The organism is Sphingosinicella sp., assembly GCF_041916975.1.
In the GTDB taxonomy this organism is placed as follows: domain Bacteria; phylum Pseudomonadota; class Alphaproteobacteria; order Sphingomonadales; family Sphingomonadaceae; genus Sphingosinicella.
The window spans coordinates 1,676,059-1,730,518 of sequence record NZ_JAYRYK010000001.1; the positions used below are offsets into that span (position 1 = coordinate 1,676,059).

Here is a 54,460-nt window from a genome sequence, read left to right on the forward strand (position 1 = left end):
GCACGAACTCGATCGCGCGGGCATTCGCCAGGGTGTGCTGCTGTCCGCCGGCTACATGTTCGGCTTCTCCGCCGTCCCGCTCGCGCCCGAGGAGATGGCCCGGCGGATGCGTGCCGAGAATCGCTTCAACGTCGACCAGGCGCTGGCCTCGAACGGTCGCCTCGTCGCGTTTGTCGGCATCAATCCGTTTCTGGGCAATGCGCTCGACGAACTCGAATACTGGTCGCGCCAGCCCGGCGCGTCGGGCGTGAAGCTCCACCTCGGCAACAGCGGTCTCGATCTCGGCAATCCCGATCAGGTCAAAACGCTTGCCGCCTTCTTCGCCGCCGCGAGCAAAGCGCGGATGCCGCTCGTCGTCCACCTGCGCGGCGCAGCGCCGTTCTCGAATGCGAACATCACCACCTTCATCGATACGGTGCTGTCAGAGGCGGGTGACCTTCCCGTGCAGATTGCGCACGGGGGCGGCTTCGGCGGCATCGATGCCGCGACGCTGGAAGCCCTTCGCCTCTATGGCGACGCCATAGAGCGCAAGGCTCCCGGCACCGCCAACCTCGTGCTCGACATCTCCGCCGTCGCCCAGCTCGATCTTTCGAAGCTCGCGAGCGTTCCGACAGAAGGCATCGAAACCCACACCGCCGACGAATGGCGTGCCGCCTACGTCGCCCAGATGCGCAAGATCGGCCTCGACCGCTTCGTCCTCGCCAGCGACTGGCCCGCCCTCACGCCCCCGGCCGAATATTTCGCCGCCGAGCGGAAGGCACTTCCGGTGACAGACGCCGAATGGACGACGCTTTGCGAGAATGTGGCGCCGTATCTGCGGGCGGAGTGGATCAAGGGTAATTAAGGCGCCGCGAGCCCCTGACTGCAGCGCTTCATCCAGCGGGCCCCGCCCCTAAAATAGCCGCGTAATCATGTAGAAGATCGCCCCCACCGCCGCCGATGCGGGAATGGTGATCACCCACGCCATCACCACGTTCTGCGCAACGCCCCAGCGCACGGCAGAGGCGCGGCGGGCGGTGCCGGCGCCGACGACGCAGCCGGTGATCGTGTGCGTCGTCGAGACCGGAATGCCGAGCAGCGAGGCGGTGAACACCATCACCGAGCCACCCGCCGACGCGCTGAAGCCCTGATGCTGCGAAAGCTTGGTGATGCGCGATCCCATCGTTTCGATGATCTTCCAGCCGCCCGAAAGCGTGCCGAGCGCGATCGCGATGTAGCAGCTGATCGCCACCCAGTGCGGCACGTGGAATTCGCCCTGCAGATGGCCGGTCGAATAGAGGAGCACAGTGATGATCCCCATCGTCTTCTGCGCGTCGTTGAGGCCGTGGCTGATCGAATAGGCGGCGGATGAGGCGAGATGCAGGTAGCGGAATCCGCGCTCCGCCCCGCGCGCGGTCGCGTCCTTCATCAGCCAGCTCGTCAGCAACATGATAAGCATCGAGAGGAACATGCCGAGCAGCGGCGAGAGCACGATCGCGATCAGCGTCTTGTTGAGCCCGCTCCATTCGATGCCGGACATGCCGGCGTGCGCAACGCCCGCGCCGACGATGCCACCGACGAGCGCGTGGCTCGACGAGGACGGGATGCCCTTCAACCACGTGACGACGTTCCAGAACATCGCGCCGATGAGCGCGCCGAACACCACGGCGGGCGTCACCAGATCCTTGTCGATGATGCCCTTGCCGATCGTTTCGGCGACCTTGTGCAATTCGGGAAAGGCGAGGCTGAGGAAATAGGCGGCGAAGTTGAACGCCGCCGCGAAGGCGACCGCCTGCACCGGCCCGAGCAGACGCGTCGCGACGACGGTCGCGATCGAATTCGCCGCGTCGTGAAGCCCGTTCAGGAAATCGAACGCAAGCGCGATGACGATGAGGCCGATAAGCAGCGGTAACGCGAGTTCGTGCATTGTATCGTGTCGTCAGGCGTGATCGATGACGATGCCGTCGATCTCGTTCGCGACATCTTCGAGCGCGTCGACGATGCGCTCGAGGTGCTTGTAGATTTCGCGCGAGACGATGAAACGCAGCGTGTCGCTCGCGCCGTATTGCTTGAACGCCTTCTTCACACCGATCGCGTGAATCTCGTCGGCGTGGCCTTCCATGCGCACCAGCCGCTCGGTGAGCTCGTGGAGCCGCTGGCCGTTCCGCCCCACATCGCGCAGCAGCGGCATTGCCTCGGCGGCGAGGCGGGCGCCGTCCACGATGATCGCGGTCATGTCGCGCATTTCCTGCTCAAACTCGCCGACCTCGTAGAGCGAGATCGCCGCGACCGTCGCCTGCATCTCGTCGATCGCGTCGTCCATCGCGCCGATGAGGCTGGTGATCGCGCCGCGATCGAACGGCGTCAGGAAGGTGCGGCGCACCGTGTGCAGCACCTCGCGGATGATGTCGTCGGCATCCTGCTCGCGTTCCATCACCTCGCGGATGTGATCCTCGGCGGAGGAGCCGTTTTCGAGGAGGCGCGCCAGCGCATCCGCCGCGGCGACCACGGTCATCGCGTGCGCCTCGAACAGCTCGAAGAAATTGCCCGTCTTGGGAAGCAGGCGCTGGAACCAGGCGAACATGTGGGGGATCCTCGATTTGTGGGCCACTGCGGTCAGCATCCCGGTGCGGCGGGCGGCGGCATTGAATTCGGACGCGCCGAAGGAGCGGATGAGATCGCGCAGGTCGTCCTCATCCACCGCGTCCGCCGCTTCGGCGAGCGTGAACCAGCGGCGCTCGCGCTCGTCCTGCTCCTTCCAGCGCTCCAGCTCGCGCGTCACGGCGAGCGGGAAGACGTCGACATCGACCATCAGCGAGGCGCCGTTGCTGCGCCGCTTGCGGTAACGATAGGAGCCGAGCGGCGTCGGGCACACCGCGCCGCGCACGCCCGCCTCTTCCTCCGCTTCGTCGGCCGCGGCGGCGTGCGGCGCCATTCCCTTGGTGACATTGCCCTTCGGGATCACCCAGCGTCGGCTGCTCCTGGAGGTCACGAGAAGGATGCGCACGGGCGCATCGATCGCGGTTCCCTCCGATCGATAGGGCAAGGCGGCAATCTGGCGAATGAAAACGTCCCCCGTCTGCGACAGCGCGCTTTGCGACAGTTTTGTGACGGTCTGATGACAGAATTTTTAAGCTGCGCAAGCATACGGTCCATACTTAGGAATTGACCTAAGTATTTTCCTTGCCTATGCACGCCAAACGAAAGGAGCCGCGCATGATCCCCGGACTGCACAGCGCCCCGTCAGCGCCGCCGCCACACGCAGTGATCGACGGCATCTTCCGCGCCTTGTCGGACCCGACGCGCCGCAGCGTGCTCGAACGGCTGAGCGCGAAGCCCGCCTCGGTCAGCGACCTCGCGGCGGATCACCGGATGGCGCTGCCCTCGTTCGTCGCGCACCTCAGGGTGCTCGAAGGCGCAGGGCTGGTACGCTCGAAAAAGGAAGGGCGGGTCAGAACCTATGAACTCGCCCCCGAACGGCTTCAGGTCGCCGAAGACTGGCTGGGCAGGCAGCGCACGATGTGGGAGCGCAGGCTGGACCGGCTCGATGCCTATCTGCTGAAAATGAAGAAGGAGAGATCGGAATGACGTCCAACCTGTTTACGTTCACCCCCGACCCCACGCTCGACCTTGTGCTCGAACGCGAGATCGACGTTCCCGTCGAACTCGTGTGGGAGGCGTGGACGACACCAGACAGCATCAAGGAATGGTTCTGCCCGAAGCCGTGGTCGGTGAGTTCGTGCGAGATCGACCTGCGCCCCGGCGGCAAGTTCAACACCGTGATGCGCTCGCCCGAAGGGCAGGAGTTCCCGAACAGCGGCTGTTATCTCGAAGTCGTGCCGAACCAGCGCCTCGTCTTCACCGACACGCTGCTCCCCGGCTTCCGCCCCGCGCCGAAGCCGTTCTTCACCGCCGCGCTGCTGCTGGCGCCAACCGCGACCGGCACGCGCTACACCGCGATCGCCATCCACGGCAACGAAGAGACGCGGAAGCAGCACGAGGAGATGGGTTTCCACGAAGGCTGGGGTACGGTCGTCGACCAGCTCGTCGCGCACATCAAGGCATCGATGCACTGAGGCTTCGGAGGGGAACCAGCAGCGCCCGGAAGCGTTTCGGCGAACAGGGATTCGCCGCCGGTATTTCGGCCTTTCACAACTTGAGGAGAAACGCGATGCGAACGGCACTTGCACTTCTGGGCGCCGCAATGGTCATCACCCCCGCCGCCGCCGCGCCCGTCACGATGCAGATCCACCTGACAGGCGCCGCGGAGGTTCCCGGCCCCGGCGACGCCGACGGCAAGGGCACCGCGAGCGTGACGCTCGACAGCGCCAAGCCCGAGGTCTGCTACACGCTCGACGTGAGCGGTATCGACACGGCGACGATGGCGCATATCCACAAGGGTGCGGCAGGCGTCGCCGGCCCGCCCGTCGTCACGCTCGATCCTCCCGCCAAGGGTGCATCGAAGGGCTGCGCCAAGGCTGACGCGGATGTCGTCGCGGCACTTCTCGCGAAGCCTGCGGACTACTACGTCAACGTCCACAACGCCTCGCACCCGAAGGGCGCGCTGCGCGGCCAGCTCGGCCGCTAGCCGTTACTCCGCCGCCAGCTTGTCGGCGGTCTTCGTGTCGAAGTCGCTCGCATCGTGGCGCTCGTGGAGCTGGTCCTCGAGCGGCCCGGTGCGGCGGTTCACCATGCGTCCGCGCCGCACGCCCGGCCGATCGCCGAGTTGCCTCGCCCAGCGCTGGACGTGTTCGTATTCGTGCACGGAAAGGAAGGTCGCGGACTCGCCGTAAAGCTCGCCGCGCACGAGCCCGCCATACCACGGCCAGATCGCCATATCGGCAACCGTGTAATCCGCGCCCGCGACGTATTCGAATTCTGCAAGCCGCCGGTTCAGCACATCGAGCTGGCGCTTCACCTCCATCGCGTAGCGGTTGATCGCATATTCGATCTTCTCCGGCGCGTAGGCATAGAAATGCCCGAAGCCGCCACCGAGGAAGGGCGCGCTCCCCATCTGCCAGAACAGCCACGAGAGCGCCTCGGCGCGCGCCGCGCCGTCTTTCGGCAGGAACGCGCCGAACTTTTCGGCAAGGTACACGAGGATGGCGCCGCTTTCGAACACGCGCACTGGCTCCGCACCGCTGCGGTCGACAAGCGCCGGGATCTTCGAATTCGGATTCACGTCGACGAACCCCGAACCGAACTGATCACCCGCCATGATGTTTATCAGCCACGCGTCGTATTCGGCGTCCGAATATCCGGCCGCGAGCAGCTCTTCGAGCAGGATCGTCACCTTCTGCCCATTGGGCGTGCCGAGCGAATAGAGCTGCAGCGGATACTTCCCCACCGGCAGCGCCTTGTCGTGCGTCGGCCCCGCGATCGGCCGGTTGATCGAAGCGAACTGTCCGCCGCCTCCCTGATCCCAGGTCCACACCTTCGGCGGCACGTAGTCGGACGGTTCGCTCATGCTGATCTCCTGCTTGAAACCAGCAGATAGGAACGCCCGCAGCGATCCGCCACCCCCCTCGCGCCGTCTCAGTCTTTCGCGCGTTCGAACCGAAGCACGCCCGCCAGCCGCGCGCTGCCGCCGGTGTCCGCGGGATGGTTCTCTCCGTCGAGCACCGGCACCTCGGCAAAGTCGAACGGACTCACGCCTTCAAGGCAGGCAGCGTTTACGCCGTATTCGCCAGGGTTCGAGCGCCGCCGATGAAACGTGTAGATCCCGCACACACTGCAGAAATGATGCTCGGCCGTGCCGGTGTTGAACTGGTATGTGACGAGCACGTCCGCGCCGGAAAGGATACGAAGGCTGCCCGCGTCCGCCGAGATCGCCACGGCGCCGCGCATTCGGCAGTAGGAGCAGGTGCAGCGCCGCGCGGTTCGGAGACCGTCCGTCAACGTCACATGGAATCGCACGCGCCCGCAGTGGCAGGCGCCGTTCAACTCCGCCACGTCCATGTCCATTTCGCTTCCCCTTCGCCCGGTTCATCTCTCGCCTTGTGGATACAGCGGATGCTAACAGCGACTGTCGGACATTGGGAGAAAACACCGTGGCACGTCGGCACAGGGAAAATCACCTCGTCGCGCGCATCGGCTGGCTGCGCGCCGCCGTTCTCGGCGCGAACGACGGAATCGTCTCGACGGCAAGTCTCATCGTCGGCGTCGCCGCAGCGGCGGCAAACACATCGGACGTGATGATCGCCGGCGTTGCAGGTCTCGTCGCCGGCGCGATGTCGATGGCAGCAGGCGAATATGTTTCGGTCAGTTCGCAGGCCGATACCGAAGCCGCCGATCTCGCACGGGAGCAGAAGGAGCTCGCCACTCAGCCCCGCCTGGAGCACGAGGAGCTTGCCCGCATCTACATGGATCGCGGGCTCGAAGCCGGGCTCGCGCATCAGGTCGCCGATCAGTTGATGGCGAAGGATGCGCTCGGCACCCATGCCCGAGACGAACTCGGCATTTCGGAGGTGACCGCCGCACGCCCTGTGCAGGCCGCGTTCACCTCCGCCATCACCTTCTCGGTCGGCGCCGCATTGCCGCTGATCGCCGTTGTCGCAGCACCGCAGGCGCTCATCATTCCCGCCGTCTCGGCCGCATCGCTCCTTTGCCTTGCCATTCTCGGCGCTGTAGGCGCGCGGGCAGGCGGTGCGAACGCCTGGAAGGCGACCGCCCGCGTCACCTTCTGGGGCATCCTCGCGCTTGCCGTCACCGCGGGGATCGGCCGCCTGTTCGGAACCGTGGTCTGAACGGGCTGCACCCGCTCTGTCATCCCCGGCCGGGCAGCATCCTCAAGAGCGTGTTGTCGCGCATCACATAGTGGTGAAACAGCCCCGCGGCGGCGTGCAGGCCGATCAGGTAATAGCCCACCTCTCCGGCCGTCTCGTGGATTTCCTCGACCTGTTCGGCAAGCGCTTCGCTCGGCGCCACGAGCGGCGGCAGTTCGAGCCCGAAGAAGGGGATCGGCTCGCCCTCGGCGCTCAGGATCAGCCAGCCTGCGATCGGCATCCCGATCATGAAAAGATAAAGCGCGGCGTGCACGGCGTGTGCGGCTGCGGTCTGCCACACTGGCGGACGCGGCGCGATCGGCGGCGTGCCGCCCCCGACGCGCGCGGCGATGCGTACAGCGACGAACACGAGCACCGAAAGTCCCAGCATGAAATGCAGCGACTTCACGAACTCGCGCGTCTCGCTGCCGCGTTCGAACAGAACGCGCATTTCGATGGTGGCGAACACCGCCGCCAGCAGCAACAGCATCACCCAGTGCAGCGCGATTGTGGCCTTGCCGTAACGTGCCGTAGTAACCGATCCGTTGGTCATGATCTCACCCGTTCCGTTTGCCCACCGGCCACCGCGCTATCAGAGTCGCGCTGACGCTTCGCTGACGGGACGGGGGATAAAGAGCGGCCGGACGTCTATATGCGAGACGCCGCGATGTGCGCATCGATCAACTGCTCCAGCACTGTCATCGGTATACCGCCCGCTTTCACCACAGCGTCGTTGAACAGCCGCAGGTCATAGCGGGTTCCAAGCGCTGCCATCGCTTTCTCGCGCAGTCGGTTTATCTCGTTCTGTCCGGCTTTGTAGCCGCAGGCCTGGCCGGGCCAGGCGCAATAACGATCAACTTCGCTGCTGACTTCCGCGATTGGTGAACCATTTGTGGTGGCGAACCAGTCTATCGTCTGTTCACGGGTCCAGCGCTTGGCGTGCAATCCGGTATCGACGACAAGGCGGCAGGCACGGAATGAAATGGACTGGAGATAACCCAGCCGCCCAAGCGGATCGCCTTCATAGACATCGAGTTCGTCGGCAAGTTGCTCGGCGTATAGCGCCCAACCTTCCGAATAGGCATTGAACGCAAGCAACGAGCGGATGAGCGGCAGCTTGTAGCTATATTCGCCTTGCCACACGTGTCCCGGAATGCCCTCGTGATAGGTGAGGGTCGGCAAACCGAAACGCGGCGATATCGCCGTATCGCGCAGATTGATGAAAAAGATGCCCGGCACGGAGCCATCCATGGTGCCTGCGGTTGCCGAGCCGCCCGGCGCGCCCGCCTCGATTTCCGGCGGCACCCGCTTGACGACAAGATTGCCCGGAACAAGCGTGGCAAAGGCGCGCGGCATGCGCGCGCGGATGTCGGTGATGCGCCCGTTGATATACTCCAGAATCTGCGCGCGGCCGGCATCGGTGTTCGGGAAAAGGTAGCGCGGGTCCTTGCCGAGCGCAGCCATTCGCTCTCCCACAGTGCCGCGCGTAAGCCCCTCGGCACGCAGCAGCACATCCATCCGCGCGGCCAGCGACTTCACCTGTTCCAGCCCAAGCCCGTGCACCGCGTCGGGAGACAGGCTTGATGTGGTCGCCGCGCGCAGCGCCCAATCATAATAGGCGTCGCCCTGCGGCAGCTTCCAAACACCCGCGTCGGCGGTGGCGACTGCGCGATGACGCTCCAGTTCGGCGATCTGGCGATCGAGCGCGGGGGCAATCTTGTCGGCGGCGATCCGTGCAGCCTGCGCCGCGTGGTCGCCGGCCATGCTTTCGGTGCGCCGCGCAACAGAGGAAACCACGCCCCATCCGCCGATGGGCTTCGCGCGCGCGGCCTTCATCTGCCGAAGCGTCTTGTCCAGCAGGAAGCCGGGCGCAACAACGCCCATGCCGCGATCGTGCGACAGGCGCGCGGTTTCGCCATCCAGCGCCAGCGCATAGGCGTCCATGCGGGCGAGATACGCGTCGGCATCCGCGACCTCTGCGATTGGATGGCTGTTTTCGAGGAAATCCGGAATCTCGACGAAGGCGCCCATGTTCTGTGCGACGACATACGGAGCGTTGCGATACGACCAGAGCTGGTTGAGCATCGCGGTATCGCCGAAGCCGAAGCCGAAGCCCTCCACCGCCAGCGCGTGCGCCGCTGTCGCAACCGCAACATGTGTGCGCGTTTCGGGTCCGAGCTGATCGGGGTTGATCGCGCGGAGCTGCGCAAGCCTTTGCCTTGCCGCTGCGGCAAGCTGCTGGACCCCGCCTGGCGAACGATCCGTCAGACGCGATTTGAGCGCACGACGCGCGCCGGTGTCCAGCCCGAGCGCGCCGGCATTTTCGGGATGCTCGGCGAGCAGGGCTTCCGCGACACCGCCAAGCATTCGCTCTGCCGCTGCGTCGGCGCTCGTCGTTGCTTCCGACGCATACAGGACGCCGGGAACGAATGGCAGTGCGGCAAGAGCGCTCCCTGAGAGGAGAAACTGGCGGCGTGCGAGCGGCGTCATCATGCTATCGGCCCCTCAGCGCGTTGAAGACGTTGCACACGTGACGCGGCACGCACGATTGCTGTGCGGCCACGCCGCTCGATCGCTCCCCAAAAGCGCGCGTCAGCTGTCCGAGTTGTCGACCACGTCGGCGCCAGGGCCGTTCTTCTTCATGGACTCGATGGCGTTCTTCGCGCTTGCCTTGCTCGAATAGCCTTCGGTCGTGAACATCTTTTCGGAATTATATTTGAAGGCGACGCGGTATTCGCCCGCCTTGTCCTTGGTGATTTCGAACGTGTAGGCCATGCCCGTTCTCCCTGACCGTTGAACGACGCCAGCCTAACCGGAAGCGCCCGACGCGCAAGGGCGATTCAGCCGTCGCCCTGCCGAAGCGCTGCCGCTGCCGCGAACGGCGCGAACGCGGTGACGACGAGGCTCGACGCGGCGAGCAGGCGCAGCTCTCCGGCGCTGCCGAAAATGAGCACGGGGAGCGCGAGCGGCAGCACGATGAGCCCGGCAAGCGCGGGCCCGCCGCGTGCGCCCGCGACGAGCGCAGCGGCCACCAGCCCGAGCCCGGCGAGCGCGGGCGTACCGAGCGCAAGGCCCGTCACCAGCGCGGGCACATCGGCGTTCAGCATCGCGCCGCCGATCACCGCCGCGACGAGCAGCGCAGGCGCGAAGCCGAGCCAGTGCGCGGCGAGCCGCGCCGCCATGATCGTCTCGGGCGCGATGCCGCGCACGCGCAGCTGATCCATCGTGCCGTCGGCGACGTCCTCGGCGACGAGCGTCCCCACCGGAAGCAGCGACGCGAGCAGTGCCGCCACCCACAGACTACCCGCGCCGACGCGCGCGAGCAGCGCGGCGTCCGGCCCGATCGCGAACGCAGTCATGCTCGCGACCATCACGAAGAAGACGAGCGGGATGAGACCGCCCGCGCCGATGTCCACCCCGCGGGAGACAAGACGCCAGAAGCTCACAGCGCCAGCTCCCGCGCGCCCGGCACATCGGTCTCGCCGTGCGTCACCACGATCGCGCCTCCTCCGCCCGCGAGGTGCGCGCCGATTGCTGCCGAGAGCGCCTTGGCATTTGCCGCGTCGAGCCCCGCACCCGGTTCGTCGAGCAGCCACAGCGCCGCGCCCGAGGCGATCACCCGCGCCAGCGCCGCGCGCCGTTTCTGCCCTGCGGAAAGCATCCGAACCGGCACATCGCCGAGCGTTTCCAGCCCCAGCGCAAACAGGGCCTGCGAGTCATCCATCCGCGCCCACCAGCCGAGTTCCTGCCCAAGCGTGCGCCCCGGCTTCAATGCGTTTTCATGCCCCAGCCAGGCGATTTTCGCCGGGTGTTCGATGCGGCCTGCAGCGGGCGGCAGCAGCCCGGCGAGGCAACGCAGCAGGCTCGATTTGCCGCTGCCGTTCGGCCCCGTCACGCGCAGCGCCTCTCCTGCCCGGACGGTAAGCGACAGCCCTTCGAACAGCAGCCGCCCGCCGCGCACGCAGGCGAGGTTTTCGGCGCGGATGAGCATGTCCCCCATGCCTTCCGCCCTAGCGGCTCGCGTCTGCGCGCGCTACTTCTTCTTGGGTTTTTCAGGCTTGATGCGAACGGTCGTCGTCTCGCGCAGCGCGGTCTCGACACCCGGCACGGCGAGCGCCTGATAGGCGCATTCGCCCACGGTCCAGCCATAAGGCGTCTGCCGGAGCGCGGTCACCACGCGGGAGCCGGCGGGGGCATCGATGCGGCCCCAATCGTCGGTGTTCAGGATTTCGTGGCGCGTGGGCTTGCCCGGTCCGGGCCAGATGTCGATCGACTCCGCGCCCTTGCCTTTCAGGTACTGGATCACCTCGATGCGCTGGAACAGCGTGCCGTCACCGCGCGGCAGCTCGCGGACGATGCCGTCGATCACCAGCGCCTCGCTCGCCAGCAGGTATTTCGCGGCTTCGTCCGCATCCCGCTGCACCAGGATCGGGAGCACGCAGCGCGCCGCCGCCGATCCGCTGAACCCGGCCGCCGCCAGAAAGACCGCGGCCGCCACACAACGCTTACGCATTACGACCCCTCCATTTTCCCTTTTTCGGGAGTGTATCACAGGGGAGAGGTCGTTGCGATTCCGCATCGATTATTTGCGGCGCCGGCGGCCAAGCGCGAGTCCGGCAAGGCCAAGACCAAACAGCGCGAGCGCCGCCGGTTCCGGCACGTCCGCAGTCGGGGTTTCGATTGTGGGCAGGGCTGTCGCGATCTCGGGAAGCGCCGCCGCCCACACGCGCACGGCGTTCCACGTCTCGGCAACACCCGAGAAGCGGTCCTCGACGCCGGTGTAATAGGCGTTCAGCACCCAGTCCGCGCCACCCGTGCCGAACACGATGACTTCGGTGAGGTATTCGCCGAAGTCGTAGACGAAGCTGTCGATGCCACCGAGTTCGAAGCTTTCCGGGTTCCACGCGTCGCTGCCGCCGCTCCAGAAGGCCGAGAAGTCGGTGAGTTCGTTCGCGGTGAGCACACCATCAAGGTTCAGGTCCTCACCCGAAAAACTGCCGCTGACGCTGGCGCCCGCGCCGTAGTCCTGCTCGAAGTTGAAGCTCACCGGCGCGGCGTTCGCACTGCCAGCGATCAGCATGGCGGCGGCGGAAAGGAAGAAAGCGCGTTTCATGGTCGGTACTCCTGTCTCAGATCTCGAAGCTGAAGACTCAAGAACCGTGCCAGTTGCGGAGTTCCGCCATCCTAATGATTAACGCGTCTTCCCCTTGTAAATCCCGCCGACGCTTTGCCGTTCATGTTCCTGAATAAATTCAAAATACTTATAGTTAACAGTACGCCATCGTAACAATATTCATCGCTTTCCGAGTGTTTCCGAGAAGAACTCAGCCTGATCGCGCCACAGCTGCTGCCATGCCGAGAAACGGATCAGCCCGTGAGACTCGCCGGGCAGCAGCACGGTGCGCACATCGACACCCTGCCGCCGCAGCTTCTGCGCGAGGTCCACGGTCTCGCGCACGTCCACATTCATGTCGTTGTCGCCGCTGAACAGCAGCACGGGCGAGCGCCAGCCCTCCACGACGCCGAGCGGCGAGGCCGCGAGCGCCGTCGCCTTGTCCGCCTCGCCCACGCCGAAGAATTTGCTGGGGTTGAGGTGCCCCGGCACCGGCGAGGGCCAGCTCCAGTCGAACACGCCGTGGATTGCGGAGCCCGCCGCGAACACGTCCGAGTTCCGCGCCAGCGCCTGCCCGGTCAGCAGCCCGCCGTAGGAGCCGCCCCAGATGCCGATGCGCTTGGGGTCCACGTCCGCCCGCGCGGCGAGCCAGCGCCCCGCGCCAAGCACGTCATTATATTCTGAAGCCTTGCGCCACGCCCGCCCCGGCGCCTCGCGGAAGTCCCGCCCATATCCCACGCCCGAGCGGAAGTTGAGCGCGAGCACCACATAGCCCATCTCCGCCAGCCGCCGGTTCATTGCATAGTCGTTCGCGTAGTAACCACTGAAGTGGAAGCCCGCGAACATCTGCCGCGTCGGCCCGCCGTGCACGTAGACGAGCGCCGGATGCGGCCCCTTGCCCTTGGGGAGGAACAGCTGCCCCGGCACGCTCTCCCCGTCCGACGCCGTGAGGCGTACCTGCTGCGGCGCCGGCGCGGCAAAGCTGTGGCGGTATCCGTAGTCGGCGGGCGTCTCCGCGTACGCCACCTTTCCGCTCGCGCTATCCACGATCCGCAGCATGGCGGAAGCGTCTGCACCTCCGCCCGTCACCGCGACATGTCGCCCGTCACCCGCCGCGCTCGCCAGTGCGAGGACGACGTCCTTCGTCTCCACCGCCCGCTCGCGCCCGCTGGAAACCGTGATGAGCGAGGCCTGCCGCGTATCGAGATCGCGGCAGTTGTGGATCACGAACAGCGTGTCCGGCGCGGCAAGCTCGCTCTCCGCGACCTCGCACTTTTCGCGCGTCAGCGCACGCACTTTGCCGCCCGCAATGCTTGCCGCATAAAGCCGCGCCCAGCCGTCTTCCTCGGCGCGGAACACGACGGTCTTGCTGTCGGACCAGCGCAGCAGTCCCTCGTCATCGTCGGAAATGAACGAGCCCCCGCGCGGCCCCGATTGCCACAGCGTCTTCGCTTTCCCGCCGCTCACCGCCACCGTCTCCACGGCGACGGATTGGTTTTCGAGATTGTCGTAGGTCACCGTGTGCTCGCGCCCCGGCCAGCGGAGGTACGCGAGGCTCTTCCCGTCCGGCGAAAGCACGGGGTGGCTGAGCGTGTCCGCCCCCGTCACCAGCCATTCCACCCGGTCGCTGCCGATCGTATGGCGGCCGAGGAACGACCAGCCGCCGCGATCCTGCACGAAGAAGAAGCTCTTCCCGTCTGCCGCCCACGCGCGCTGCGCGAAGGCCGCGCCGCCGCGCACCAGCATTTCCGGCTTGGCATCGGCGGCGCCAACCGCCATCGCCCAAAGGTCCGCCCCGCTCCGGTAAACGAGCCGCGATCCGTCCGGCGTGAACTCCGGCGAGGCCCCCTCGCCGATCTTCACCGGAGCCACGCCGCCCGCGCTCGAAACGAGCCACAGCGTCGCCTTCGGCGGCGTCAGCAGACTGGCCGGATTATACCCGCCCGACGCGAACCCGGTCGTGAAGGCAACCCACGCCCCATCCGGCGAAATCTGGATGCCGGTGATCGGCGCCCCGTCCACATCGCGCTGCGAAAACAGCGCCGTGCGCTTGAAGCCGGGGCCGCGCGCGGCAAGCAGCTGCGTCGTGTCGCCCTGCTGCACGGTCCAGGCGAAAGCCCCCGCGCGCGCCGCGCTGATCTCGGTCGCCATCGGAAAGGCGAGGAACGCCGTATCGTCAGCGGCAGAAGCGGCAGTCGCTGTCGCCAGCGCAGCGCCGGCAAGCATGAAGCGGGAAACGAAGGACGAAACGCGCATGACCGGGAACCCTCCTGCTGTGCGAAGGGCGCGCCGTATGGCGCAATTCTCCCTTCGGGCGCTTTATGTCCCGAACTTATCCGAACACGCCTATATGGCAAATGCCTTCGGAGAGGATTGTGCGGCCAGTTCGCGCTCCGCATCGCGGGCGAGTTTGGCGGTTCGCACCTTTTCGCCTTCGAGCAGGTTTTTGCTGTGCTGCTGCGCGAGCTCGATCCAGCGGTCGCGCGCGAGCACCGCCTGTTGCCGCACGTTGGCAAGCACGGCGTCGGTGATGGCACGCTGGGCACTCGCAATGCGCTCCTGATAGAATTCCGTCCGGTCTTTCATGCAGGAGCCCTTTCGCGTTGGGGAGGAGATGGCGGGAGAGGAAATGGAAGATCCGCGTTCAGCCGATCAGGTCGTAAACAATCTGCCGAAGCTGCTGGCGCGTCAGCCCGGCAGGCTCGCGCCGCGCGCCCGTGGCGGGCGCTGTTTTCGGCAAAGGAGAAGTGGTGCGGCGCGCCGGGTTCCGGCGTCCGTTTGTCATTTGGTTTTGCATATCTGTCATTTGTCTTGGCCGCGTGGATCGCGGCATTTTTATCGTGAAGCCCGCGGGCTTCGCACCTTTGGGATTGGCCCGGCGAACCGCGCCGGACCTCCCGAACCTGTTTTGAAAAGCGCCCGTCAGGCTGCTTTCAGGGCCACCGCACTCGTGCGGCCGCGCTTGTCCTGTTCCAGCTCGTAGCTGACGCGCTGGTCCTTATCGAGCGTCTCCATCCCCGCCATCTGAACGGCGGTGATGTGAACAAAAGCGTCTTCGCCGGCGCCTTCCGGCGCGATGAAGCCATAGCCCTTCTGGGCATTGAAGAATTTTACGGTGCCGATCGGCATAGTCTGTCTCAATATTCAAATCGTAATCATACCCGCGCACCACTATGGCGGCGGGTGCCGAGAGGCCGGTGTTCTGAAAAGGGGAGCCGCAGCGCCGCAATCCGTCGCGCGCAACGTCAGCGAGACCTATATAGCGCATGTGGGGTTAATTTACAATGTCGGGGGTGGATGGGCGCCTGAGCCACCACGCTCAAGTCAACATTTTGACAACCCCATCTGCGACTTTCGTCCCCTTCCCAACCCCGCTCCCCTTCGTTAAAGCAGCCCCGACTCCGCCGGTTGCTGCGCTGCAATAGCGCGTACCGGCCGGGCCTGAATGGCAAGACAAGGGGATCGTGAAGATGACCGCCACCGGACGCGACAGCCTGAACACACGCCGCACGCTGAATGTCAGCGGCCGCGAGTTTGCATATTATTCGATCCCCGCCGCTGCAGAGCGCTTCGGCGACTTCTCGGCGCTGCCCTTCTCCATGAAGGTGCTGCTGGAGAACATGCTCCGCTTCGAAGACGGCGACACCGTCACCGAGGGCGATGTCGAGGCCTTCCGCGCGTTCCTCTCCGCCAATCTCGGCGAGCGCGAGATCCAGTATCGCCCCGCGCGCGTGCTGATGCAGGATTTCACCGGCGTTCCCGCCGTCGTCGACCTTGCCGCGATGCGCGACGCGATGGCGAAGCTCGGCGCGGACGCCGAAAAGATCAATCCGCTCGTCCCCGTCGATCTCGTCATCGATCACTCGGTGATGGTGGACGAGTTCGGCAACCCCAAAGCCTTCGAGCAGAACGTCGCGCTGGAATACGAGCGCAACATGGAACGCTACAAGTTCCTGAAGTGGGGCGCGCAGGCGTTCCGCAACTTCCGCGTCGTGCCGCCGGGAACGGGCATCTGCCACCAGGTGAACCTTGAATATCTGGCGCAGGCGGTGTGGACCTCCGAAGACGCTTCGGGCGCCACGGTGGCCTACCCCGACACGCTCGTCGGCACCGACTCGCACACCACGATGGTGAACGGCCTCGGCGTGCTCGGCTGGGGCGTCGGCGGGATCGAGGCGGAGGCCGCGATGCTCGGCCAGCCCGTTTCCATGCTGATCCCGGAAGTCGTCGGCTTCAAGCTCACCGGCAAGCTGCCCGAAGGCATCACCGCCACCGATCTCGTGCTCACCGTCACGCAGATGCTGCGCAAGAAGGGCGTCGTCGGCCGCTTCGTGGAATTCTACGGCCCCGGCCTCGATGCCCTGAGCCTCGCCGACCGCGCCACCATCGCCAACATGGCGCCCGAATATGGCGCAACCTGCGGCTTCTTCCCGATCGACGCGGAAACCATCCGCTACATGCGCTTCACCGGCCGTGAAGACTGGCGCTGCGAAATGGTGGAGGCCTATGCGAAGGCGCAGGGCATGTGGCGCGACGCCTCCACGCCCGATCCCGTGTTCACCGACACGCTCGGCCTCGATCTTTCCGAAGTCCGCCCCAGCCTCGCCGGCCCGCGCCGTCCGCAGGACCGCGTGCTCCTCGAAGACCTCGCCTCGGGTTTCGAAGCCGAGCTCGCGAACAGCTTCAAGGTTGGCAACGCCGCGAAGCGTGTGCCGGTTGAAGGCGCGAACTACGATATCGGCCACGGCGACGTGGTGATCGCCGCGATCACCAGCTGCACCAACACCTCGAACCCGGACGTGCTCGTCGCCGCCGGTCTCGTGGCGAAGAAGGCGCGCGCCAAGGGCCTCGACCGCAAGCCGTGGGTGAAGACCTCGCTCGCGCCCGGCTCGCAGGTCGTCACCGATTATCTCGAAAAGGCCGGGCTGCAGGCCGATCTCGATGCCATCGGCTTCGATCTTGTCGGCTACGGCTGCACCACCTGCATCGGCAACTCGGGTCCGCTCCCGGCGCCGATCTCGAAGGCCGTGAACGATGGCGACATCGTTGCCGCGTCGGTGCTTTCGGGCAACCGCAACTTCGAAGGCCGCGTCTCGCAGGATGTGCGCGCCAACTATCTGGCTTCGCCGCCGCTCGTCGTCGCCTATGCGCTCGCGGGCACGGTGCGCAAGAACCTCGCGGTGGAGCCGATCGGCACGGGCTCGGACGGTCAGCCGGTGTTCCTGAAGGACATCTGGCCGACGAACCACGAGGTGCGCTCCACGGTCGAAGCCTCGCTCGATGCGGACATGTTCAAGGCCCGCTACGCCCACGTCTTCACGGGCGACAAGCAGTGGCAGACGATCGACGTGACGGGCGGCCGTACCTACAGCTTCTCGTCGGTCTCCACCTACGTGCAGAACCCGCCGTACTTCGAAGGCCTGTCGATGACGCCGAAGCCGCTTGTGGACATCGTGAACGCCCGCGCGCTCGCCGTGTTCGGCGATTCGATCACCACCGATCACATCTCGCCCGCCGGTTCGATCAAGGCCGATTCCCCGGCCGGCAGCTATCTCACCGAGCATCAGGTGAGCCGCGCCGACTTCAACTCCTACGGCTCGCGCCGCGGCAACCATGAAGTGATGATGCGCGGCACGTTCGCGAACATCCGCATCAGGAACAAGATGCTGCCGGGTGTCGAGGGCGGCGTCACCAAGCACATCCCTTCGGGCGAGCAGCTTGCGATTTATGACGCGGCGATGCGGTACAAGGCCGAAGGCACGCCGCTCGTCGTTCTCGCGGGCAAGGAATACGGCACCGGCTCCTCGCGCGACTGGGCCGCGAAGGGCACCACGCTCCTTGGCGTCCGCGCCGTCATCGCGGAAAGCTACGAGCGTATTCACCGCTCGAACCTCGTCGGCATGGGCGTGCTGCCGCTGCAGTTCCAGGGCACCGACAGCGCCGAAACGCTCGGCCTCTCCGGGAACGAGCTGTTCAGCATCGACGGCGTCGCCAGCCTGAAGCCGCGCCAGGAGGTCACGGTGAACTTCACCCGCGCCGACGGCAGCACGGGTTCGTTCGTCGCGCGCTGCCGCATCGATACGAACAACGAGCTCGAATACTTCCGCAACGGCGGCATCCTGCACTACGTGCTGCGGAACCTCGCCGCTTAAGCCCTGGATACGTTCAGGGCCGCAAGGTCAAGGAAGGGCGGGCGCCGAAAGGTTGCCCGCCCTTTCCTCTATTCCCATTCGATGACCTGCCAGCCACGCCCCTCTGCGAGTGCGCGCAGTTTCGGTGTTGGGTTGATCGCGAAGCCTTCGTCCGCCCATTCGAACATCGGCGCGTCGCTGTGATGGTCCGAAAAGAAACGCACGTGCAGCGTCTCGCGCGGCGGCAGCGCGTCGGCCACCATCTCACGCTTCGCGCCATCGTAGCAGTTTTCGCCGTCTAGACTCGCCAGCACCGCACCCGATGCGTCGCGCTGCGATTTCGTGCCGATCACGTGCTCCACGCCCAGTCGCGCGGCGATGGCGTGGACGTAGAACGTGTAGGATGCCGTCGCGATCACCACGGTGCGGCCTTCCGCCTTCTCCGCATCGATCCGCGCCTGCGCGCCCCGGAACGTGCGGCCCGGCACCATTCGGCGCGCGAAGCCCTCGGCGCGCTGCGCGATCCGTTCCATCGGCACACGCCCGCCCATCAGCAGCCTGTGGTTGATCTCTTTCAGCCGTCCCCGGCTCACGAACCCCGCGACATAGGCCGCGCCCGCCAGCAGCGACACCGGCAGAAACAGCAGCCGCCACGGCGCCTCGTGCCACGCCCAGTAGACCAGCCAGGGCGAATAGGAGCCGCCCCGCGTGATCGTCCTGTCCATGTCGAAGACGGAATACCGCACCAGCGCGCTCAAACAGCCTCCAGCGCCTGTTTGAAGTCCGCGATCAGGTCGTCGACATGCTCGACCCCGATCGACACCCGCACAAGGTTGTTGCTGATCCCCAGCTCCGCCTTACGCGCGTCCGGCACCGACAGGTGCGTCATCGCCGCCGGGTGGCTCGCAAGGCTCTCGGTCCCGCCGAGCGAAACCGCAAGCTTCACCAGCTTCAGATTGTCCAGCAACCGAAACGCCTGCGCCTCCCCGCCCTTCACGATCACCGAAAACGTCGAACCAGAACCGGTGCAGTGGCGATCGTAGATATCACGCTGGGCACTGCCGGGTTCGAGGAAACCGAGGTAACCGACGCGCTCGATCTTCGGGTGATCGCGCAAGAAGGCGCAAAGCGTCCGGGCGTTGCTTTCCGCGCGCTCCATGCGAAGCTGCACGGTTTCGAGGCTGCGCAGCAGCAGCCACGAGGTGTGCGGATCGGTGATCGTACCGATGGTGTTGCGCAGCGCGAGGATCGGCGCGAGCGCGGCCTTGGTGCCGATACAGGCGCCGCCGACAAGATCGGAATGGCCACCAACATACTTGGTGAGCGAGTAGATCGAGATGTCCGCGCCGTGCCGCGTCGGCGCCTGAAAAACCGGGCCGAGAAACGTGTTGTCACACATGATGACCGGCTTCTCACCCTCCGCGAACACCGCGTCGCGCGCCGCAGCGACCGCCTCGATATCGACGAGGTCGTTTGTGGGATTCGCGGGACTTTCGAGGTAGATCACCGAAACACGGCCCTTGGCCTTCGCCGCGCGCAACGTCTCCTCGATCGCCTCCCGACTCGCCGACGCGCGAAAATCCATCCAGCCAACCGAGAACTTGCCGATCACGGCATCGATCAGCTTCTCGGTCGCGGCGTAGAGCGGCGCGGAGTGCACGATGATGTCACCGGGCCGCACCCACGCCAGCAGCGCCGTGGTGATGGCCGACATACCGGTCGAGAAAACAAGCGCATCTTCAGCGCCTTCCCACAGCGCCAGCCGGTCTTCGAGGATTTCCTGATCGGGGCCGTTGAAGCGGCCATAGACGAGACCCTCGGCACCGCCCGGGCGCCGGCCGATGATACCTTCGAAGAAGCGCTTGCCGTCCGCCGCGCTTTCGAAAACGTAGGTGGAGGTGAGGAAGATCGGCGGCTTCAGCGAGCCTTCAGACAACGCCGGATCATAGCCATAGCCCATCATCAGCGTAGACGGATGGAGCGAACGTCCGCCAAGCTCCAGCGACTGCGGCTTCATCGCGCGGCGGCGCGCCGGCGGCGGTTCTGCATCCGTCATATCCGCAACCTAACCCTCTGCCTCCCTATCTGCAACGAATACGCCCCCAGACAGAGCTGGCGGATTGCCGGACAATAAAAAAAAGCCCCCGAGCGGGGGCTTTTCTTGTTGAGAGCGGCAGTGAAGCCGCTCCTAGACTGCAGCGCCTAGAGGTAGCTGCCGCCGAACAGCCAGTCCCAGAAACCCTTCGCGGGCTGAACCGGCTTACGAGTCGCATTCGTACGCATTTTTGTTCCCCAGCATCACAGTAATGGCAAACTGCCATGCCGGTATTTATGCTTAACGAATATGGTTTACAAGCATTAACCGTTAAAATTAACCACTTGCCTTAACCTTGGCGGGATAGTCGATCATCTCCTTGAGGTCGGAATCCTCCATCGGTCGGGCGATGTGGTAGCCCTGACCGCGATCACAGCGGATCTGCGCAAGCGCGAACAGCTGCTCGGGCGTTTCGATCCCTTCCGCGACGACCTCCAGCCCCAGGATATGCGCAAGCTCGATGGTCGACACCATCACCGCGCGATCTGCCGGCCCATTCAGAAGCGCGTTGGTGAAACGGCGATCGATCTTGAGTTCGGTCGCCGGGATTTTGCGCAGATACTCCAGTGTCGACATCCCCGTGCCGTAATCATCGATGGCGATGCCGATGCCGAGCATACGAAGCTCGTTGAGCGTTGCGAGCGCAGCTTCCCCCTCGGCGATCGCAGCCGTCTCCGTGATTTCCAGAACGAGAGCATCCGCAGGGATTTGATACCGTGCGAGCACGGAGCGCACGACATCCACGATCATGCGGGAAGACAGCTCGCTCGGCGACAGGTTGACCGACATCCGAAACGTCGGATTGCGACGCAGAACATCGCGCGTCACGGCACCGGCGCGATCGAGAACGAAGGCCGTGACCTTCCCGATTCGGCCGTTGCGCTCGGCAATCTCCACGAAATCCATCGGGCTGATGGGACCGCGCACCGGATGCGTCCAGCGCACCAGCGCTTCCGCGCCGGTGATCACCGCCGTCCGGAGATCGAGCTGCGGCTGGTAGGCGACCCAGATGTGGCCCGCTTCGAGCGCATCATCGAGTTCACCGAGCAGCGACAGCTTCCATTCCTTGGCCTTGGCCGTCGCCGGGTCGTGCACCATCCAGCAGACGCCTTCCTCGCTTGCCGCGTGCGCGGCCGCGAGGGCGCTGGCGAGACGGTGCGACATCGGCATCGCGGTTTCGCGATCGAGACCGAAGGCAACGTCCACATCGTAGCTGCGCTCGGCGACCTTGATGGGGCTACGGAAGATAAGCTGCATCGCCTTGAACTGGTCCACCACCAGTTCGAGTTCCGAAGCGTTGGTCAGCCAGACGAAATTGCCGTCGTCGCCGTGCCAGAGCTGCGCCCCGGTCGTGCCGATCGACAGGCGTGCCGCGATGAGCTTGGTGAGTTCGTGCTCGAAATCCGGGGGCAGCGTGCTGACGATATCCGCAAAGCGGCGCACGCGCGCGGCGATCAAAAGCTCCGACGAGACGAGATCCTCGCGGCGAAGCATCGCGTTGACGGTTGGGAGACCCGAAACGGGATGGACGAGACCAAGCTCCCGCCGGCGTTCGAGCACCTGCTGCCACGCGAAAGCGACGAGCGAGCCCGCGGCCAGCAACAGTGCCGGCGCTGCCTCGACGAACACATGCGCGTGTTCGAGGGCCAGCGGCAGCACCAGAAGCGCAGCAAGGCCCGGCACGCCGAGCATCCATTTGAGCCGATTGCTGCCGTAAAGCAGCACTGCGGACACGGCAGCAGCCAACAGCCACAAAGGCCACCAACCGAGGACAGCAGGCCGGCCTGCCTTCAGCGTTTCGGCACCGAGGACAGTGACGAAAACGCTCGTCGCGTGCCCTTGTCCGGGCATGGCGAGGCGTGTCGAAAGCGTTTTCGAATTGAGCCCGACCACGACCGTCCGCCCCTTGACGTCGAGTTCCGATTGCCCAGCGAGAACATCGGCGGCACTCGCGTAGGGGATCGACGCCAGCGTATAGGAGTAGTCGATCGGGAACCGCGCGCCGAGCGGCCCGTCCACACCAGCGATTGCGGTCTCCATCGACCGGCGCACCCGGTCTCCGATCACCTGCCGATAGGCAAGATCGGGGACGCCGTTCCAGTAGCGCAGGAACTTCATCGTCGAGACCACCTCGGCGGTGTCGCCAAGGCTCGACGGCTCAAGGACGCGCGTCTTTCCATCGGCGGTGTAGTCGTTCGTACTGGCCAGGAACACGGCGCCCGGATGCCGGTCTATGACCTTCGCAAATGCGCGGTCTCCCTCTGCATCGAGCGGCGGCAGATAGAGATCGAAGAACACCCGGTCGGCACCGGAAGCAAAGAGCCGATCGGTGAGTGCGGCAAGGCGGTCACGGTTCCATGGCCAGGGACCCGTTGCCGCAATCGACTCGTCGTCGATACCGACCACCGCCACCTCGCCGCTTACCGGCTGGGCGCGAATCTTGTTGCGCAGCGTGAGAAGCGCGAGGTCCGCCGGTTCCATGAACGCGGCAATCCCCATGAGACCCGACACGAGCATGAGCCACAGCAAAGGCTTGCGCTTTTGCGCAAGAGCCGTGATCGGCTCGAAGGCACGCGACAGGGGCATGTCGGCATGGTTACCGACCGAACCTTAAGAAAAACTACCAGATGCCCGGCCAGGACGGCAAAAAAGCGCGCAAATCCGCCTCACCTTATGCGGCTACAGAAACATCTGTCCTCAGTCGTTTCATGGTCGTTTGAAGCCTAAAACGAAGGCCTTCTGGGCGGTACATCAAGTCGACCGCCCCGCCAAATTGGGGTGCCAGCGCGCGCTGCAGGAGACGCGATCCAAACCCTCGGCGTTTTGGCAACGCGACCGGGGGACCATTCGCCTCGATCCATTCAAAGGCGAACGGTTCATCCGTGCCGGCCTGTCCTGCGTGCCAACGGATATCAATCTCCCCCGAAGGCACTGAAAGCGCGCCATATTTAGTAGCATTGGTCGCAAGCTCATGCACAGCAAGCGCAATGGATAGCGATTGGTCGGCGGAAAGATAAATCGACGGCCCCCCAAAATGAATGGCCGCGGCATTGCCATGCGGCCGGAGCGTTTCCTCTAAGATGTCCTTTAATGGCGCGTCGCTCCAGCGTGACCGGGTCAGCACGTCGTGCGCATGTCCCAGCGCCTGCAAGCGTTGCGCGATAAGTTTACGTGAATCTTCGGGAGAGGACGTGCGAAACGTCTGATCGACCACCGCAGAAACAACAGCGAGCATATTCTTCATGCGATGCGCGAGTTCCTGATTGAGAAGCGTGGCGTGGCGCTGCGCTTCGACCATTGCGGTCGTCTCCACGACCGTATCCATCATGCCGACGACATTGCCCAGTTCATCCCGCACAGGGCTGTAGCAGAAAGTGAACCACGCCTGCTCAGGATAGCCGTGGCGGTTTACCGTAACCGAGAAATCCTCAATGAACGTCGCCTCTCCGGCAAAGGCGCGTTCCGCTATTGGACCGATTTCATTCCAAACCTCCGACCAGACATCGCTAAACGCCTTGCCGAGAGCTTCCGGTTTACTCCCAAGAATGGGCTCGAAGGCATCGTTGTAGATGCAGATGAGCTCCGGGCCCCAGACGAGGCACTTGGGAAAGCGTGAACTAAGCACCAAAGCGACAGTCGACTTCAGCGTAGGAGACCAGTCCTTTGCCGGACCAAGCGGCGTTGCCGACCAATCAAAAGCCCGGATCGCGCGGCCCATATTACCGCCGCCTTCCAGAAAATGCAGCAGCGGCATAAGGGGAGAACTCCGGACGGCGGAACTGCCGCTACCGGAACGCTATAGCAGACCCCAACGCTTCACAATCCGTGCTTGCGACGAAACGAAACGCCTATTCGCGCAGTTCCCCGCCGACCGCACGCGCCGACGCGACGATCTTTCCGGCGATTGCGGAGAGCTCATCTTCGGTAAAGCTCCGCTCGTCGGGTTGCAGCGTCACGCGCACGGCGAGCGAGCGCTTGCCCGGCTCGATACCCCCGCCTTCGAACAGATCGAACAGACGAACTGCCGCAATGCGCTTCGGCTCCGCCTTTTGCACCGCGCGGAGCAGCGCGTCCGCCGCGAGCGCCTTGTCGGCAACGAAGGCGAAATCGCGCGTCACGGCCTGTAGCGCAGGCGGCGAATAGGCGGCACGGCCGCGCTTGCCGCGAGGCGCGGGGATGGCATCGAGGAACACCTCGGCGACAGCGACGCGGCCTTGCAGATCGAATGCACGGGCAAGGCGCGGGTGAAGCTCGCCGAACTCCGCAAGGATCGTCTTGGGGCCAAGGCCGAGCTTCGCGGAGCGACCCGGATGGTACCAGGCGCTCGCGCCCGTATAGGCCTGCACGCGATCAACCGGCGCGCCGGCGGCGGCGAGCAGCGCCAGCACCTCGGCCTTCGCGTCGAACACGTCGAAGCCCTTCGCCGCGCCCTCGCGCCAATCCTTTTCCTGCCGCGCACCGGAAAGCACGAGGCCGAGCGTCAGCCGCTCGCCCTCGCCGAGATAGCGGCGGCCAAGTTCAAACAGGCGGACCGAGGTCGCGCCGCGGTCGCTGTTACGCTGCGCGGCGGAGATGAGGCCGGGGAGCAGCGATGGCCGCATGACGGCGAGGTCGGCGGAGATCGGGTTTTCGAGGGCGAATATACCGCCGCCGAAGCTCTCGGCCTCCTGCGGCGCAATGAAGCTCCACGTCACCGCTTCGTCCAGGCCGCGCGCGGCGGCGGCGCGGCGGAGGGTGCGTTCGGTGAGCTGGGCGGGCGTGGCGGTGGGCTTCGCGACACCCTCGGCGCGCGGGAGCGGCGTGGAGGGGATGGCATCGAAGCCGGAGATGCGGACGACTTCCTCGACGATGTCGGCGGGGCCGTCCACGTCGCGGCGCCATGAGGGGGCGGTGACGCGCCATGTGTCGCCGGTCTCGACGGCGAAGCCGAGTGCGGCGAGGATTTCGGCCTGCTTCGCCGGGTCGACCGTGACGCCGGTGAGGCGCTCGGTGAGGTCGGGCGTGTAGTCGACCTGCGGCGCGACCTCGGGGGGCTCGCCGGCGCGGAGCTCGCGGCTGGGTGAGCCGCCGCAGAGATCGAGGACCATGCGGGTGGCGAGCTGGAGGCCGCCTTCGAGGAAGGCCGGGTCGACGCCGCGTTCGAAGCGGGCGCGGGCGTCGGAGGTGAGGCCGAGGGCGCGACCGGTACGACCGATACCAGGCGGGTCGAAGTATGCGCATTCGATGAGGATATCGGTCGTCTCGGTCTCGACGCCCGAATGCTCGCCGCCCATGATGCCCGCGATGTCGTGGACCTCGCGCGCGTCGGCGATGACGGTCATCTCGGGGGTGAGCGCGTAGGTCTTGCCGTTGAGCGCGACGACGCTCTCGCCTTCCGCCGCGCGGCGGGCGACGACGGCGCCGGAGAGCTTCGCGAGATCGTAGACATGCAGCGGCCGGCCGCGATCGAAGGTGATGAAGTTGGTGATGTCGACGAGCGCCGAGATCGGGCGCAGGCCGATCGCTGTGAGGCGGCGCTGCAGCCACGCGGGCGACGGGCCGTTCTTCACGCCGCGCACGACGCGGCCGAAGAAGGCCGGGCAGCCTTCGGGATCTTCGGTGCGGATCTCGACGGGGCAGTCGTAGCCGCCTTCGACGCTTTCGACAGTGCCGGGCTTCAAGGTGCCGAGGCCAAGCGCGGCGAGATCGCGCGCGATGCCGCGCACGCCCATGCAATCCTGCCGGTTCGGCGTGACCGAGACCTCGATGACCGGATCGTCGAGGCCGAGCACCTCGGCGAAGGGCGTGCCGACAGCGGGTTCACCGGCAAGGTCGATGATGCCGGTGTGCGCGTCGGACAGTTCGAGCTCGCGCTCCGAACACATCATGCCGTGCGATTCGACGCCGCGGATCGCCGCGACCTTCAAGGTGACGTCGATGCCGGGCACATAAGTGCCGGGCGCGGCGAATACGCCGTACAGCCCTGCGCGCGCGTTGGGCGCGCCGCAGACGACCTGCAGCGGTTCACCCGCACCGGTATCGACCTTCAGGACCTGGAGCTTGTCCGCCTGCGGATGCGGCGCGGCCTCCAGCACCTTCGCGACGCGGAACGGCGCGAGACGGTCGGCGGGATTGTCGACGCCTTCGACCTCGAGCCCGACGCGGGTGAGGCCAAGCACGATGTCTTCAAGCGAAGCGGCGGTGTCGAGGTGGTCCTTCAGCCACGAAAGCGTGAACTTCATGCGCCGACTCCTCCCGAAAGCGTGGGTACGGCGAGCGGCGAGAAACCGTAGTGCTTGAGCCAGCGCACATCGCCATCGAAGAAGGCGCGAAGGTCGGTCATGCCGTACTTGAGCATCGCCAGACGATCGATGCCCGCACCGAAGGCGAAGCCCTGCCACTCGGCGGGATCGAGACCGCAGGCCGCGATGACGCGCGGATGCACCATGCCCGAGCCGAGGATTTCGAGCCACGACGCTTCGCCGCCGATCTTGAGCGTGCCGCCCTCCCACGAGCAGCCGACATCGACCTCGGCCGACGGTTCGGTGAAGGGGAAGTAGCTGGGGCGGAAACGCAGCGTCACGTCATCGACCTCGAAGAAGGCCTTGATGAATGTTTCCAGCGTCCACTTGAGGTGCCCCATGTGGATGTTGCGGTCGATCACCAGCCCTTCGAGCTGATGGAACATCGGCGTGTGCGTGGCGTCCGAATCCGAACGATAGACGCGGCCCGGCGCGATGATGCGGATCGGCGGCTGCTCGCTCACCATCGTGCGGATCTGCACGGGCGAGGTGTGCGTGCGCAGCAGGAAGCGGCGGCCTTCCTTCGCGAGCTGTTCGGGAAAGTAGAAGGTGTCGTGCATCGCGCGCGCCGGGTGCGATTCCGGAATGTTGAGCGCGGTGAAATTGTGCCAGTCGTCCTCGATCTCCGGGCCGGTCGCGACGGCGAAGCCGAGATCGGCGAAGATTTCGGCAAGTTCGTCCATCACCTGCGACACCGGGTGGACGGTGCCGAGCCGCGCGGGTTCGACCGGAAGCGTGACGTCCACGGCCTCTGCCGCGAGCTTCGTATCGAGTTCGGCCGCTTCAAGCGCTTCCTTGCGCGCCGAGAGCGCACCCGACACCGCTTCGCGCAGCACGTTCAATGCCGCACCCGCGACTTTCCGTGCCTCGGGGTCCATGCCGCCCAGCGCCTTCAGCTGCTGCGTGATCGCCCCCGATTTGCCGAGCGCGGCGACGCGCAGCGCCTCGACAGCGGCAGCATCAGGCGCAGCGGAAATCTTGGCGAGCCATTCGCCCTGCTCTGCGGAAAGGTCGGACATCATTGAACCCCGGTTACATAAAGAAAAAGGCGCGGCCGCTGCCGTGAGCAGCGCCGCGCCTTCCCATTGCTTTGGTTCGCGTTTTTACGCGGCCTTCGCGAGCGCAGCTTCTGCCTGCTTGACGATGACCTTAAACGCTTCGCCCTCGTGGACGGCGAGATCGGCGAGCACCTTGCGGTCCAGCTCGACGCCGGCCAGCTTCAGGCCGTGCATGAACCGGCCGTAGGTGAGACCTTCTTCGCGGACAGCGGCATTGATGCGCTGAATCCAGAGTGCGCGGAAATTCCGCTTCTTCACCTTCCGGTCGCGATACGCGTACTGGCCGGCCTTCTCGACCGCCTGACGCGCGATGCGGATGGTGTTCTTCCGGCGGCCGTAGTAGCCCTTGGCTGCCTTCAGGATCTTCTTGTGCTTGGCGTGCGTGGTTACGCCGCGTTTGACACGTGCCATGGACTATCCTCCTATTTCAGGCCGTAAGGCGCCCACTGCTTCAAGACCTTCTTGGTCTCGCAGTCGGCCAGCACGTCGGTGCCGCGGTTTTGGCGGATGTACTTGGAATTATGGCTGATCAAACGGTGGCGCTTGCCAGCGACGCCGTGCTTGAGCTTGCCAGTCGCGGTGATTTTCAACCGCTTCTTGACGCCGCTCTTCGTCTTGAGCTTGGGCATTTCCGTCTCCTTGAAACGCTATAAGACCGCCTCGGCAGCCCACACTGGCCGGGCGGTCACGTTTTTCGAAGCGCGCGCTATAGCTGGCCGAAGCGTGGAGAGCAAGCCCGGCAGCGCACGGGAGCAGCGCTGTACGCGACTCATCACCTGTTCTAGAAGCCGGATATGACCATCACCCAGTCCCTGATCGCCTTCACCGCCGCCGCGACCGTGCTGACGCTGACGCCCGGCGTCGATACGGCGATGGTGCTGCGGAGTGCCACGACCGGCCCGCGCAGCGCGGCGTTCGCAGCGCTCGGCATCGGGCTTGGCTGCCTGATCTGGGGCGGAGCAGTGTCACTTGGCCTCGGCGCGTTGCTTGCGGCCTCGGAAACGGCCTTCACGATCGTGAAATGGGCGGGCGCGGCCTATCTTCTTTATCTCGGCGTCGGTCTGCTCCTGAAACCGCGCACGGCGCTCGCCACGGGCAGCGCCGCGACCGGCGGCAGCGCGCGCGAGGCGTTCACGCGGGGGCTCGTCACCAATCTGCTCAACCCGAAGATCGGGGTGTTCTACATCACCTTCCTGCCGCAGTTCATCCCGACCGGGGTCGATCCCGCGGGGTTTTCCTTCCTTCTTGCAGGCGTGCACGTCGTGCTCGGCACCTTGTGGTTCGCCGTGCTGATCGCCGCGACGGTGCCGCTCGGCCGGTTCCTTGCGCGGCCCCGCGTGGTGAAGACGATGGACCGGCTGACCGGCGGCGTCTTCATCGCGTTCGGGCTGAAACTGGCGCTTTCCCGGCAGGGCTGAACCTGAACTAGCCGAAAAGCCCGGGCTGAACCGCGGCGACCGGCGCGCGCTCGTGCGCGAGCAGCCAGCGCTTGCGTTCGATGCCGCCGCCGAAGCCGGTGAGCGAACCGTCCGCGCCGATCACGCGGTGGCAGGGCACGATGATCGCCACAGGATTCGCGCCGTTCGCCGCGCCGACGGCGCGCACGGCCGCGGGTCGGCCGATGGCGGCCGCCTGCTCGGCATAGGTGCGCGTTTCACCGTGCGGGATGCGCCGGAGTGCCGCCCACGCCTCCTTCTGGAAGGCCGTGCCGCCGGGATCGACCTCGACCGCCGCCGTCGCCGCGAAATCGCCTTCGAAGTAAGCGGCAAGCGCGCGGGATACGTGCGCAGGGGCCGCTTCCTGCATTTCAAGCACCGTATCCGGCCCCTGATAGCGGGCGAGCAGCGTCTGGAAGCGATCGTCCTTATCCGCCCATTCGAGCGCCCGCACGCGGCCGTCCGTGCCCCAGACGCAGAGCATCTCGCCAGTCGGCGTGTCGATTCGTGCGGCGGCAAGACCATGTTTCGGGGAACGCTCGATCATCGCCGCACGTTAGTCCTCTCATGCAGACGCCGTCCATCCGCGAATGGAGCCGGGAATTGGGCCAGTCCGGCCGAGACACATGGGATCGGTTTCCGAACCCTGTGAAGCTCGCGCTGAAAGCCGTGCTGTGGGTGATCGGCATCCTGTTCCTGGTGTGGCTGATCCTGTTCATCACCAAGGGGCGCTTTCTCGAACGCCCCTTCGAGCGGATCGCCACCAGCATCGTGGGCCGCGAGGTGAGCGTCGGCGGTGATTTCCAGCTGTATTCGAACCCGCACATCAAGTTCCGCGCCGAAAGGCTCGTCGTCGCCAATCCTGATTGGGCGGAAGGCGAACGCTTCGTCGATTCGAAGCTCATCGACCTCAGGATCGACATCCTGCGGCTGATCTTCGGCAAGGTGCTGTTCCGGCAGGCGACGCTGGAGGACACGCATTTCGCGCTGGAATGGGACAAGGCAGGCGAGCGCAACAGTTGGACCTTCGGCGACACGCGCGGCGAGCCCTTCCGACTTCCCGAGATTCGGCGCGCGGCGATCACCGGCACCACGCTCGCCTACCGCGACCCGCCGCGGCGGCTGTTTGCCGACCTCGCCTTCGCGCCGATCGCCGCGCGATCGAGCCGGTTCGGCAACGCGATCGGCTTCAAGGGCGGCGGCACCTCCATGGGGGAGGCGTTCCGCGTAACGGGTCGCCTCGAAAGTCCCGACGCGACGGCCGCGGGCGGGCGCAACGACCTCGCGCTCCGCATCGAGGTCGGCGACAGCCATATCGACGCGGCGGGCACACTGCCGGGTGCGACCGAGCTGGACGGTGCGGTGCTGAGCGTCCGCGCGCAGGGCGGCAACCTCGCCACGCCCTTCCTGCTGCTCGGCGTCGCCGTGCCGGAAACGCGGGCATTCGACCTCGGCGGCGAGCTGCGGCCGGTGGGGAACGAATGGCGCATGACCAAGATCGCAGGGACGTTCGGCGACAGCGACCTTTCGGGCAGCATGACCGTGCGCACCGGCGGCGAACGGCTGTTCATCGCGGCGGACCTCGCGAGCCGCGCGCTCGACATCCTCGACGCTGGCCCGTGGATCGGCATTCCGCCCGAGCGGCTCGATAACATGGGCGGCAAGGGCGCGATCACGACCGAGGGCGGGCGTCCGCGCGTGCTGCCGAATGCGCCATTGAATGCCGAGGGGCTGAGCCGTCTCGACGCGCGCATAGCCTATCGCGCCGCGAACGTGCGGACGGGTACGATCCCGCTGCAGAACCTTCAGCTCACGCTCGGGCTCGACAACCGGCTGCTGACCCTGAAGCCCGTGCGGTTCGATTTCGCAGGCGGCACGCTGACCGGGAATATCGACCTCAACGCCCGCCGCTCGCCGGTGGTCACGCGCTATGATTTGGACCTCAGCCCCGTACGGATCGCAGACCTGCTGCGCGGCTTCGACATCGAGAGCACGGGCACGAAGGGCGTTCTGAAAGGCCGGCTGGATCTTACCGGATACGGCAACGATGTGCGCGAATCGCTCGGCTCGGCGAACGGGCGCATCGCCGTGATCCTGCCGCAGGGCGATTTCTGGCTTCGCAACGCCGAGCTTCTGGAGCTCGACATCGGCGACTTCGTGGAAGCCGCGCTCGGCGACAAGCTGAAGGAACCCGCGCGCATCCGGTGCGGTCTGATCGCCTTTACCGTGAAGAACGGCGTGGCGCGCGCCGACCCCATCTTCATCGATACGCGCAAGAACGTGATCCGGGGCGGCGGGCGCATCAGCTTCAAGGATGAAAGCCTCGATCTCGCGGTGGAGGCGGACGCCAAGAACCCCAGCCTGTTCTCCGGCCAGTCGCCGATCGGCGTAGGCGGCTGGTTTGCCGCGCCGACGGTCAACCCGATCTCGGGCGAACTCGTGGGGCGCGCCGCTGCGGGCGGCGTGCTCGGCGCGCTCATTTCGCCGCTTGCCGCACTGGTGGCGTTCATCGACCTCGGCGACGAGGAGGACACGAACTGCGCGCCTGTGCTGGCGGGGGCAAGTGGCGCGGCTGTTCGGGCAGCGGACAAGGCCGCCGAAAAGAAGAAGGGTTAGCCGAGAAGGCGGCGCGAGACTTCGGGGAGCAGCGATGCGTCGCCGAGCGCGATGACGCTGCCGTTGCTGTCGCCCGTGAGCGCCCGGCCTTCCCAGTCCGTCATCGAGCCGCCCGCACCGATGACAATGGGCGCGAGCGCGGCGAAATCGTGGAGCTTGAGGTTCGCCTCGACGACGATGTCGATGTGGCCCGCCGCAACGAGGCCGTAGTTGTAGCAATCGCCGCCGTAGACGAGTTGGCCCGCCGCCGCGGCGAGCGCCTCGAAGCGGGCGCGTTCGGGCGTGTGGAAATACTGCGGGCCGGTGGAGGCGATAAGCGCCATCGACAGCGCGGGGCAGCGGCGCGTGGTGATCGCGGCGCCGTTCAGCGTGGTTGCCTCGCCCTCTACGCCAGCCCAGCGGTCCCGCCCGATCGGCTGATCGATGATGCCGAGGACGGGGCTGCCTTCTTCGAGGAGCGCGACCAGCGTGCCGAAGATCGGCCGCCCGGCGATGAAGCTGCGCGTGCCGTCGATGGGATCGAGCACCCAGACGCGGGAGGCGCCGGGATTGGAGATGCCGAACTCCTCGCCGACGATGCCGTCCGTGGGACGCTCGGCCTCGATGAGCGCGCGCATCGCGGTTTCCGCGGCGCGGTCCGCAACCGTGACGGGCGAGGCGTCGCCCTTCGTCTCGACCTCGACGCGGGCGCGGAACCACGGCCGGATCGCTTCGCCCGCGGCATCGGCGAGCCGGTGCGCGAAGGCGAGATCGTCGGCGCGGCTCATGGCGTGCCCCGCAATGGTTCGACTTTCCTTGCCGGCGCCACGTCGCTAGCGTGCGCGAAATTGTTCAGGGAATCATGCATGAAGCTCTACATGTCCTACACCTCGCCCTATGCGCGCAAGGTGCGCGTGTTCGTTCGCGAGCTCGATCTCGAGGACGCTGTCGACGAGGTGCCGGTGGATCCGCTCGCGGACCCCGACGAGCTCGTTTCCGTGAACCCGGTTTCCAAGGTCCCCGCGCTCATCACCGACGACGGCACGGCGGTGCACGACAGCCGCGTTATCCTCGCCTATCTCGCGAGCCTGAAGGACGCCGGCGACCTTTATCCCGCCGCCGGCGATGCCAAGCGCTGGGCGGCGATGACGCTCGCCGCGCACATCGACGCGATCCTCGACGCCGCCGTCGCGTGGCGCATGGAAACGCAGCGGCAGCCGGGCGAGCGGTCGATCTACTGGCAGGGCCGCTGGCGCGGGAAGATCGAGCGCGCGCTCGATGCCCTCCCCGCCATGCTGGACGCGGCGCCCGCCTATCGCCGCTATGCCGAGATGCTCTCGGTGATCGCGCTCGAATACATCGATTTCCGGCATCCGACGCTCGACTGGAAGCGCACGCGACCCGAGCTCACGAAGCTGCACGACGAATGGGCCTCGCGCTCTTCGATGGTGGAAACGCAGTTCCCGACCGCCTGAACGCTGGCATCGTTCTGGTGCCGGTATAATTTACATTCCGAAAGCGGATTGCCGAACGCGGGAACGGGAGTCATTCGGATTCCCGTCGATTCTGCTCAACTGGCACAGGCGTTGCTTCATCTTCCCGCAATGGGGGGCGCAAAAACGTGAAAAGCGCCCGGACAGTTGGAGGATGACATGAACATTCGCATTCTGGGCAGCGCCGCAACGGCGATCGCGCTTCTCGCCAGTATGCCGGCAGACGCGGCTTCGATCTCGCTTTCCGCGACGGTGCGCGACTTCTCTGCCGCGCATCCGGACTTCGAGGACGGCATCAGCGGCCTCGCGACCGGCCTCGTCAGCAGCACGCTCAACGCCGAAGGCAACCCCGATTTCATCGGCGCGCCCGGCGCCGGCGCCATTTCGAGCGCCGCGTCGTTCGACCAGTGGTACAAAGACGTGCCGGGCGTGAACACCGCCTACGCGCTGAGCCTGACGCTCAACGAAACCGCGCCGGGCTCGGGGATCTACAGCTACGCCAGCTCGGCGTTCTTCCCGATCGACGGCGTCGCGACGGACACCGAAGGCCGTCCGCACAACTACCACTTCACGCTCGAGCTGGAGACGAGCTTCACCTACCAGGGCGGCGAAGTGTTCAACTTCACGGGCGACGACGACCTCTGGGTCTACATCGACGGCCAGCTCTGCATGGACCTCGGTGGCGTGCACGGCGCGGCGTCGGGCTCGTGCAGCCTCGACTCGCTCGGCCTGACGGTGGGCGAAGATTATGCCTTCAAGCTGTTCTTCGCGGAGCGCCACACGACGGAATCGAACTTCCGCGTCGACACGACGATCCTGCTTGAAGACACGACCATTCCCGAAGTTCCCGAACCGGGCATGCTCGGCCTGCTCGGCCTCGGCCTCGTCAGCATGGGCGCACTGCGCCGCCGCCGCTGACATCCAGCGACAGACGGACGAAAATCAGGGCGATCCCTTTGGGGGTCGCCCTTTTTCGTTGGCAAGACCGCCCGGAGGCGCGCACATCGTTCGCGCGGGCACGCCGTCCGTGACAGGAACCAGCGCCATGTACGACCTGCAGACCATCGGCGACACGCTGGCCATCCTTGGACTGCAGGCGGACTATGCGCGCGCCGCAGACAGCTTCGACCCGGCCCGTTATGCGGAGGTCTTCACCGAGGACGGCATTCTGGATGCGAGCCACTGCGGCTTCGCCGTCGCCGTGGGCCGGGTGGACATCGCCGAAACCATGGGCAACGCTTTCCGCCAGCAGACGCACAACATCCACATGACGATGAACCAGCGCGTGCTTTCGGTGGAAGGCGACCGCGCAACCGGCTTCGCCTATTTCTTCCAGCGCAGCATCCTGAAGAACGGCGGACGCACCGAGTTCTGCGGACGCTATGACGACGAGTACGTGCGGACCGCCGAAGGCTGGAAAATCCGCAGACGTGTGCTCGTGGAGCTGCTGCCGACGGTGATGGAAGGGTACGACATCGCCTGAACGGGCGCGCGACGGCCGGGGTGACAAGCTGGTGTCAGGTCGCTTCAATAGTTGAGGGCAATGCCCCGCAGCATCGAGGTCGTTCCCATGCGCTATGTCAGAATGCCGATCGAGGTCGAATCCCCCGAGGAGTACGGCTACGGCAATATCCGGTACAATCTCTCTGAAAGCTCGATCACCGACCAGACGCTGTCGAGCCTTGGCCTTTCCGTCCCCGATCTCACGCTGCTTTACGGCGAGCACCGCGGCAGCGAGCAATTGCGCGCTCTGATCGCGGCGGACGCGCCGGGCCTGAAGGCGGACGACGTTCTCGTCTGCGGCGGCGCGGCGACGGCATTGTTCATCATTGCGACCGCGCTGCTCGGGCCCGGCGACCACCTCGTCGTCATCCGCCCCAATTATGCGACGAACCTTGAAACGCCGCGCGCGATCGGCTGCGCGATCAGCCTCATCGACCTGAAGTTCGAGGAGGGCTTCCGCATCGACATCGCGCGCATCGCCGCCGCGATCACGCCGCGCACGCGGATCATCAGCGTTACCTGCCCGCACAACCCCACGGGCACGATGCTGAGCGAGGCCGAACTTCGCCAGCTCGTGGACCTCGCGCGCGACAATGGCTGCAAGCTGCTCGTCGACGAGACTTACCGCGACCTTTCCTATGGCGGCACGCTGCCGCTCGCAGCGTCGCTCGGCGCACATGTAATCAGCGTCTCCTCGCTGTCGAAGGCTTACGGCGTGCCCGGCATCCGCATCGGCTGGCTGATCACCACCGACCCGGCGCTGCAGGAGCTGTTCCTCGCCGCGAAGGAGCAGATCAGCATCTGCGGCAGCGTGGTCGACGAGTGGATCGCTGAGCAGGTGCTTGCCCGCCGCGCCGCGCTGCTGACACCGACGCTGGAAGAGATGCGGACGCGGCTCGGGCTTGTCAGCGACTGGATGGCGGAGGAGCCGCTGCTGGAATGGGTGAAGCCATCAGGCGGCGTGGTGTGCTTCCCGCGGATGCGCGAGGTCCCGCCGGGCGGTACGGACGCGTTCTACAAGCGCCTGCTCGAAGCGCACGGCACATATGTAGGCCCCGGCCACTGGTTCGAGATGCCCGACACGCACTTCCGCCTCGGCTATGGCTGGACGACGCGCGCGGAGCTAGAAGCCGGGCTGGACGGCATCTCGAAGGCGCTGCGGACCGTTTAGGCGTTCAGGAGAGGCTTTCGATCAGGACATCCTGCGCGCCCTGCCAGAGCGCGCGCTTTCCGAGTACCGGCAGCTGATCAAGCCCTTCGACGATGGTGAGGAAATGATTGCCCGCAAGCTGGCCGAGCTTGCTCGCAAAGCTCACCGCCCCATAGGCGAGCAGGATCTCCGTTTCGCTCTAACCGCCGGGGTAGAAGATCATCTGCCCGGGCGCCGGATAGCTGGTCGCGTTCTCGAAGGTGAAGGGAACGGATGCGTCGCCGAGCGGCACCCAGCAGCCTTCGCCGCTCCACCGGACATGCACGAACTGCGTTTTGTACGGCAGCAGCGAGAGGAAATACCGGCACGTCTCGGGCGCCAGCGCGTGTTCGAGACGGGCGAGGAAAACGAGATCACCTGCAGTGATGCGGATATCGGCCACGCTTAGTCTCCCGGCGGCGGCCAAGATTGCGATCCGAAGCCTGCCGCTTGATCCGAAAGGCTGCGCGTGGTCGGGGAGAGAGGATTCGAACCTCCGGCCCCTGCCTCCCGAAGACAGTGCTCTACCAGGCTGAGCTACTCCCCGACGCGCAGGATTTGCCGCTGTGGGCGGAAGCCCTCGGGACAGCGGACGGCGGCTTATAGCGAGGGGGTCACGCCCCCGCAAGCCTCAGCTTCGCACCGTCGTCATCATATCGTCGACCGCCACGAATTTCTCGCGCGGGGCGCTGCCGCGCGCCCTTGCGACCTCGGCAGCGTCGATCTTCTGCCAATCCCGGAAGGTGACGATGTCGATGCCCTTTTCGGCCGTGAGCGCATCGAGACCGGCGCGGCCGCGCTTGCCAGCGGGCGTGATCTCTGCCGCGATCAGGTCCGCGATCGCGAAGCCATCCGGCCGGTTCGTCCCGATCGTCCCCGTCGGCCCGCGCCGCGCCCAGCCGACGCAGTAGAGGCCGGGGGATATGCGCCCCTCCTCGTTCACGAAGCGGCCGCCGCGATCATCATAAGGCACGCCCGCGATCGGGATCGTGCGGTAGCCGATGCAGCTGATCACCATGCCGCAGGGGATATCGAGCATCTCGCCGGTGCCTTCGGCGCGGCCATCGATGAGCTGCGTGCGTTCGAGGCGGAGGGCCTCGACCTTGCCATCCCCCAGCACTTCGACAGGACGCAGGAAGAAATCGAAGTGAACGCGCACCGGCTTTTCAGGGTCCGGACCCGCGGCGGCAAAACCGCGCAGCGCAGTGACAACCTTGCGCAGGCCCGGCTCCAGCGCATCGTCTTCTTCCACGGGCGGGAACACGGCCGGATCGACGACGGGCGTTGCGCGCGCAAGCTCCCCCATCTCGCCGACCTCCTTCGGCGTGAAGCTCACCTGATGCGGGCCGCGACGGCCGACGATGCGGATGAGCTTTACCTGCGACACGCCGAGCGCATCGACGGCGTGCTGCACGATGTCTGCGCCTTCGAACTCCTCCGGGAGCTTGGCAATGATGCGCGCGCAATCGATCGCGACATTTCCGTTGCCGATGACGACGACCGACTCGCCATGGAGCGGCGGCGCGAGATCGGCAAAATCGGGATGGCCATTGTACCAGCCGACGAACGCCGCCGAGCCGAGGACGCCGGGCAAACCCTCGCCGGGGATGCCGAGCGGGCGATCGGTCGGTGCGCCGGTCGCGAGCACCACGGCGTCGTAAAGGCCGAGGAGTTCATCAATCGAGATGCCGCCTTCGCCGACGCTGACATTGCCGGCGAAGCGGACATTGTCGGTAAGCGCGGTCTTCTCGTAGCGGCGCGAGACGGCCTTGATCGACTGGTGATCGGGCGCGACGCCCGCACGGATGAGGCCGAAGGGTGTGGGCAGCCTGTCGATGATATCGATGCGGACATCGCCGCCGTTCAGCTTCTGGGCGGCCTCCGCCGTATAGTAACCTGCCGGACCGGAACCCACGATCGCGAGATGAAGCGTCATCAAGCCCTTCCCCACAGGTCATTTTTTCCGATGCTAAAGGTGCCGGGCGCGATGTAAAGACGCTTTGAGTCGGGGGCCTCGCGTCGTGCTGGTACTGTCTGGAATCGTCATCATCGTGCTTGGCTTCATGGCCCGGCTCAATCCGCTGCTCGTGGTGACGATCGCGGCGCTCGCCACGGGAATCGCGGGCGGGCTCGATCCGGTCGCGGTGGTCTCCGCTTTCGGCAAGGCGTTCAACGACAATCGCTACGTGAGCGTGGTGTGGATCGTGCTGCCTGTGATCGGCCTGCTCGAACGCTACGGATTGCAGCAGCGCGCGCGGACGCTGATCGCGGGCCTGAAAGGCGCGACCGTGGGCCGCCTGCTGATCATCTACCTGATCGTCCGCCAGATCGCCGCCGCGCTCGGGCTCACCTCGATCGCCGGACACGCGCAGACCGTGCGGCCGCTTGTCGCGCCGATGGCGGAGGCGGCGGCCGAAGCGCAGGGCGCCGGTGATGCCGAAACGCGCGAAGAGGTGAAGGCGATGGCGGCGGCGACCGACAATGTCGGGCTGTTCTTCGGCGAGGACATCTTCATCGCCATCGCCTCGATCCTGCTCATCAAAGGGACGTTCGAGACTTACGGCATCAACCTTGCGCCGCTCGAACTCTCGGTATGGGCGATCCCGACCGCGATCGCAGCGCTGCTCATCCACGGCGCGCGGCTGATGCTGCTCGACCGGCGATTGGGAGAGCGAAAGTGATCGGGCTTCCCGCACTCTACACGTTCGCCGGGCTGGTGTTCGCCGCCTTCGCGATCGGCAGCCTCCGCGACCGCAGCAATGGCAAGCGGCTTGGAAACGCGGCGTTCTGGGGGCTCTTGTCGCTGAGCTTCCTTGCAGGCGACCGGCTCGGCGATCTCGGCAACGGTGTGCTGGTGCTGTGCCTGGTCGCGCTCGCGGGTGCAGGCACGCTCGGCAGCGGCACGCCGAAGACGACGAGCCCGGACGAGCGGACGGCGCTTTCGGGCAAACTCGGCAACCGGCTGTTCCTGCCTGCGCTGATCATTCCGGTGACCGCGCTCGTCGGCACCGTGGCGTTCAAGGCGATCAGCGTGGGTGGCGAACCGCTGTTCGACCCCAAGCAGGTGACGCTGCTGTCGCTTGGCATCGGCGTCGTGCTCGCGCTTGCCGTGTCGATGCTCTGGCTGAAACCGCCGCCGGTCGCAACGCTGGAGGAAGGACGGCGCCTGATCGATTCGGTGGGCTGGGCGGCAGTGCTGCCGCAGATGCTCGCCTCGCTCGGCGCGGTGTTCGCGCTCGCGGGCGTCGGCGAGGTGGTGGGCGACATCGCGGGTGCGCTGATCCCCGACGGCAGCCGCTTCGCGGCGGTCGCGGTGTTTGCGCTCGGCATGGCGGGGTTCACGATGATCATGGGGAACGCCTTCGCCGCCTTCCCGGTGATGGCGGCGGCGATCGGCGTGCCGGTGCTGATCCACGGCATGGGCGGCAACCCCGCGGTGATCGGCGCGGTGGGGATGCTCGCGGGCTTCTGCGGCACGCTGATGACGCCGATGGCGGCGAACTTCAACATCGTGCCCGCGGCGCTTCTGGAGCTGAAGAACCGGAACGGTGTGATCCGCGCGCAGATCGCGACGGCGCTGCCGCTGCTCGCGGTGAATCTCGTCATCATCTATATATTCGCGTTCCGATGATCCTCGACGCTCCTCTCGCCGCCCGCTTCGCGCGCATCGCGCTCGGCCATGTGGGGCAGGAGTATCCGAACAAGATGGACCATGTGCCGGACGGCCCCGCCGACGTGCTCGGGCCGCGCGCGCTGCATCCGATCTTCTACGGCAGCTACGACTGGCATAGCTGCGTGCACAGCTGGTGGCTGCTGCTGACGATCCGGCGGCTGTTCCCGGACCTGCCGGAGAGCCGCGAGATCGCCGCGCGGGCGGATGCGGTGCTGACGGATGCGAATGTGGCGGGCGAGCTTGCCTATCTCGCGCGGGTCTCGTCGGCGAGCTTCGAGCGGCCGTACGGCTGGGCGTGGCTGTTTGCGCTGCACGGCGAGGCCGCGCGCCATGCGGACAGGGGCTGGGGCGGGGCGCTGGCGCCACTCGCCGAAGCATTTGCGGCGCGCTTCAAGACCTATTTTCCGAAGCAGCTCTATCCGATCCGCAGCGGCGCGCACGCGAACACGGCCTTTGCCTTCATCCTTTCGCTGGACTGGGCAGACCTGCACGATGCGGCGATGGCGGCGCTGATCCGTGAGCGCGCCGAGACCTATTTCGGGGCGGACCGCGACTGCCCGGCTTGGGAACCGGGCGGGGATGAGTTCCTGTCTTCGACGATGGTCGAGGCGATGTGCATGAAGCGCGCGCTCTCCGCCGGTGCGTTCGAACGCTGGCTCGCCGCCTTCCTGCCGCGGCTCGGCGTGGGCGAACCGGCGACGTTGCTGCGGCCCGCCGCCGTGTGCGATCGCAGCGACGGCAAGCTCGTCCACCTCGACGGCTTCAACTTCACGCGTGCGTGGGGCTGGCGCGAACTCGGTGATGCCGATGACGCCGCGCGCCACCTCGCCGCGAGCCTGCCGCACATCGAGGACGACTATATGGGATCCCACTGGCTGTGCAGCTTCGCGCTGCTCGCCCTACACCCGGAAGGACGGACATGAAGGCGTTTCTTCCCCTCGTCTGCCTGCTCGCGGGCTTTGCGCCGCTCTCGTCACAAGGGGTGATCGACGCCTCGCGGGCGGAGGAGTGGCGGCCGCTTGTGCCGGAGAACACGCTCTACATGGACGTGGGCGGCAGCACGGTGGTGTTCGAGCTTGCGCCCGAGCTAGCGCCGAACACCGTCCGCAATATCCGAACGCTGGTGCGCGAAGGCTATTTCAACGGGCTCAGCATCAACCGCGTGCAGGACAATTACGTGGTGCAGTGGGGCGACCCGGATGCGGAAGACCCCGCCAAGCAGCGCAAGCAGGGCATCCCGCCGACGCTCAACCCCGAGTTCGGCCGCGCGGCGGCGGGTGTCGCCTTCACGCCGATTCCCGGCCCGGACGGCTTCGGCGAGCCCGGTTTCGTGAACGGCTTCGCGGCGACGCGCAGGGACGGCGCGGTGTGGGCGACGCACTGCTACGCGGCGCTCGGCGTCGGGCGCGCGGAGAGCGCGGACAGCGGCAACGGCAGCGAGCTTTACGTCGTGATCGGCCACGCGCCGCGCCACCTCGACCGCAACGTGACGATCGTCGGCCGCGTGATTTCGGGGATCGAGGCGCTTTCAAGCCTGAAACGCGGCACCGGGCCGATCGGCTTTTACGAGACGGCGGCAGAACGCGTGCCCATCCGGCGCATTCGTGTGGGCAGCGACGTGCCTGAGGGCGAACGCCTCCCCATCGAGATCATGCGCACCGACAGCGCATCGTTCCGCGACTACGTGGACGTGCGCGCGCATCGGATGCGCGACGGCTGGTTCGCACGCGACTCGGGGTTCATCGACCTCTGCAATGTGCGCGTGCCGCAGCGGGCACTTGTCCGGCCCTGAGCACGCTCGCGACAATAACCCGTCCGGGCGGTCAATCGGTCGCAGGCGATCCGCAAGTGTGGAATTATGGGCGAAAATAATGCTAAGGGCGTGAGCGGGAGCGAGCTTTGACCGGAATCAAGTTCGGTGAATGGAGCAGCGGTTGACCAAAGTTTGCGAGGATTGCGTTGTTCGCGACAGGTCGCTTTGCGGCACGCTCGATGACGCCGCGCTGACCGAAATGTCGCGCCTGGGGCGTAGGCGCAAGCTTGCCGCGGGCGAGTCGCTGCAGTTCGAGGGCGACGACAATATCCTCTGCGCGAACGTGCTGGGCGGCGTGCTGAAGCTGAGCTCGCTGACGCCTTCGGGCGACGCGCAAACCGTGGGGCTGCTTTATCCCGCCGACTTCATCGGGCGGCCCTATGCCGACACGGTGGACCACGACATCACCGCGCTGACCGAGGCGGAAGTGTGCATCTTCGCGCGCGCGCCCTTCGAGCGCATGATGGCCGAGAACATACAGCTCGAACGCCAGCTTCTGGAACGCACGCTGAGCGAGCTGGAACGCAGCCGCCGCTGGCTCTTGTTCCTCGGCCGCAAGAGCGCGAGTGCGCGGCTTGCAGGGCTGATCATCGACATCGACCGGCGCATGGCGCAAACCGGCTGCGGCGCCGACCTCGGCATCGGCCAGCTCATCCAGCTGCCGCTCACCCGCACCGAGATGGCGGACGTGCTCGGCCTCACCATAGAGACGGTGAGCCGCGAACTCGGCAAGCTGAAGGACGCGGGCGTGATCGCCACCGAAGGCCGCCGCGGCCTCCGCATCCTGAAGCCGGCCGCGCTCAAGGCCATCATGGACAGCGAATAGGCGTCTATTCGGACGGCTTGCGGTACGTGAGGCGCCCGTCGCCGCGCAGCATCACGAGATCATCGCCTTCGATCAGGAGCGGCTGGTCCTTGAACGGGGGCTGGCCGAGGCTGTTCGGCACGAGGCGGAAGGTGAGGTCGTTGGCGCGGGCGAGATCGACCGGGAACGGCGGCGAGATGAAGCCGAACATGGCGAGGCCGAGCTTCACCGCCGTGATCTTCGTGTCTTCGGGAAGGTTCGGGATATAGCCGTAGGGCTGCGTATAGCCTTCGGTCTCCGTGCCGTCCGCGTATGTCAGCAGCACATCCACGGGCCAGCTCATGCGGCCCCCGCCCGGGCCGGTCACCTGCACGCGCACGGTGAATTCGGGGTTCCGCTCCGCCGAGACCGGTTCGAAGGCGGGCGGGGTCCATGCGGGTTCGGTGGTGAGCAGGATGCGATTACCGTCGCGGACCCAGCGGCCCTCACCCACCTCGTCCAGCGCGCCGTAGGTGAGGCCGTAGCGAAAATGTCCGTCGGCGGTGAGTTCGAGGCCCGAGGCAGCCTCGTGAACGCCTTCGAGGCGATAGACACCCTCTACGCCCGCGAGCGCCGGGGTCGCCGCGAACAACAGCAGGGATGCGAGCCTTCTCATGTCCGTCTCCCGAAAAGGAAATGCGCGGTGAGCGCGACGGCGGCGCCCGCGATCGCGAGCGCGCTGTCCTTGTGCGCATCGAAGACATCGCCCTGCGTGCCGAGATACGCGATGCCGAGATCGGGCGCGACGACGAGCATCGCCGCCCATTCGAGCAGTTCGTAGAACGTCGAGAGCGCCGCGATCCACATCCACGCCGACAGGTGCGTCCACCCCCGACCGGCCTTTGCATAATGCGCCAACGTTTCCCGCATGGGCAGGGCAAGCAATAGCCCGAACAGGAAATGGACGAGCCGGTCGTAAGGGTTGCGGACGGTGCCGCCGATCTCTTTCAGCCAGAAGCCGAAAGGCGCTTCCGAATAGGTGTAGTGCGCGCCGTAGACGTGCGCGGCGAGGAACACGAACACCGCCACGGTCGAAAGCCGCGAGAATCCGACGCGGCGATCGAGCCATACGAAAATCGGCAGACCGGCGAACACCAGCAGGTTTTCAAGCAGCCAGTCATCCCGGTAGCTCGGCGCGACGGCGAGCCAGCCCCACCACAAAGCGGAAACCGCGACCAGCGGGCCGCGGATCGGATCCCGGAAAAATCGGTATTGGGGGCAAGCGTTCATGCCGCGCGCGAATCAAGCCAGATGATTGTAAAAACAAAGCTTGCACGGGAACGTGCAGGGGTCAAAAGCAGAAAAAAGCTGGCATCAGGCCGGCAAGCGTCGGGGTGCCATGTTCGACACGCACGGCCGCATCAAATGCGGCACGATTTCCGTGCCCGATTTCCAGGGTTCGCTCGCCGACTGGACGACTCTTCTCGGCTATGAATGCGTCGAAACGGGCAAGGTGCCGATCGAACTGGCGAACGGCTGGGGCGCCATCAAGACACTCGGCGCGCGCACGGCGCTGCTGGCCCCGCCCGGCGGCGGCGACACCGGATTCGTTCGGCTGATCGAGCAGCCCGCCGTGCTTGCCTATCTGCCGATGCGGACTTACGGCTGGGTCGGCTATGAACTCACCGTGCGCGACGTGCCCTCGCTCCACGACCGGCTGCGCGGCAGCAGCATCCGCATCCTGACGACGCCCGAGCGCACGCCGGACGGCACGGGCTGGACACCGATCGAGGCGACCGGACGCGCGGGTGAAGTGCTGTTCTTCAACGCCGTGACCGACACGCTGCGTGACCTTGAATTCCCGCGCGCGGTCGCCGATGTCGACCGCATCATGGTCGCCATGCTTGCCGCCGCCGACCGCGCCGCCGCCGTGCGCTTTCATGTCGACGCATTGGGGTTTTCGGAAGGCGGCACATTCCGGCTACCCTATCCGATCATCAACACCGCTTTCGGGCTTCCGCCCGAAACGGAGAGCGAGGCGACCGTGATCAGTGTCGGGCGGATGCCGGTGTGCGAGATCGACCAGTTTCCGCCGCAAACGACGGAGCGCAAGCAGCTGCTCGGCTACCTGCCGCCGGGGAACGCCGTGGTGAGCTTCGCGGTGCGTTCGCTCGCCGCGATCCGCGCGCCGCTGATCGCGCCCCCGGAGGCGCTTGGCGGGCCGCTTTATGCCGGGCGGCGCACAGCCTGCACGCGCGGCGCGGCGGGCGAATTGATCGAGCTTATCGAAGTCGGCGGGTTCTGATGGACTCCGAGCCTTCGGTCGTCGAGCGCATCCGCCAGTCCCGACGCCGCATACAGAGCGAATCGGAAGACGCGCTGCGTTTCCTCGGACGCCTGCGCAACGCGCGCATGGTGGGCGCGGTCGCGCCGAGCGGGCCTGCGCTCGCGCGGCGCATCGTTTCGGGCATCGACCCGGCGCGCGGCGCGGTGCTGGAGGTCGGCGCGGGAACGGGCGTATTCACCGCCGCGCTGCTGGCGCGCGGGGTGGCACCCGGCGCGCTCACCGCAGTGGAGGCCGATCCGGTGTTCGCGGCACTGCTGCGGGCGCGGTTCCCGGAGGTCGAGATCATCGAGGGCCGCGCGGAGGACGTGCTCGGCGAAGGCGGCCCGCTTGCCGACCGGCGCTATGCCGATGCCGTCAGCGGCCTGCCGCTCCTCAACTTCCCGCCCGCGCTAAGGCGGCGCATCCTCGAGGCGATCTTCGCGCGGCTCGCCGAGGATGGTGCGCTCTACCAGTTCACTTACGGTCCGCGCGCGCCGCTCGGGCGCGGCAGCCTAGCCGCGCTCGGCCTCGTCGCCGAGCCGGCGGGGCGCGTCTGGCGCAACCTGCCGCCCGCGAGCGTCTACAGGATTCGCCGCGCGGCCTGACTGTCTTGCACGATCAAGACAGTGCGCTAGACTTGCCGCATGGCACAGCCCGTCCGCTTCGACATTCCGCACAGCCTCGGCCGCGATGAGGCCCGCCGCCGCATGGACAAGGGCCTCGGCGATCTCGACCGGGCGATGCCCTTTGCCTCGCGCATCGGCAAGACGTGGCAGGGCGATCGGCTGGTGATCGAGGTGAGGGCGCTGGGACAAGTGACAACCGCGAACCTCGACGTGGCCGAAGACCGCGTAAGCATCGAACTTGCCCTCCCCGGTCTGCTCGGCATGTTCGGCGAGAAGATCGCCGGCGTTTTCCGCAAGCGCACCACCGAACTGTTGGAGGACAAAAGCACGCCCTGAACGGCGGCTGTCGCACATCGCTTGCGAAGCGCCGCGCGGGAAGGCAAGAGGCAAGCGCTTGTTTTCAGGAAAGGTCGCGTATGTCCGGACGTTCGCTGTTGCATGGAAGCTGTGCCGTCGCCGCAATCGCCGTGGCGGCCCTGCCTGCGATGGCCGAGGACGAGGCGGCGAACCCTTCGCTTCCCGAAATCGTCGTCAGCGCGCAACTTCGCCCGCAGCCGATCCAAAACGTGCCGCTCGCCGTCTCGGCGCTGCTTTCGGGCGAGATCGAGGCGCGGGGCATCGACGAACCGCTCGATGCCCTTCGCGGCATTCCGAACACGGTGGCGGCGCATGTGCCGGGCTTTGGGAGCGACAACGACTATGTGATCCGCGGCCGTAGCGGCGTCGCCACGGTGATCGACGGCGTTTACGTCGGGCGCGGCGCGGCCACGAATTACGGCTTCTTCGACATCGACCGCATCGAGCTGCTGCGCGGCCCGCAGGGGCCGCTCTACGGCCGCGACACGAGCGGCGGCGTGCTCCACATCGTGAACCGCACGCCGGGCGACCGGACGAGCGGATACCTCGACGGGGCCTACGGACGCTTCGGCACCTACCAGTTCCGCGCGGGGCTCGACGTGCCGGTCGGCGAGCGTTTCTCGCTCGGCCTTTCGGGATATTGGCGCAAATCGAACGGCTATGTGCGGAACACGACGACGGGCGACCGGCTGAACGAGGACGACGGCTGGGGCGCACGCGCCGCCGCGCACGCGAAGCTCTCGGACACGCTCACGTGGACGGGATCGATCGCGCGCATGGAAAGCAACGCGCTCTACGCGCCCGATTTCGAATGCGATCCCGCCGCGCCCGCTGATTGCAAAGGCCGCTTCGCTTCGAGCGGCTATGCCGAGACAGTGGGCCCGAACCATTTCGGACCGCTCGGCGTGAGCGGGCGCAAGGCGAGCTTCGGCTTCGGCAATTCGGCGAAGACCTATCTCGCGACCTCGCGCATCGCTTGGACGCCGAGCGAGGTCGTCACCTTTGAGGCGATCACCGGCTATGTCGATACCAAGCGGCAGTACGGCATCGACCTGCGCGACGGACGCGACGGGCCTTCGATTGCAGACCCCGTCCCCACCGCGCGCGGCGATGTTTACGGCGGCTACACGATCCTCGGCGACACGCATTTCAAGCAATTCTCGCAGGAGCTGCGCCTTGGCGGCACGCTCGCGGGCGGTTTCGTGAATTACGTGGCGGGCCTCTCTTACGCGGAGGAAGACGGCGATAGCGATCTTGCCGATATCCTCACGCCGACGACGGGCATCGCAAGCCTTCTCGCCGACCGGCGCGTGACGACCGAGACGAAATCGAAGTCCGCCTATGCGCAGGTGGACGTGAACGTCACCGCTGCGCTGACACTGACCGGCGGGCTGCGCTATAGCGACGAGGATTTGCGCTTCGGTCTGACCGACAATCGCGCGGGCTGCGCCGTGCTTCCGGGCGGCTGTCTGGAGGACGCGCTTGTCACCGCAGGCGTCCCCGCGAAGATCAGCGACAGCTTCTGGTCACCGCGCTTCGCGGCCAGCTTCAAGGCGAACGAGAACGCCACGCTCTTCGTATCCGCGACGCGCGGATACCGTTCGGCGGGCTGGAGCGATCGCGGCGCGACCACCGCCACGATCCGTCCCTATGCGGCGGAATCGATCTGGAGCTACGAGGCGGGCCTGAAATCCACGTGGTTCGAGCGGCGGCTCGCCATCGATCTGACCGGTTTTTACGCAGACGGCAGCGACGCGCAGATCGTGGACGGCGGTTTCGATTATGTCGGCACCGCGGGCTTCCGCAACAAGGGCATCGAGCTGGAAGTCGCGGCTGTGCCGCTCACCAATGTCACGGTCCGCGCCGCCGCGGGCTGGCAAGATGCGAAATACAGGGCGGGCAGCGCAGTTCGCGCGCAGCAGGCAGCTTGCGGTGCGGAACTTGCGGCAGGGTTGATCGCCGGCGCGTTTGGGCCGGACAACGCGCCTTCGTGCGGTGTCGGTATCGTCACGGCCGCCGGCGACATCGCCGATCCGATCCGGGCGCCAAAATGGACATTCTCCGCGGGCGCGGCGTGGGACATCTGGCTGCCGCCGGTCTCGGGTTCGATCGTCACGCCTTCGGTGGACTTGACCTATCGTTCAGCGATGGAGACGGGCGCGGCGAATTCATCGCTCTACACGGGCAGCGTCACCGGCTTCAGCACCACCGTATACCCCGCCAATCCCTATGGTGGCGGCTTCATTGCCGGATCGCAGTCCAAATCGCAGCTTCTGGTGAACGCGGGGATCGCGCTGCGCACCGACGACAATTTCTGGCGCGTGAGCGTTGAGTGCGAGAATTGCCTGAATGAAACGACGGTCGATGCATCGGTCGGCAACGTCTCTTGGCTGAACACGCCGCGTGTGTGGATGCTTCGCGCGCGCCGCCAGTTCTGACGAATCGCGCGGCTTGACTTCCCCCTGTCACATATGCGGGACATTTGTTCCCGCGACATCTTGAGGGGATACCATGCGCGCGTTCTTTACCGCTCTGCTGCTTGCCACCGCCACGCCCGCGATCGCCGCGGACATGCCGAAGAACGTGATCGTGATGATCGCCGACGGCTCCGGCCACAACACGCTCGCGGCGACACGTTTCTGGACGGGGCGGCCGCTCACCATGGACACGGGGCCGTGGGTGCGCGCATCGATGGCGACCTACGGCCTGCGGCTGGAACGCAAGGTGCCCGGCGGCGGCGACCCCTATGCGCAGGATCTGGACGCGGTCTACGATCCTGCAAAGGCCTGGGACACGCGGCCCGTGAAGGGCATGGCGAAGGCGGGCAGCAAATATCCCGCGCTGTTCGCGGGCTACCAATGGCACCGCCGCGTCGCGCCCGACAGCGCGAACACCATGTCCGCGATGATGACGGGCGTGCGGACCTTCGACGGCGCGATCGATGTGGACGGCGCGGAAAAGCCCGTGCAGTCGATCGCCGAGGCCGCGAAGGCGGCGGGCAAGATGACCGGCAGCATCACGAGCGTGCCGTTCAACCACGCGACGCCCGCGGCAGGCGGCGGTGCGCACAATCCCGACCGAGACGACTATCACGGCATCGCGCGCGAGATGTTCGCGGGGCCGCTCGACGTGATCGGCGGCGGCGGCAACCCGGACTATGACCAGGACGGCAAGCCGATCACGGACGAGCACGCGGAAGTGCGCTTCAAATGGATACCGCCCGAACTCTGGGCGAAACTGAAAGAGCCGAATTCGCGCTGGAACCTCGTCGAGACCGCGGGCGACATCCGCGATCTTGCCGACGGCAAGGCGACCTCGGCAAAGCCGCTTGCGATGATTGCTGCGGTGAACCCGACGCTGCAGGCACAGCGCAGCTATCCGGCGAACGTCGCGCGGGGCACGGCGGACCCGGGCGCGGTGCCCTTCACGCCCGGCATGGCGAAGCTCGACGAGATGGCGATCGCAGCGCTGAAGCACGTCGGCACGGACCCCGACGGCTTCTTCATGATGATCGAGGGCGGCGCGGTCGACTGGGCGATGCACGCGAATGATTTCCCGCGCATGATCGAGGAATATATGGCGTTCGACGACGCCGTACGCGCGGTCGTGGCATGGATCGAGAGCCCGGAAAGCGCCGCGAGCTGGGACGACACGCTCCTCGTCGTCACCGCCGATCACGACCATCTCCTGTACGGCCCCAATCTCGACGAGCCGTTCCAGCGCGTGACCAACAACGGCGCGGGCAAGCTGCCCGGCTATTCCTGGGCGTGGAGCTCGCACTCCAACCACCTCGTTCCCTTCTTCGCGCGCGGCAAGGGCGCGGAACTGCTCAAGGCCGAAGCCGACCAGATCGACGCATATACCGACAGGCAGGGCCGCAAGTTCGGCTACGGCCGCTACCTCACGCAGCCGGAACTCGGCGCGTTTCTGCTGAAGACGCAGGAGAAGTAAGGGGTATCGAGGGGGGAGAATGGTGGGCGCGGCAAGGATTGAACTTGCGACCCCTGCGATGTCAACACAGTGCTCTACCACTGAGCTACGCGCCCACGCGGCGTGCCTTCTAGGCGAGCGCCGGGCGCGGCGCAAGCCGCTTATTCGCCTTCAAAGATGCGGTCGATTTCGGCGACGAGATCGCGCAGGTGGAACGGCTTCGAGAGCACCTTGGCGTCGCTCGGCGCGCCGGAGCCGCGGCTGAGCGCAACGGCGGCGAAGCCGGTGATGAACATGACGCGCATCGAGGGCGCGAGCTGCGCGGCGCGCTGGGCGAGTTCGATGCCGTCCATTTCCGGCATGACGATGTCGGTGAGCAGCAGCCCGAAGCTGCCCGTGGCGATGTGCGGCAGCGCCGCCGTGCCACGATCGACCGCAACGACTTCATAGCCCGCGCGGGTAATCGCGCGTTCCAGGAAAAGACGCATCGAGTCGTCGTCTTCCGCGAGCAGGATGCGGCCAGTGATGCGGCCTTCGGGTTGTGTCGTCATGGTCTTATCCGCCGCTTCTTACGGCTGAGGACTTAACATTTCCTGTTGTGGGCTTGCCAGCCCGAAACCTGCGGCGGCCCCTCTTTTGCTTTCGTTTCGCCGGGGTTAGGCTGGCGCCGATGCCGCACCCTGCAGACCATCGCCGTTGAGCGCCGAGCCCTCCGTCTCCGCGCTGACACCCGGGCACTTCGTTTCGGGCCCGCGCGGCATCCCCGCGCCGCTGGTGCTCGCATCGCCGCATAGCGGCCGCGCGCTGCCGCCGGGGTTCCTTGCCGCCGCCGCGCTCGACCTGGATGGGCTGCGGCGCGCCGAGGATGCCTATGTGGATGAACTGCTCGCCCCCGCAGCCGAATCGGGCGCGCCGTTGATCACCGCACGCTGGGCCCGCGCCTATATCGATCTTAATCGCGACCCGCTGGAAATCGACCTTTCGATGCTGAGCGACCCGGCGGCTGCGGGCGCGGTGAAGACCACCGATCGCGTCCGTTCCGGCCTCGGCGTGCTGCCGCGGCTGACCGGGCCGGGGCTTCACATCTACCGCGACCGGATCACCAGCGCAGCGGCGCTGCAACGCATCGCAGCGGTGCACGCGCCCTATCACCAGCGGCTTGGATCGCTGATCGAGGATGCCGCCGCCTGCCACGGCTACGCGCTGCTCATCGACGGCCACTCGATGCCGCCGCTCTCGCTTCCCGCGCGGCAGCGGCCCGAGATCGTGATCGGCGACGCGGGCGGCACATCCGCGCCCGAATCGGTTGTACGCTATGTGGAAGCCCACTTCCGCCGGGCAGGCCTGCGCGTCGCGCGCAACACGCCCTACGCGGGCGGGTACACCACGCGTTTCCACGCGGCGCCTGCGCGGAGTCGATTCGCGATCCAGATCGAGATCGACCGCACGCTCTACATGGATCCGGACACGCTGGAACGGCACGCCGGCTTCAATGAGGTCGCGGAAACGCTGAAAAACCTGGTGACGGAGCTTCTGCGCTGGCTTCCGCAAATGTTCGGAAGACCGCAGGCCATCGCGGCGGAATAAAGCTGTCTGAAAGAAAAAAGGTCACTTCGACAATGTCGAAGTGACCAGGGTTCAGGGAGGACGTGGCACCATCCTCGTCAGATGATGCTACGCGGGCGTGCCGCGCAAAAGGGGGGGAACGCAGCGCCGCCTGAAACCAAGATGGGCCGGAATTGTTAAGTTTTCAAGCGTCTGCCCGATTTTTTCGCAAAAAAGGCAACATTCTCGCCAGAACGTCGTCGCGATCGAGGAAATGGTGCTTCAAAGCGCCGAGAACGTGCAGGACGACGAGCACCAGCGCCAGGAACGCGGCGGGGCCATGCAGGGCATGGAAGAAACCGCGGCCTGCTTTCCCCAGCGGCGAATCGGGAAGCGGAACGAGATCGAACCAGATCAGCGGCCGCTCGGGGCTCGCGGCGAACGCCCAGCCGCTGAGCGGTATCGCGAGCAGCAACACATAGAAGCCGATGTGCGTGAGGCGGGCGAGAAAGATCTCCCACCCCTTCATGTGCGCGGGCAGCACGAGGAAGCCCGCCTTCAGCCGCAGCACGAGCCGCCACAGGGTGAGCGCGAGCACCGTGATGCCGATCGACTTGTGAATGCCCATGACGGCGCCGCGCTCGGCATCCGGGAGCCCTTCGGCGTAGACCGCGCCGACGATATTGCCGAGAACGAGAACGGCGATCAGCCAATGAAGCGTGATCGCCGTCCGTGAATAGCTGCTGTGAACCGTCGCCATGAGACCCCTTCCCGCGATTGCCCTGCACGTACGGGGAGTCTAAGCGGAATCCCCTGCGGTGCAAGACAGAGCGGGACGGCGTTCAGGCTTCCGTTTTTTCCGCTGCGTTCTTCGCCGCGCCCTGCGAGAACAGGTCGGTGACGTAGGACAGCGAGAAGAGGTGCGCATACATCAGCGGCAACATGCCGTTCTGGATGAGCTTGCGCGCCTGATCGCCGCGCAGGTCGCGAATCTTGTCCTGCGAGATCATCTTGAAGCCGCGGTAGATCGCCGGCTGCGCCATGCCATCCATCTGGATGGACACCTCGCCGTCCATCAGGAACTCGCCCTTTTCGAGCTCCTGCACGAACGCCTGCGTCTTGCGCATCGAGTTTTCGAACTGCTCGCAGAATTCGAGCACGTTCTTCACGACATCGGTCGCCTCGCCATCCTTGAACAGCGCATCGCCTTCGTCGGCGCCGAGATCCTCGGAGGTCTCGTCGAAGCACAGCGTCAGTTCCTCGGACTGCGGATTGATCCGCGCGAGGAGGAACGGATAGCGGCGCACATAGGCAGGCACATAGGTGCCGGCGCGCCAGTTGCCCGCTTCGTCGACGAACAGGTTCTGGCCTTCGCTGAGCGAGGTGAGCGCAAGCGGCACGGGCGTCTGGCCAGCCGCGAACACGATCGGGTAGTGGCGCTGCACGAGGTGGAACTCGTCGACCGTGATCGGGATCGCGTGCAGCCCGCGCGCGAACGGCGCACCCGTACGGGACTTCAGCCCGAGCGCCTGATGCACCGTCGAGGAGAGCGGCGCGAGCGCGTTGTAGAGCGGCGGCAACTGGGCGGCTTGCGGATTGGTGGCCATTGTGTTCCTTCAGGCGCAGGTACGGAGTTTAAATTTGGCCGACCGTTTAGGCGGTCTGCCGCTTCGCGGCAAGCGAAGAGCAGGAACGGAAAAGCGCGAACACGATGGAATCTGCCAGCCTTATCGAACATGACGCGGGACAGGACGCCCGCGAGATCGCGCTTGTCGATCCCGCCGGCTTCGAAGCGTGGCGGGACGCGCTGCCGGCGCGCGCGCGCGCCGCAGTGGAAGCCGCGCAGTTCAAGGGCGCAGCCGGTACGCGGGTGATCCTTCCGGGGAGCGAGGCGGAAAGCTGGAGCGCCGCCTTCGGCGCCCCTGCGGCGCTCGGACCGTGGGATCTTGCCGGTGCCGTGAAAGCCCTGCCCGCCGGGCGCTACAGGCTCGCGGGCCGTGAGGCGGGCGCGGCGGCGCTCGGCTGGATGCTCGCGCACTATACGTTCACGCGCTACCTTTCCGAACCCAAGCCCCTCGAGCCGCGTACGCTGCTGGTCCCGAAATCGATCGACATCGCGGCGCTCGCGCGGCTTGCGGACGCGCAGGTTCTGATCCGCGATCTCGTCAACACGCCTGCCGAGGACATGGGGCCCGAGGCGCTGGAGGCGGCCGCGCGCGATGTCGCGCGTCACCACGGCGCCGAGGTGAAGGTCACCATCGGCGACGATCTGCTGGCAGCGAACTTCCCAACGATCCACGCCGTGGGTCGCGCGGCCGGCGCCGGCCGCGAGCCTCGGCTGATCGACATGAGCTGGGGCCGCAAGGGCGACCCGAAGCTGACACTCATCGGCAAGGGCGTGTGCTTCGATTCGGGCGGGCTCGACATCAAGAGCGCGGGCAACATGCTGCTGATGAAGAAGGATATGGGCGGCGCGGCGCACGCGCTCGCACTCGCGGGGCTGGTGATGGGCGCGAAGCTGCGCGTGCGGCTGCGGCTCCTCATCCCGGCGGTCGAGAACGCCATAGACGGCGGCGCGTTCCGGCCGGGCGACATCATCAAGACGCGCAAGGGCCTCTCGGTCGAGATCGGCAACACCGATGCCGAAGGGCGGCTCGTGCTCTGCGACGCGCTCGCGCTCGCGGGGGAGGACAGCCCCGAGATGATCCTCGATTTCGCGACGCTGACCGGCGCGGCGCGCGTGGCGCTCGGCCCCGATCTCCCTGCGCTCTTCGCAAACGATGAGGCCCTTGCCGAGGGACTCCTCGAAGGTGCCGGGGCGAGCGGCGACCCGCTGTGGCGGATGCCGCTGTGGAAACCCTATGCGGAGATGCTGAAGTCCGACGTGGCGGACATCAACAACAGCGCTTCGGGCGCATTCGCCGGGGCGATCACCGCCGCGCTCTACCTCGAAAAATTCGTCGATCCGAAAACGCCCTGGGCGCATCTTGATACGTTCGCGTGGATGCCAGCGGCGAAACCGGGCCGCCCGAAAGGCGGAGAAGCGCTGGGTCTACGGGCGTTTTGGGCGTATATTGAGAAACGTTACGGCAATCATCGCGCCGAATGAACGCTTCAACGGGTTAACCTAAATTATCAACACATCATTAACTCCCGTTAAAATATGGTGACCCGAAACGACATAACGGGTGAAACAGCCATGTCCCTTTCAGGCCTAGACGACCGGATCGATGCGCTCCTCAGCCCCTGGATGCAGACGGTCATTGCCTACGTGCAATCGAACCGTCCGGATCTTACCAACCGGCAGATGGCGCTGCTGCTGCTCGTCTACCTGACACCGGGACCGCACACGGTGCGCGGTCTTGCGGCCAAGCTCAGGGTTTCGAAACCCGTTATTACGCGGGCACTCAACACGCTCGGCGCCTTCGGCTATATCCGCCGCCAGAAGGACGAGAGTGACCTGCGCAACATCTTCGTCGAGCGGACGGCGCAGGGCCACGAATTCCTCGAAACCTTCGCAGGAATGATCGAGACGACGCAGGGCCATGCCAACCGCAACACCGCACGTGAGGATCGCGCCTATCTCTAGAAGCAGCCGTCATTCCGGTGATGCCGGGCTGCAAACGGCGACTTTCTCCGCTTCCGGTGCTCACGTACTGATGTACGCTGCGCGCCGGTTCTCGAAATCCACCATTTTCGCCGCGGCCTGACCGGAATGACGGCTGCTTCTCCATATCCGGACCCGCGCATCCATGCGTGGCGGGACGAT

Annotated in this window: 57 protein-coding genes, 2 tRNA genes and 1 pseudogene (2 of these 60 running past the window's edge); 26 read left to right on the forward strand and 34 right to left on the reverse strand. The window is 66.1% G+C overall.

What is annotated here, in order from left to right; translation table 11 throughout:
- On the forward strand, nt 1-844 hold the 3' portion of the coding sequence (locus ACE3TJ_RS07800) for an amidohydrolase family protein (protein WP_374595520.1). Its footprint begins 230 nt before the window's first position; 844 of the gene's 1,074 nt are visible here — the last part of the coding sequence; the start codon falls outside the window, past its left edge; its stop codon occupies nt 842-844.
- A 48-nt stretch (nt 845-892) separates the two neighbouring features.
- Here the strand turns inward: ACE3TJ_RS07800 and ACE3TJ_RS07805 are convergent, their stop codons facing one another.
- Complete coding sequence (locus ACE3TJ_RS07805) at nt 893-1,906, reverse strand: anion permease (RefSeq protein WP_374595522.1); 1,014 nt, start codon at nt 1,904-1,906, stop codon at nt 893-895.
- Nucleotides 1,907-1,918: 12 nt separating this feature from the next.
- Nucleotides 1,919-3,025: a DUF47 family protein gene (locus ACE3TJ_RS07810; protein ID WP_374595524.1), complete on the reverse strand. Its 1,107-nt coding sequence runs from the start codon at nt 3,023-3,025 to the stop codon at nt 1,919-1,921.
- A 170-nt stretch (nt 3,026-3,195) separates the two neighbouring features.
- On the opposite strand from ACE3TJ_RS07810, the gene ACE3TJ_RS07815 reads away from it, so the two are divergent.
- The 3 genes from ACE3TJ_RS07815 to ACE3TJ_RS07825 all read left to right on the forward strand — a co-directional run bounded on the left by ACE3TJ_RS07815 (nt 3,196) and on the right by ACE3TJ_RS07825 (nt 4,567).
- Entirely contained in the window at nt 3,196-3,567 is a 372-nt protein-coding gene (locus tag ACE3TJ_RS07815; protein WP_374595526.1) for an ArsR/SmtB family transcription factor, read from the forward strand.
- Nucleotides 3,564-4,055, forward strand: coding sequence for an SRPBCC family protein (locus ACE3TJ_RS07820; RefSeq protein WP_374595528.1), 492 nt, complete (start codon nt 3,564-3,566; stop codon nt 4,053-4,055). The genes ACE3TJ_RS07815 and ACE3TJ_RS07820 overlap by 4 nt, the downstream gene beginning before the upstream one ends.
- 95 nt (nt 4,056-4,150) lie before the next feature.
- The gene (locus ACE3TJ_RS07825; RefSeq protein ID WP_374595530.1) at nt 4,151-4,567 is read left to right on the forward strand and encodes a CHRD domain-containing protein; all 417 of its coding nucleotides are present in this window, start codon (nt 4,151-4,153) and stop codon (nt 4,565-4,567) included.
- 3 nt (nt 4,568-4,570) lie between these two features.
- Here the strand turns inward: ACE3TJ_RS07825 and yghU are convergent, their stop codons facing one another.
- Both yghU and ACE3TJ_RS07835 read right to left on the reverse strand, forming a co-directional pair.
- Entirely contained in the window at nt 4,571-5,446 is an 876-nt protein-coding gene (yghU, locus tag ACE3TJ_RS07830) for a glutathione-dependent disulfide-bond oxidoreductase (protein WP_374595532.1), read from the reverse strand.
- 68 nt (nt 5,447-5,514) lie between these two features.
- The gene (locus ACE3TJ_RS07835) at nt 5,515-5,943 is read right to left on the reverse strand and encodes a GFA family protein (RefSeq protein WP_374595533.1); all 429 of its coding nucleotides are present in this window, start codon (nt 5,941-5,943) and stop codon (nt 5,515-5,517) included.
- A gap of 86 nt (nt 5,944-6,029) precedes the next feature.
- On the opposite strand from ACE3TJ_RS07835, the gene ACE3TJ_RS07840 reads away from it, so the two are divergent.
- Entirely contained in the window at nt 6,030-6,725 is a 696-nt protein-coding gene (locus ACE3TJ_RS07840) for a VIT family protein (RefSeq protein ID WP_374595535.1), read from the forward strand.
- Between the two features lie 19 nt (nt 6,726-6,744).
- On the opposite strand, the gene ACE3TJ_RS07845 is transcribed toward ACE3TJ_RS07840, so the two are convergent.
- The 11 genes from ACE3TJ_RS07845 to ACE3TJ_RS07895 all read right to left on the reverse strand — a co-directional run bounded on the left by ACE3TJ_RS07845 (nt 6,745) and on the right by ACE3TJ_RS07895 (nt 14,985).
- Nucleotides 6,745-7,296 carry a cytochrome b gene (locus ACE3TJ_RS07845; protein ID WP_374595537.1) on the reverse strand — a complete coding sequence of 184 codons (552 nt, stop codon included), beginning with the start codon at nt 7,294-7,296 and terminating at the stop codon, nt 6,745-6,747.
- A gap of 95 nt (nt 7,297-7,391) precedes the next feature.
- A complete protein-coding gene (locus ACE3TJ_RS07850) occupies nt 7,392-9,236 on the reverse strand; it encodes a DUF885 family protein (RefSeq protein WP_374595539.1) in 1,845 nt (614 codons plus the stop codon).
- Between the two features lie 99 nt (nt 9,237-9,335).
- The gene (locus ACE3TJ_RS07855) at nt 9,336-9,518 is read right to left on the reverse strand and encodes a YegP family protein (RefSeq protein ID WP_374595541.1); all 183 of its coding nucleotides are present in this window, start codon (nt 9,516-9,518) and stop codon (nt 9,336-9,338) included.
- A gap of 65 nt (nt 9,519-9,583) precedes the next feature.
- A complete protein-coding gene (locus ACE3TJ_RS07860) occupies nt 9,584-10,189 on the reverse strand; it encodes a heme exporter protein CcmB (RefSeq protein ID WP_374595543.1) in 606 nt (201 codons plus the stop codon).
- The gene (gene ccmA / locus ACE3TJ_RS07865; protein ID WP_374595545.1) at nt 10,186-10,743 is read right to left on the reverse strand and encodes a heme ABC exporter ATP-binding protein CcmA; all 558 of its coding nucleotides are present in this window, start codon (nt 10,741-10,743) and stop codon (nt 10,186-10,188) included. Before ccmA ends, ACE3TJ_RS07860 begins: the two co-directional genes overlap by 4 nt.
- A gap of 33 nt (nt 10,744-10,776) precedes the next feature.
- On the reverse strand, nt 10,777-11,256 hold the full coding sequence (locus tag ACE3TJ_RS07870; RefSeq protein WP_374595547.1) for a hypothetical protein: 480 nt from the start codon (nt 11,254-11,256) through the stop codon (nt 10,777-10,779).
- A 69-nt stretch (nt 11,257-11,325) separates the two neighbouring features.
- Complete coding sequence (locus tag ACE3TJ_RS07875) at nt 11,326-11,856, reverse strand: PEP-CTERM sorting domain-containing protein (RefSeq protein WP_374595549.1); 531 nt, start codon at nt 11,854-11,856, stop codon at nt 11,326-11,328.
- A gap of 180 nt (nt 11,857-12,036) precedes the next feature.
- Nucleotides 12,037-14,112, reverse strand: a complete 2,076-nt coding sequence (locus tag ACE3TJ_RS07880; protein WP_374595551.1) for a prolyl oligopeptidase family serine peptidase — start codon at nt 14,110-14,112, stop codon at nt 12,037-12,039.
- Nucleotides 14,113-14,202: 90 nt separating this feature from the next.
- Nucleotides 14,203-14,442, reverse strand: a complete 240-nt coding sequence (locus tag ACE3TJ_RS07885; RefSeq protein WP_374595553.1) for a hypothetical protein — start codon at nt 14,440-14,442, stop codon at nt 14,203-14,205.
- A gap of 58 nt (nt 14,443-14,500) precedes the next feature.
- Nucleotides 14,501-14,641 carry a hypothetical protein gene (locus ACE3TJ_RS07890; protein ID WP_374595555.1) on the reverse strand — a complete coding sequence of 47 codons (141 nt, stop codon included), beginning with the start codon at nt 14,639-14,641 and terminating at the stop codon, nt 14,501-14,503.
- Nucleotides 14,642-14,778: 137 nt separating this feature from the next.
- Entirely contained in the window at nt 14,779-14,985 is a 207-nt protein-coding gene (locus ACE3TJ_RS07895) for a cold-shock protein (protein WP_374595557.1), read from the reverse strand.
- Nucleotides 14,986-15,326: 341 nt separating this feature from the next.
- Between ACE3TJ_RS07895 and acnA the strand changes: the two genes are divergently transcribed.
- Nucleotides 15,327-18,008 (forward strand): aconitate hydratase AcnA, encoded by a 2,682-nt coding sequence (gene acnA / locus ACE3TJ_RS07900; RefSeq protein ID WP_374595559.1) that lies wholly within the window; start codon nt 15,327-15,329, stop codon nt 18,006-18,008.
- A 68-nt stretch (nt 18,009-18,076) separates the two neighbouring features.
- Here acnA and ACE3TJ_RS07905 read toward each other — a convergent pair whose 3' ends face one another.
- The 8 genes from ACE3TJ_RS07905 to rpmI form a co-directional block, all read right to left on the reverse strand.
- The gene (locus tag ACE3TJ_RS07905) at nt 18,077-18,733 is read right to left on the reverse strand and encodes an HAD family hydrolase (RefSeq protein ID WP_374595561.1); all 657 of its coding nucleotides are present in this window, start codon (nt 18,731-18,733) and stop codon (nt 18,077-18,079) included.
- An 8-nt stretch (nt 18,734-18,741) separates the two neighbouring features.
- Complete coding sequence (locus tag ACE3TJ_RS07910) at nt 18,742-20,043, reverse strand: cystathionine gamma-synthase family protein (RefSeq protein WP_374595563.1); 1,302 nt, start codon at nt 20,041-20,043, stop codon at nt 18,742-18,744.
- A gap of 315 nt (nt 20,044-20,358) precedes the next feature.
- Nucleotides 20,359-22,668, reverse strand: a complete 2,310-nt coding sequence (locus ACE3TJ_RS07915; protein WP_374595565.1) for an EAL domain-containing protein — start codon at nt 22,666-22,668, stop codon at nt 20,359-20,361.
- An 85-nt stretch (nt 22,669-22,753) separates the two neighbouring features.
- A complete protein-coding gene (locus ACE3TJ_RS07920) occupies nt 22,754-23,836 on the reverse strand; it encodes a sensor histidine kinase (protein ID WP_374595567.1) in 1,083 nt (360 codons plus the stop codon).
- A gap of 94 nt (nt 23,837-23,930) precedes the next feature.
- Nucleotides 23,931-26,303 carry a phenylalanine--tRNA ligase subunit beta gene (gene pheT, locus ACE3TJ_RS07925; protein WP_374595569.1) on the reverse strand — a complete coding sequence of 791 codons (2,373 nt, stop codon included), beginning with the start codon at nt 26,301-26,303 and terminating at the stop codon, nt 23,931-23,933.
- Nucleotides 26,300-27,382 (reverse strand): phenylalanine--tRNA ligase subunit alpha, encoded by a 1,083-nt coding sequence (gene pheS / locus ACE3TJ_RS07930; protein ID WP_374595571.1) that lies wholly within the window; start codon nt 27,380-27,382, stop codon nt 26,300-26,302. Before pheS ends, pheT begins: the two co-directional genes overlap by 4 nt.
- A gap of 84 nt (nt 27,383-27,466) precedes the next feature.
- On the reverse strand, nt 27,467-27,832 hold the full coding sequence (rplT, locus tag ACE3TJ_RS07935; RefSeq protein ID WP_374595573.1) for a 50S ribosomal protein L20: 366 nt from the start codon (nt 27,830-27,832) through the stop codon (nt 27,467-27,469).
- An 11-nt stretch (nt 27,833-27,843) separates the two neighbouring features.
- On the reverse strand, nt 27,844-28,050 hold the full coding sequence (rpmI, locus tag ACE3TJ_RS07940; RefSeq protein ID WP_121050721.1) for a 50S ribosomal protein L35: 207 nt from the start codon (nt 28,048-28,050) through the stop codon (nt 27,844-27,846).
- A 165-nt stretch (nt 28,051-28,215) separates the two neighbouring features.
- On the opposite strand from rpmI, the gene ACE3TJ_RS07945 reads away from it, so the two are divergent.
- The gene (locus ACE3TJ_RS07945; protein ID WP_374595575.1) at nt 28,216-28,839 is read left to right on the forward strand and encodes a LysE family translocator; all 624 of its coding nucleotides are present in this window, start codon (nt 28,216-28,218) and stop codon (nt 28,837-28,839) included.
- A 7-nt stretch (nt 28,840-28,846) separates the two neighbouring features.
- On the opposite strand, the gene ACE3TJ_RS07950 is transcribed toward ACE3TJ_RS07945, so the two are convergent.
- On the reverse strand, nt 28,847-29,404 hold the full coding sequence (locus tag ACE3TJ_RS07950; protein WP_374595576.1) for a methylated-DNA--[protein]-cysteine S-methyltransferase: 558 nt from the start codon (nt 29,402-29,404) through the stop codon (nt 28,847-28,849).
- Nucleotides 29,405-29,424: 20 nt separating this feature from the next.
- On the opposite strand from ACE3TJ_RS07950, the gene ACE3TJ_RS07955 reads away from it, so the two are divergent.
- Nucleotides 29,425-31,473, forward strand: coding sequence for an AsmA family protein (locus ACE3TJ_RS07955; protein WP_374595577.1), 2,049 nt, complete (start codon nt 29,425-29,427; stop codon nt 31,471-31,473).
- Here ACE3TJ_RS07955 and hisN read toward each other — a convergent pair.
- Nucleotides 31,470-32,240, reverse strand: a complete 771-nt coding sequence (hisN, locus tag ACE3TJ_RS07960) for a histidinol-phosphatase (protein ID WP_374595578.1) — start codon at nt 32,238-32,240, stop codon at nt 31,470-31,472. The genes ACE3TJ_RS07955 and hisN overlap by 4 nt on opposite strands.
- Nucleotides 32,241-32,318: 78 nt before the next feature.
- Here hisN and ACE3TJ_RS07965 point away from each other — a divergent pair, with 78 nt between their 5' ends.
- From ACE3TJ_RS07965 to ACE3TJ_RS07980, 4 genes are all read left to right on the forward strand, one after another.
- Nucleotides 32,319-32,927 (forward strand): glutathione S-transferase N-terminal domain-containing protein, encoded by a 609-nt coding sequence (locus ACE3TJ_RS07965; RefSeq protein WP_374595579.1) that lies wholly within the window; start codon nt 32,319-32,321, stop codon nt 32,925-32,927.
- Nucleotides 32,928-33,104: 177 nt separating this feature from the next.
- Nucleotides 33,105-33,863 (forward strand): fibro-slime domain-containing protein, encoded by a 759-nt coding sequence (locus ACE3TJ_RS07970; protein ID WP_374595580.1) that lies wholly within the window; start codon nt 33,105-33,107, stop codon nt 33,861-33,863.
- Between the two features lie 109 nt (nt 33,864-33,972).
- Complete coding sequence (locus ACE3TJ_RS07975) at nt 33,973-34,428, forward strand: nuclear transport factor 2 family protein (RefSeq protein ID WP_374595581.1); 456 nt, start codon at nt 33,973-33,975, stop codon at nt 34,426-34,428.
- Nucleotides 34,429-34,488: 60 nt separating this feature from the next.
- Nucleotides 34,489-35,619, forward strand: a complete 1,131-nt coding sequence (locus ACE3TJ_RS07980; RefSeq protein ID WP_374595582.1) for a pyridoxal phosphate-dependent aminotransferase — start codon at nt 34,489-34,491, stop codon at nt 35,617-35,619.
- 4 nt (nt 35,620-35,623) lie between these two features.
- On the opposite strand, the pseudogene ACE3TJ_RS07985 reads toward ACE3TJ_RS07980, so the two are convergent.
- From ACE3TJ_RS07985 to ACE3TJ_RS07995, 3 genes and pseudogenes are all read right to left on the reverse strand, one after another.
- A pseudogene (locus tag ACE3TJ_RS07985) lies at nt 35,624-36,040 on the reverse strand (DUF3830 family protein).
- Between the two features lie 67 nt (nt 36,041-36,107).
- Nucleotides 36,108-36,184 (reverse strand) — tRNA-Pro (locus ACE3TJ_RS07990).
- 84 nt (nt 36,185-36,268) lie between these two features.
- Complete coding sequence (locus ACE3TJ_RS07995) at nt 36,269-37,573, reverse strand: FAD-dependent oxidoreductase (RefSeq protein ID WP_374595583.1); 1,305 nt, start codon at nt 37,571-37,573, stop codon at nt 36,269-36,271.
- An 85-nt stretch (nt 37,574-37,658) separates the two neighbouring features.
- Between ACE3TJ_RS07995 and ACE3TJ_RS08000 the strand changes: the two genes are divergently transcribed.
- From ACE3TJ_RS08000 to ACE3TJ_RS08020, 5 genes are all read left to right on the forward strand, one after another.
- Nucleotides 37,659-38,318 carry a DUF969 domain-containing protein gene (locus tag ACE3TJ_RS08000; RefSeq protein WP_374595584.1) on the forward strand — a complete coding sequence of 220 codons (660 nt, stop codon included), beginning with the start codon at nt 37,659-37,661 and terminating at the stop codon, nt 38,316-38,318.
- On the forward strand, nt 38,315-39,268 hold the full coding sequence (locus tag ACE3TJ_RS08005) for a DUF979 domain-containing protein (protein ID WP_374595585.1): 954 nt from the start codon (nt 38,315-38,317) through the stop codon (nt 39,266-39,268). The genes ACE3TJ_RS08000 and ACE3TJ_RS08005 overlap by 4 nt, the downstream gene beginning before the upstream one ends.
- A complete protein-coding gene (locus ACE3TJ_RS08010) occupies nt 39,265-40,233 on the forward strand; it encodes a DUF2891 domain-containing protein (RefSeq protein WP_374595586.1) in 969 nt (322 codons plus the stop codon). Before ACE3TJ_RS08005 ends, ACE3TJ_RS08010 begins: the two co-directional genes overlap by 4 nt.
- Nucleotides 40,230-41,102 carry a peptidylprolyl isomerase gene (locus ACE3TJ_RS08015; RefSeq protein WP_374595587.1) on the forward strand — a complete coding sequence of 291 codons (873 nt, stop codon included), beginning with the start codon at nt 40,230-40,232 and terminating at the stop codon, nt 41,100-41,102. The genes ACE3TJ_RS08010 and ACE3TJ_RS08015 overlap by 4 nt, the downstream gene beginning before the upstream one ends.
- Before the next feature lie 142 nt (nt 41,103-41,244).
- Nucleotides 41,245-41,949, forward strand: a complete 705-nt coding sequence (locus ACE3TJ_RS08020; RefSeq protein ID WP_374595588.1) for a Crp/Fnr family transcriptional regulator — start codon at nt 41,245-41,247, stop codon at nt 41,947-41,949.
- 4 nt (nt 41,950-41,953) lie between these two features.
- Here ACE3TJ_RS08020 and ACE3TJ_RS08025 read toward each other — a convergent pair whose 3' ends face one another.
- Both ACE3TJ_RS08025 and ACE3TJ_RS08030 read right to left on the reverse strand, forming a co-directional pair.
- Nucleotides 41,954-42,583 carry a hypothetical protein gene (locus ACE3TJ_RS08025; protein WP_374595589.1) on the reverse strand — a complete coding sequence of 210 codons (630 nt, stop codon included), beginning with the start codon at nt 42,581-42,583 and terminating at the stop codon, nt 41,954-41,956.
- A complete protein-coding gene (locus tag ACE3TJ_RS08030) occupies nt 42,580-43,197 on the reverse strand; it encodes a DUF2238 domain-containing protein (RefSeq protein ID WP_374595590.1) in 618 nt (205 codons plus the stop codon). Before ACE3TJ_RS08030 ends, ACE3TJ_RS08025 begins: the two co-directional genes overlap by 4 nt.
- Before the next feature lie 109 nt (nt 43,198-43,306).
- On the opposite strand from ACE3TJ_RS08030, the gene ACE3TJ_RS08035 reads away from it, so the two are divergent.
- The 5 genes from ACE3TJ_RS08035 (at nt 43,307) to ACE3TJ_RS08055 (ending at nt 49,167) form a co-directional block, all read left to right on the forward strand.
- Nucleotides 43,307-44,212: a hypothetical protein gene (locus ACE3TJ_RS08035; RefSeq protein ID WP_374595591.1), complete on the forward strand. Its 906-nt coding sequence runs from the start codon at nt 43,307-43,309 to the stop codon at nt 44,210-44,212.
- Entirely contained in the window at nt 44,212-44,838 is a 627-nt protein-coding gene (locus ACE3TJ_RS08040; protein WP_374595592.1) for a class I SAM-dependent methyltransferase, read from the forward strand. The genes ACE3TJ_RS08035 and ACE3TJ_RS08040 overlap by 1 nt, the downstream gene beginning before the upstream one ends.
- Nucleotides 44,839-44,877: 39 nt before the next feature.
- Nucleotides 44,878-45,195: a polyhydroxyalkanoic acid system family protein gene (locus tag ACE3TJ_RS08045; protein ID WP_374595593.1), complete on the forward strand. Its 318-nt coding sequence runs from the start codon at nt 44,878-44,880 to the stop codon at nt 45,193-45,195.
- 80 nt (nt 45,196-45,275) lie between these two features.
- The gene (locus tag ACE3TJ_RS08050; protein WP_374595594.1) at nt 45,276-47,654 is read left to right on the forward strand and encodes a TonB-dependent receptor; all 2,379 of its coding nucleotides are present in this window, start codon (nt 45,276-45,278) and stop codon (nt 47,652-47,654) included.
- 73 nt (nt 47,655-47,727) lie between these two features.
- Nucleotides 47,728-49,167 carry an alkaline phosphatase gene (locus ACE3TJ_RS08055; RefSeq protein WP_374595595.1) on the forward strand — a complete coding sequence of 480 codons (1,440 nt, stop codon included), beginning with the start codon at nt 47,728-47,730 and terminating at the stop codon, nt 49,165-49,167.
- A 20-nt stretch (nt 49,168-49,187) separates the two neighbouring features.
- On the opposite strand, the gene ACE3TJ_RS08060 is transcribed toward ACE3TJ_RS08055, so the two are convergent.
- Together ACE3TJ_RS08060 and cpdR are read right to left on the reverse strand one after the other, a co-directional pair.
- A tRNA-Val gene (locus ACE3TJ_RS08060) sits at nt 49,188-49,262 on the reverse strand.
- A gap of 45 nt (nt 49,263-49,307) precedes the next feature.
- Nucleotides 49,308-49,697 carry a cell cycle two-component system response regulator CpdR gene (gene cpdR / locus ACE3TJ_RS08065; RefSeq protein WP_374595596.1) on the reverse strand — a complete coding sequence of 130 codons (390 nt, stop codon included), beginning with the start codon at nt 49,695-49,697 and terminating at the stop codon, nt 49,308-49,310.
- Nucleotides 49,698-49,842: 145 nt separating this feature from the next.
- Here cpdR and ACE3TJ_RS08070 point away from each other — a divergent pair, with 145 nt between their 5' ends.
- Nucleotides 49,843-50,733, forward strand: coding sequence for an N-formylglutamate amidohydrolase (locus ACE3TJ_RS08070; RefSeq protein ID WP_374595597.1), 891 nt, complete (start codon nt 49,843-49,845; stop codon nt 50,731-50,733).
- 163 nt (nt 50,734-50,896) lie between these two features.
- On the opposite strand, the gene ACE3TJ_RS08075 is transcribed toward ACE3TJ_RS08070, so the two are convergent.
- Both ACE3TJ_RS08075 and ACE3TJ_RS08080 read right to left on the reverse strand, forming a co-directional pair.
- Nucleotides 50,897-51,451 (reverse strand): cytochrome b, encoded by a 555-nt coding sequence (locus tag ACE3TJ_RS08075; protein WP_374595598.1) that lies wholly within the window; start codon nt 51,449-51,451, stop codon nt 50,897-50,899.
- 82 nt (nt 51,452-51,533) lie between these two features.
- Nucleotides 51,534-52,298: a SapC family protein gene (locus ACE3TJ_RS08080; RefSeq protein ID WP_374595599.1), complete on the reverse strand. Its 765-nt coding sequence runs from the start codon at nt 52,296-52,298 to the stop codon at nt 51,534-51,536.
- A 104-nt stretch (nt 52,299-52,402) separates the two neighbouring features.
- On the opposite strand from ACE3TJ_RS08080, the gene ACE3TJ_RS08085 reads away from it, so the two are divergent.
- The 3 genes from ACE3TJ_RS08085 to ACE3TJ_RS08095 all read left to right on the forward strand — a co-directional run.
- Entirely contained in the window at nt 52,403-53,800 is a 1,398-nt protein-coding gene (locus ACE3TJ_RS08085) for a M17 family metallopeptidase (protein WP_374595600.1), read from the forward strand.
- Between the two features lie 90 nt (nt 53,801-53,890).
- Nucleotides 53,891-54,280, forward strand: coding sequence for a MarR family transcriptional regulator (locus ACE3TJ_RS08090; protein WP_374595601.1), 390 nt, complete (start codon nt 53,891-53,893; stop codon nt 54,278-54,280).
- Nucleotides 54,281-54,406: 126 nt separating this feature from the next.
- On the forward strand, nt 54,407-54,460 hold the 5' end (the start) of the coding sequence (locus ACE3TJ_RS08095) for an NlpC/P60 family protein (protein WP_374595602.1). It continues 792 nt past the right edge of the window; 54 of the gene's 846 nt are visible here — the first part of the coding sequence; its start codon is at nt 54,407-54,409; its stop codon lies beyond the right edge, outside the window.

Bases quoted from the DNA above. Each gene is read 5' to 3' on its own strand.
- ACE3TJ_RS07920 (WP_374595567.1), bottom strand. From the start codon at position 23,836: ATGCCGCTGCTGCATTTTCTGGAAGGCGGCGGTAATATGGGCCGCGCG.
- ACE3TJ_RS07850 (WP_374595539.1), bottom strand. From the start codon at position 9,236: ATGATGACGCCGCTCGCACGCCGCCAGTTTCTCCTCTCAGGGAGCGCT.
- acnA (WP_374595559.1), top strand. From the start codon at position 15,327: ATGACCGCCACCGGACGCGACAGCCTGAACACACGCCGCACGCTGAAT.
- yghU (WP_374595532.1), bottom strand. From the start codon at position 5,446: ATGAGCGAACCGTCCGACTACGTGCCGCCGAAGGTGTGGACCTGGGAT.
- ccmA (WP_374595545.1), bottom strand. From the start codon at position 10,743: ATGGGGGACATGCTCATCCGCGCCGAAAACCTCGCCTGCGTGCGCGGC.
- ACE3TJ_RS07980 (WP_374595582.1), top strand. From the start codon at position 34,489: ATGCCCCGCAGCATCGAGGTCGTTCCCATGCGCTATGTCAGAATGCCG.
- ACE3TJ_RS07945 (WP_374595575.1), top strand. From the start codon at position 28,216: ATGACCATCACCCAGTCCCTGATCGCCTTCACCGCCGCCGCGACCGTG.
- ACE3TJ_RS07895 (WP_374595557.1), bottom strand. From the start codon at position 14,985: ATGCCGATCGGCACCGTAAAATTCTTCAATGCCCAGAAGGGCTATGGC.
- ACE3TJ_RS07955 (WP_374595577.1), top strand. From the start codon at position 29,425: ATGCAGACGCCGTCCATCCGCGAATGGAGCCGGGAATTGGGCCAGTCC.
- ACE3TJ_RS07950 (WP_374595576.1), bottom strand. From the start codon at position 29,404: ATGATCGAGCGTTCCCCGAAACATGGTCTTGCCGCCGCACGAATCGAC.
- rplT (WP_374595573.1), bottom strand. From the start codon at position 27,832: ATGGCACGTGTCAAACGCGGCGTAACCACGCACGCCAAGCACAAGAAG.
- ACE3TJ_RS08035 (WP_374595591.1), top strand. From the start codon at position 43,307: ATGTTCGACACGCACGGCCGCATCAAATGCGGCACGATTTCCGTGCCC.
- cpdR (WP_374595596.1), bottom strand. From the start codon at position 49,697: ATGACGACACAACCCGAAGGCCGCATCACTGGCCGCATCCTGCTCGCG.
- ACE3TJ_RS07875 (WP_374595549.1), bottom strand. From the start codon at position 11,856: ATGAAACGCGCTTTCTTCCTTTCCGCCGCCGCCATGCTGATCGCTGGC.
- ACE3TJ_RS08050 (WP_374595594.1), top strand. From the start codon at position 45,276: ATGTCCGGACGTTCGCTGTTGCATGGAAGCTGTGCCGTCGCCGCAATC.
- ACE3TJ_RS08090 (WP_374595601.1), top strand. From the start codon at position 53,891: ATGTCCCTTTCAGGCCTAGACGACCGGATCGATGCGCTCCTCAGCCCC.
- rpmI (WP_121050721.1), bottom strand. From the start codon at position 28,050: ATGCCCAAGCTCAAGACGAAGAGCGGCGTCAAGAAGCGGTTGAAAATC.
- ACE3TJ_RS08045 (WP_374595593.1), top strand. From the start codon at position 44,878: ATGGCACAGCCCGTCCGCTTCGACATTCCGCACAGCCTCGGCCGCGAT.
- ACE3TJ_RS08015 (WP_374595587.1), top strand. From the start codon at position 40,230: ATGAAGGCGTTTCTTCCCCTCGTCTGCCTGCTCGCGGGCTTTGCGCCG.
- ACE3TJ_RS07835 (WP_374595533.1), bottom strand. From the start codon at position 5,943: ATGGACATGGACGTGGCGGAGTTGAACGGCGCCTGCCACTGCGGGCGC.
- ACE3TJ_RS07890 (WP_374595555.1), bottom strand. From the start codon at position 14,641: ATGACAAACGGACGCCGGAACCCGGCGCGCCGCACCACTTCTCCTTTG.
- ACE3TJ_RS08010 (WP_374595586.1), top strand. From the start codon at position 39,265: ATGATCCTCGACGCTCCTCTCGCCGCCCGCTTCGCGCGCATCGCGCTC.
- pheT (WP_374595569.1), bottom strand. From the start codon at position 26,303: ATGAAGTTCACGCTTTCGTGGCTGAAGGACCACCTCGACACCGCCGCT.
- pheS (WP_374595571.1), bottom strand. From the start codon at position 27,382: ATGTCCGACCTTTCCGCAGAGCAGGGCGAATGGCTCGCCAAGATTTCC.
- ACE3TJ_RS08040 (WP_374595592.1), top strand. From the start codon at position 44,212: ATGGACTCCGAGCCTTCGGTCGTCGAGCGCATCCGCCAGTCCCGACGC.
- ACE3TJ_RS07870 (WP_374595547.1), bottom strand. From the start codon at position 11,256: ATGCGTAAGCGTTGTGTGGCGGCCGCGGTCTTTCTGGCGGCGGCCGGG.
- ACE3TJ_RS08030 (WP_374595590.1), bottom strand. From the start codon at position 43,197: ATGAACGCTTGCCCCCAATACCGATTTTTCCGGGATCCGATCCGCGGC.
- ACE3TJ_RS07845 (WP_374595537.1), bottom strand. From the start codon at position 7,296: ATGACCAACGGATCGGTTACTACGGCACGTTACGGCAAGGCCACAATC.
- ACE3TJ_RS08085 (WP_374595600.1), top strand. From the start codon at position 52,403: ATGGAATCTGCCAGCCTTATCGAACATGACGCGGGACAGGACGCCCGC.
- ACE3TJ_RS07970 (WP_374595580.1), top strand. From the start codon at position 33,105: ATGAACATTCGCATTCTGGGCAGCGCCGCAACGGCGATCGCGCTTCTC.
- ACE3TJ_RS07885 (WP_374595553.1), bottom strand. From the start codon at position 14,442: ATGAAAGACCGGACGGAATTCTATCAGGAGCGCATTGCGAGTGCCCAG.
- ACE3TJ_RS07815 (WP_374595526.1), top strand. From the start codon at position 3,196: ATGATCCCCGGACTGCACAGCGCCCCGTCAGCGCCGCCGCCACACGCA.
- ACE3TJ_RS07880 (WP_374595551.1), bottom strand. From the start codon at position 14,112: ATGCGCGTTTCGTCCTTCGTTTCCCGCTTCATGCTTGCCGGCGCTGCG.
- ACE3TJ_RS07820 (WP_374595528.1), top strand. From the start codon at position 3,564: ATGACGTCCAACCTGTTTACGTTCACCCCCGACCCCACGCTCGACCTT.
- ACE3TJ_RS07995 (WP_374595583.1), bottom strand. From the start codon at position 37,573: ATGACGCTTCATCTCGCGATCGTGGGTTCCGGTCCGGCAGGTTACTAT.
- ACE3TJ_RS08075 (WP_374595598.1), bottom strand. From the start codon at position 51,451: ATGGCGACGGTTCACAGCAGCTATTCACGGACGGCGATCACGCTTCAT.
- ACE3TJ_RS07910 (WP_374595563.1), bottom strand. From the start codon at position 20,043: ATGACGGATGCAGAACCGCCGCCGGCGCGCCGCCGCGCGATGAAGCCG.
- ACE3TJ_RS08025 (WP_374595589.1), bottom strand. From the start codon at position 42,583: ATGAGAAGGCTCGCATCCCTGCTGTTGTTCGCGGCGACCCCGGCGCTC.
- ACE3TJ_RS07855 (WP_374595541.1), bottom strand. From the start codon at position 9,518: ATGGCCTACACGTTCGAAATCACCAAGGACAAGGCGGGCGAATACCGC.
- ACE3TJ_RS08080 (WP_374595599.1), bottom strand. From the start codon at position 52,298: ATGGCCACCAATCCGCAAGCCGCCCAGTTGCCGCCGCTCTACAACGCG.
- ACE3TJ_RS07805 (WP_374595522.1), bottom strand. From the start codon at position 1,906: ATGCACGAACTCGCGTTACCGCTGCTTATCGGCCTCATCGTCATCGCG.
- ACE3TJ_RS07965 (WP_374595579.1), top strand. From the start codon at position 32,319: ATGAAGCTCTACATGTCCTACACCTCGCCCTATGCGCGCAAGGTGCGC.
- hisN (WP_374595578.1), bottom strand. From the start codon at position 32,240: ATGAGCCGCGCCGACGATCTCGCCTTCGCGCACCGGCTCGCCGATGCC.
- ACE3TJ_RS07825 (WP_374595530.1), top strand. From the start codon at position 4,151: ATGCGAACGGCACTTGCACTTCTGGGCGCCGCAATGGTCATCACCCCC.
- ACE3TJ_RS08055 (WP_374595595.1), top strand. From the start codon at position 47,728: ATGCGCGCGTTCTTTACCGCTCTGCTGCTTGCCACCGCCACGCCCGCG.
- ACE3TJ_RS07915 (WP_374595565.1), bottom strand. From the start codon at position 22,668: ATGCCCCTGTCGCGTGCCTTCGAGCCGATCACGGCTCTTGCGCAAAAG.